Origin of the sequence: Nocardiopsis sp. B62 (assembly GCF_018070675.1) — a bacterium.
GTDB classification, from domain to species: Bacteria; Actinomycetota; Actinomycetes; order Streptosporangiales; family Streptosporangiaceae; genus Nocardiopsis; species Nocardiopsis prasina.
Genome location: NZ_JAGPXK010000038.1, coordinates 1 through 43,186 on the forward strand (window position 1 = coordinate 1; position 43,186 = coordinate 43,186).

The window sequence follows — 43,186 nt, forward strand, 5'->3', positions numbered from 1 at the left end:
GGGCGCGGGCCCCGCCGAGCCGCTCACGCCTACCCCGCGTTGACGATCTGGATCAGGTTGCCGCAGGTGTCGTCCAGTACCGCCGTGGTGACCGGGCCCATCGTCAGCGGCTCCTGGGTGAAGGTGACCCCGAGCCCGCGGAGGCGCTCGTACTCGGCCTGGACGTCGTCCACCGCGAACTGGGTCACCGGGATGCCGTCGTTGACCAGGGCCTCCCGGTACGGACCCACGGCGGGGTGGCCGGAGGGCTCCAGCAGGAGCTCGGCCCCCTCGGGGTCCTCGGGCGAGACCACGGTCAGCCAGCGGTTCTCCTCCTCGGGCGCGCCCAGGGGCACGTCGTGCTTCTTTCGGAAGCCCAGCACGTTGGTGTAGAAGTCCAGGGCCTTGACCTGGCTGTCCACGAAGACGCTGTTGATGTGGATTCTCATGACTCGCTCTCCGGTCGGTCCGGCCCGAGCCACCGCTCGACGATGTGCCTGAGCGGTGCCGGGTTCATGGTGTGGAACTTGTAGCGCCCCTCGCGCCTGCTCTCGACCAGTCCGGCTCCCTCCAGGACCGCGAGGTGCTGGGAGACCGCCTGGCGCGACATGTTGAGCTGGTGCCTGGTGATCAGCCGGGTGCAGAGTTCGAACAGGGTCTGCCCGGACCGTTCACCGAGTTCGTCGAGGATCAGTCGGCGGGTCGGATCGGCCAGGGCCTTGAACAGTTCGTCGGACACGCGCCCACTATAGGCAAGCGGCTGCTTGCCTATCAAGCCGTGGTCTGGTGTTTTGCCATTTCCTGAACCGTCGGGGTCCTACGTCCCGTAGACCCCGGCCGCGACCGGCAGCGGCACCCGCCAGTGGGGCGGGGCCCGCGCGCGACTGAGGACACGGTGACACGAGGGCGGGACGGACCGTACCGGGACCCGCTTCGTCCTCGCCCGACCTACTCGTCGCCGCCGAAGTTGTTGTACTCGTTGGCCCGTTCCTGGCCGGACAGCGCGTGGATGGCGTCCATGACCTCGTCGGTGATCACCCGGCGGGCCTTGCCGGGGGCCATGCTGTCGAAGCCGGTCGAGAAGTCCATCGGCTCGCCGAAGCGCACGGTGAAGGGGCGGGGGCGCGGCATGTTGGCGCCGATGGGCTGGACCTGCTGGGTGCCCGAGACCGCGACCGGCACGATGGGCGCCTTGGACTCCAGGGCCAGGTGGGCGACGCCGGTGCGGCCCCGGTACAGGCGGCCGTCACGGGAACGCGTGCCCTCGGGGTAGACCACGCAGGCCTCGCCCTCGTTGAGACGGTCCAGCATCATCTCCAGCGACACCATGGCGTCGCGTGCGTTGCCGCGCTGGACCGGCATGGCGCCCAGGGAACCGAACACGGTCCGGGTGACCCGCCCCTTGATTCCGGTGCCCTCGAAGTAGTCGGACTTGGCGAGGAAGCGCACGGGGCGCTGGGTGACCGACAGGGGGATGACGACGCTGTCCACGAACGACAGGTGGTTGCTGGCGAGCAGGACCGCACCGGTGGCTGGGACGTTCTCACGGCCCTCGATGGTCGGTCGGCACAGGGTCCGGGCGAGTACCGCCGCGGTCTGCCGCAACGCACCGTAGAGCACGTGTTCTCCCTTGTGTTGTCGGACGGAGCCGACCTCAATGTAAGGGTGACTCACCGGTAATGATGACCGGCGGCACACAGAGTGCCGCACGTCACGTATCGGGCCAAACCATGACGAACAAGGAGGTCGGAGCCGTCGCGCGGACGCGGACTCAGCCGTGCGGGCGCCAGTCGGCGTTGGCTCCGCACACCACCAGGCAGGGGTTGTCGCCCGGGACGCGCCCGGCCAGCCAGGCGGCGAAGGGGACTGCCGCGGCGGGCTCGGCGGCGATGCGGAACTCCTTCCACAGACGCGTCTGGGCGCTGATGATCTCGGCGTCGCTGACCAGTACGGGCGTCACCGGGTGCTCACGCAGTACCTCGAAGGGCACCCGGCCCAGGATGGCCGCACCCAGGGCCGAGGAGGCGACCGAGTCCACGGAGGTCCGGACCGGCTGTCCGGCCGCCAGCGCCGCGCCCAGGCTCTGACAGCCCTCGGGCTCGACTCCGACCACGCGGCGGCCCTCGGCGCTCAGCCGCACCCCGGCGACCAGTCCACCACCACCCACCGCGACCACGATCGAGTCGCACTCGGGCGCGTCGGCCGCGATCTCCAGACCCACGGTTCCCTGACCGGCGACGACCAACGCGTCGTCGTAGGCGTGCAGGTAGCGCACACCCTCGGACTCCGCGCGGGCCACGGCGGCCTCGGCCGCCACCGCGAACTGCTGGCCGACCCGGACGATCTCCGCGCCGGTGGCCGCCAGCGGCTCCGCCTTGGCCTCGGGCACCGTCTCGGGGACGTACACCGTGGCGTGCACGCCCAGCATGCTCGCGGCCGTGGCCACGCCGAGGCCGTGGTTGCCACCGGAAGCGGTGATCACCCGGTCGGTGGGCTCCCCGCCGAGCAGGGCGTTGAGGGCGCCACGGAGCTTGAAGGCCCCCGTGCGCTGGAGGTGCTCCAGCTTCAGGGTCAGGGGACGACCGTCGATCTCGGCACGCATGACCGGGGTTCGTCGGACGTACGGCGCGATGCGGTCGGCTGCGGCTCGGACGTCGGTGGCCGTGGGTACGGCGGGCGCGGTCGTGGTGCTCATACTCCCACTCTGCCGCTCTTGACCAGGAACGCAAAGTGGAGGCTGCTAAGGAAGGCTAAGCAGACCTTTGTGTCAGACTTTGTGGTGTACGTTCCGCGTCGTGCCTGGGAGAAGGGGTGGTCGCGTGTTGGACGCCAACCGTCTGCGCGTACTCGTGGAGATCGCGCACGCCGGGTCGATCGCGGCCGCCGCCGACCGGCTCTCCTTCACCCCGCCCGCCCTGTCCCAGCAGCTCACCAAACTGGAACGCGAGGTCGGTGCCCGCCTGGTGGAACGCGGCCGCACCGGAGCCACCCTGACCAGCGCGGGCGAGGTCCTGCTCGAACACGGTGAACGGGTCCTGGGCGAACTCCGCGACGCCGAGGCCGCCGTCCGCGCCGTCGCGGGAGACCGCGCAGACCGCCTGTCCCTGGGGGCCTTCGCCAGCGCCGGGAAGGTCCTGCTCCCCGGGGCGCTCGCCGCCTTCGGTCACGAACACCCCCACGTGCGGCTGTCGCTGTCCGACATCGAACCGCCGAGTGGCCTCGGGCTGGTCACCTCCGGCGACCTCGACCTGCTCATCACCCACCGCTACCCCGGGGTGCCGCTGCCACGCGCGGTCGGCCTGCACCGCGAACGCCTCCTGGTGGACCCCCTCCTGGTGGTGGCGCCCACCGGACACCCGGTCACCGACACCGAACCCTCCCTTGCGGACCTCGCCGACGAGGAGTGGATCTGCGGTGCCCCCGGCATCCACAACCGGGTCAGCCTCGACACCGCGGCGGCGGCGGCCGGGGTGCGCCTGACCGTCGCCTACGAGACCCGGGACTACGAGGTGGCCCTGGCGCTCATCACGGCCGGGGTGGGGATCGCCCTCATCCCCCAGAGCATCCTCGACGCGTCGCACGGCGGGGGCTGGGTCAGCCGTTCCCTGCGGGGTGCCCGGCTGGCCAGGGAGATCTACACCGTGCACCGTCCGCGCCCGCCCGAACCTGTCCCCGGCATGGTGGCCACCCTGCGCCGCACCGCCGCCCGCAGCCTCCGGACCTGACGTCCGCGTCGACGCGCCGAAAGAGGACGCTCCGGCCCCGATGAGTTTCGACGACACCGGGGGTCGGTACCGGTGACCATGCGGCGTGACCCACGGGCCCCCGAGCCCCGACGAACGGACGAATCATGAGCACGAACCCCTTCGAGATCGCCCTGCCCATCGCCGACCGGTGGCGTGCGATGGTCTTCTACCGCGAGGCCTTCGGGTTCGAGGCCCCGGGGGACCCCACCGAGGACGGAGTGCCCGAACCGCTGCGGATCCGGGTCAACGAGCACGTCGTGCTGACACTGATCCCCACGGACGGCCTCGCCTGGGTCCTGGGTGAGACCCGCCGGGTCGCCCGGCCCGGGACCAACGAATGCCTGATGACCAGGGTGCTGCCCACCGAGGCGGACGTCGACGCACTGCTGGACCGCGTCCGTGAGGCTGGGGGAGAGGTGGTCAACGCGGCCGAGCGGCGACCGTGGGGCTACGACGGTGTCTGCGCCGACCCCGACGGGCACCTGTGGCAGGTCACCGTCCAGCCCTGACCCCTACAGCGGGGGAGCACCGGGCGGGTTCGGGGCGTTCCAGCGGTAGCGCAGAGCCAGGAGGCGCATGGTGAGGCACAGCAGTGAGCCGATCACCGCGATCCAGCCCGGGCCGAAGCCGGTCAGGTCCACGATCACCACGAACGACGCCCCGATCATCGCCGGGATCGCGTACAGGTGCGAGTTGGCGCTGAGCACCGTGGGCACGCGGTTGAGCAGCACGTCCCGGATGGTGCCGCCGCCCACACCCGTGATGACGCCCAGCAGCACGGCCTGGAGCGGCCCGAAACCGAACTCCAGCGCCTTGGTCGCCCCGATCACGGCGAACAGGCTGAGTCCGGCGGCGTCGAACACCAGGATGGGCTTGCTCAGGTGGGTGAGCTGACGGCTGAGGAAGAACGCCAGGGTCCCTCCGGCCAGCGCCGTCACCAGGTACCGCCAGTCCTGGAAGGTGGCGGGGGTCTCGCCCAGCAGGACGTCGCGGATGATGCCGCCGCCGAGGGCGGTCACCATCCCGAGCACCATGACCCCGACGATGTCCACCCGCGCGGTGCGGATCGCCGTCAGCGATCCATCCAGTGCGAAAGCGAAGACGCCCAGGAGGTCGAGGAGAAGAAGCAGGTCGAGCGTGGACATGGCCGTGCGGGGGTCCTTGCGTGGTGCTGGGCGACGAGGTGTGGTGCGGGGCGACGAAACGCGGAAGAGGTCTGCGTCGATCGGCTATTCCATCACGCCCGGGAGGGTCCCGCGTGCGCGGCCGGGAACGGCGCGCCGCGCCGCCGCGCCCGGGCCGCGCGGATCGGGCCGCGCGATCCGGAGTGGGACCGCTCCGTCCGGGGAACCGACACGCGTGTCGGTTCCCCTCCGGCCCGGCGCGGCCGGACACCATCGGGGAGTGAACCACCGGACCACGGGCGGAGCGAGCAACATGGAACACCTGGACGCGATCGTGATCGGCATGGGCCCCGGCGGGGAGACGGTCGCCGACCGTCTGCTCACCGCCGGTCGGCGGGTGGCTGTGGTCGAACGCGACCTCATCGGAGGCGAGTGCGCCTACTGGGCCTGCGTCCCCACCAAGACCCTGCTGCGCCCACCCGAGGTGCGCGCCGAGGCGGACGGGGCCGCCGGGGTCGGAGAGGCGGCCCTGGAGTGGCCCGCCCTGCGCGCCTACCGCGACCAGATGATCCGGCACCTGGACGACTCCAAGCAGGCGCAGGGCTACGAGGAACGCGGTGCCCTGGTCCTGCGCGGCGACGCGCGGATCGTCGGCCGCGACCCCTGGCGGGTGGCGGTCGGCGACGCCGAGTACACCGCCGACCACGTGGTGGTCTCCACGGGATCAGGGGTGCTGGTCCCGCCGATCGGGGGACTGGAGGACCTGGGCCCGGACGTGCTGTGGACCAACCGGGAGGCCACCACCCTTACCGAGATCCCCGGCAGCGCGCTGGTGGTCGGGGGCAGCGCGGTCGGCCTCGAACTGGGCCAGTTCCTGGCGCGGATGGGCACCCGCGTCACCGTGGTCCAGCGCGGACCCCGGCTGCTGGACCGTGAGGAACCCCGGCTGTGCGAGCTGATCAGCGACCAGTTCGAACGGGACGGCACCACGGTGCACCTGGGAAGCCAGGTCACCTCCGTGACGAGGGACGGCGACGGAGTCCTCGCTGTGCTGTCCGGCGGTGAACGGGTTCGGGCCGACGTGATGGTCCTGGCGACCGGGCGGGTGCCCCGGGGCGACCAGCTCGGTCTGGCTGAGCTCGGCGTCGAACTGGACGGAAAAGCCCTTCCGGTGGACGACCACTGCCGGGTCGCGCCCGGGCTGTGGGCCGCCGGGGACGTCACGGCCCGCTCGATGTTCACCCACGTGGCCAAGTACCAGGGGAGGGTGATCAGCGACAACGTCCTCGGTACCGACCACGTCGCCGACTACACCGGTGTCCCCCGGGTGGTGTTCTCCTACCCGGAGATCGCCGCCGTCGGCCTGACCTCCGAGCAGGCCCGGGACCGGGGGATCGACGTGGCCACCTCCGAGACCGACCTGACAGCCGTGCTGGCCCGCCCCTGGACCATGGAGACCGACCCGCGCGGCTCGCTGGGGCTGGTCGCCGACCGCGAACACGGTGTGCTCGTGGGGGCCTGGGCGTTCGGGCCACAGGCCTCGGAGTGGATCCACACCGCCGCGCTCGCGATCCGCCTGGGCCTGCCGATCGCCGCCCTGCGTGACACCATCCCGCAGTTCCCGACCTTCAACGAGGGTTACCTGATCGCGCTGGACGCCCTGGACCTGTGAACCGGGTTCAGGACGCGTCGAGGGCGGCGGCCTCCTCGGCCTCCACACTCCGGTTCCACTCGGGCTTGGAGGCCTGCCAGCCGTCCTCGTCGCGGCCCAGTCGCCAGTAGCCGGAGACCGAGAGGTGCTCCTTGGGCAGGGCCAGCTCGACGCGGAGCAGGCGGCGCAGGTCGCGGACGAAGTTCGCCTCGCCGTGCACGAAGGCCCGCACCTCCCCGGACGGGAACTCCAGAGCGCGCACGGCCGGGACCAGCAGCGACCCGGGAACGCCGCCGTCGCGGTGCAACCAGGTCACGCTCACGTCGGGGCGATCGGTGAGGTGCTGTTCCTCGGCCGCGTTGTCGACCTCGACGAACACGTGCGCGGGGCAGCCCTCGGGCAGGGCCTCGACGCTGGCGGCGATGGCGGGCAGGGCGCTCTCGTCCCCGGCCAGCAGGTGCCAGTCGGCCTCGGCGTCGGGGGCGAAACCGCCGCCGGGACCGAGGAGACGCAGTCGGTCACCGGGGCGGGCGCCGGCGGCCCACACCCCGGCCAGGCCGACCTCACCGTGGTACACGAAGTCGATGGTCATCTCGTGGGTGGCGGCGTCCCAGGACCGCACGGTGAAGGTGCGGGTGACCGGCCACTCCGAGCGGGGGCGCTCGGCCCGGATCGCGTCGAGGTCGTAGGCGTCGGGGTCGCCCGGTCCCGGAGCCGGGAACAGCAGCTTGACGTAGCTGTCCGCCCAGCCGTTCGTTGCGAAGTCGGACAACCCCTCGCCGCTCATGACCACGCGCACCATGTGCGGGGTCAGCCGCTCCACACGCTCGACCCGTCCCGTGTGCACGGTCGTCCTTCTCGGACGCTCCTGCCGCTCCGTCACGACGCCCCCTCCGTTTGGGTTAGGTAAACCTAACTGACACACATTAGGGTGCCGTGACGGCACCGGGCAAACCGGGGCGGGACTCAGTCCCCGGACCACCCCTCCGGGCGGGTGAACGCACCGTGCAGGTCCACGTCGCGCTCGATGGCGCCCGCACGCAGGGCCGCCAGCCAGGCCGCGCCACCCGACGTGCTCCCGGCCAGGAGCACCGGCGCACCGGTCCCCATGGTGAGCTTGTTCGTCAGCGCCTCCCTCACCGGACCCGAACGGGTGAGCACGCCCCCGGACAGGACCACCGGCAGGTGCTCTCCGGGAACCCGCACCTGGTGCACGGACTGCGCCAGGTGACCAGCGGCGGCGTTCACGATCACCACGGCCGCCGGGTCGTCGACCAGGAACGCCTCCGAGACCAACGGCGCGAGCTCGGCGAGACTGATCGGCGGGGCCGCGGTCAGAGTGCGCGCGAAGTTGCGGGCGTGCTCCTCGGGCCACTGGTCGGGGCCGCTCGGCCGCTGACCGGGGATGACCCGCTTGGCCACCGTGCGGGCCAGCGGGCTGAGTTCTCCACCGCGACTCAACTGGCGCGCGGTCTCCCGGGCCGCCTGGTGGCCGATCCAGAACGCCGAGCCCTCGTCGCCGATCAGCCAGCCCATGCCGTCCGCCGACCTGCTGCGGCTCCGGGCCTCGATCCGGGTGGCGATCGCCCCGGTCCCCGCGATGAGGATCGTGCCGTCGCGCTCGGAGGTCCCCGAGGCGAAGGCCACTGTGTCGTCGCCGGAGAACTCCTCACCGGTGGGGTTCAGTCCCGCCTTGACCAGCGCCTTGTCCAGCCGGGCGCGCACGCTGACATCGCGCAGTCCGGAGTACCCGGCCAGCCCGACCACTGTGGCGGCCACGGCGTCGCGCGCTCCGGGACCGGCCCGGTCCAGCGCGGATCCGATCGCCTCGGTCAGTCGTTCCGCGGCCACCTCGGGGCCGTGCGTGTTGGGGTTGGCGCCCCCGGCCCTGGCCTCGCCGAGGCGCTCGCCGGTCAGGGTGGTCACCAGGGCACGGGTGGTGGTGCCCCCCGCGTCCACCCCGACGACCAGCGTGGGGGAGGGGGAGGGGGAGGGGTTTCGTCGTGTCGTCACGACCAGAGCGTGCCCCACCCCCGCCCGCCTTACTCACACCGCACCCCACTACGTCGGAGGAGGCCCACACCACGCCCAAAACCAGTGGCCGCGGCTTCGTGACCACTGGTAAGCCTGAGCCATGAGCGACAAGACGAGGGCGGACTCCTCCGCACCGAACCAGGGCTGGACCGTGCGCCACACCGACGCGGAGGAATTCGCCCAGGCGGCCAGGGTCTTCGGACAGAGCCTGCTGTTCCCGGAGGACGTCGACAGCCTGCTGGAGCGGATGAGACCGCTGCACGACGAGGTGGGCTACGAACGGGCCCTGATCGCCGTGGACGAGGCCGAGGGCGAGGTCATCGGCACCGCCAACCACTTCCCCTTCGAGATGACCATGCCGTCCGGCCGCGTTCCCGTGGCCGGGGTGACCGGCGTGGGAGTGTGGCCCACCCACCGTCGCCGGGGAGTGCTCAGTTCCCTCATGCGACGCCAGCTCGCCGACGTCCATGCGGCGGGCGTGCGCTACGCCGCGCTGTGGGCCTCCGAGGGGGCCATCTACGAGCGCTTCGGCTACGGCAACGCCTGCACGGAACTGGAGACGGCCCTCACCCGCCCCTACGGCGCTCTGCGCGCCGACGCGCCCCGGGACCCGGACCTGCGCGTGGTGCTGCGCGAACCAGAGCGGGTGCGTACCGACCTCGAACGCGTGCACGAGGCCGTCTGTGAGGTCCAGGTCGGCCAGTTCCGACGCACCAGGCCCTGGTGGGACCGCGCGCTGTTCGACGGCCCCGCCCGGCGGGGTGACAAGGCTCCGCTGATGGCGGCCGTCGTGGGCGGCCCGGACGGCCCCCTCGGCTACGCCCTCTACCGGGTCAGGGCCAGGTGGGAGGAGGACGGCGCCCAGGGGGAGGCGCACGTCCAGGAGATCACCGCCACCACCCCCGCCGCCTGGGCCGCCCTCTTCGAGCACCTGTTCAGCCGGGACCTCGTCGCCAAGGTGTACTTCCCGTTCCTGCCCGTGGACTGCCCGCTCCACCACCTCCTCCCGGACCGTGGCCGTGCGGTGGCCAAGCACTCCACCTCCCTGTGGGTGCGGCTGGTGGACCTGGCCGGAGCCCTCTCCGAGCGCCCCTACGCGGCGCCCTTCGAGGGGGTCGTGGCCGTCACCGACCGCTACGCGCCGTGGAATGCCGGACGGTGGCAGATCAAGGCCGACACCGACGGCGCCCGCGTGGAACTCACCGACGCCGACCCGGACCTGTCCCTGGACGTGTCACATCTCGGGGCCGCGCACCTCGGCCAGACCACGCTCACCAGCTTCCTGCGCGCGGGTCTGATCACCGAGCACACCCCGGGCACCGTGGCCCGCCTGGACACGGCCCTGCACCGGATCGACGCACCCTTCTGCGGGGTCATCTTCTAGAGGGTCGATGAGATACGGGTGCCCTGGTCGAGAGAACAGCACGCCGGGGCACCCGTCATCCGCCTGGGTGGCGAGCCGCGGGTCGTCCCTGTTCACCGGCCCGAAGATCCCGGTGCCGGGCAGTGACCCGAACGGTGTCGGGGACGAACCCGGGACGGTTCACGGACAGCGGGCCCGATGCCGCAGGGGCCGAAGATCTGGCCCATCGAGGTGAACCTCCGCGCCACGGTCCCTTCCTTCGTTGGCCCGGGCAACCAGGCCCCGGGCGACTCGCGGACTGCCTCGCCTTGAGGTCAAGGCGAGGTGTTGTTGCAGGTCAAAGTGTTTTCATGCGTGTGTGGTGGGGGAACTCTGGGGCTGAGGGAACCCCGGAACGACCTCTGAGGAGACCGATGCGCCGCATCATCACCGTGTTCGCCCTGATCACTGCCCTGACGGTCGGGCTCTGCGCCCCGGCCACCGCCGCCGGATCTCTCATCGGGATCGGGGTCGGGGGCAGCCTCGTCGGCCTGGTGAGTGATCCCATCAACGTCAGTCTCTGACCCGAACGCGTCCTGCGCGCGCAACGGTGAAAGGGGCCCAAGCGAGTAAGTAACGTGTGGCCCCGGGGCCGGTTCACCCTTCACCTGTTTGTGTCAGGCCCTCGCCTCGTCCAGCGTGGCCACCAATCCTGTCCCCACAGCATCCACGTGTGGTGCCGATGCGTTCGACACGGCCTTCTTCCGGCCCGAGGCCCCCTTCCGCGACCAGGGCTTCTGACGTGGACCCTTGCAGGGGACGCGAGTCGGCCTCCATCGCGGGGAACGGGCATGGCACGATCGGGGTGGACTCCGTAGCCGAACACCGGGGAGAGCGATGACCGCCAGTGGCGTACTCCAGGGCGAGTACGAGCCGAGTTCGTCGAAGTTCGTCCGAGACCAGGTGGAGCTCTACGAGCGCACCGGTGGTCAGGAGGGCGACACGCTGATGGACACCGGGATGCCGGTGATCATCCTGAGCACACGCGGCCGCAGCAGCGGCAAGGTCCGCAAGTCCGCCCTCATGCGGGTGGAGCACGACGGCGCCTACGCGGTGATCGGCTCCCAGGGCGGGGCGCCCCAGGACCCCGCGTGGGTGGCCAACCTGCGCGCGGCCCCCGACGAGGTCGCACTCCAGGACGGCCCCACCCCCTTCGCCGCCCGTGTCCGTGAGGTCCAGGGCGAGGAGCGGCAGCGGTGGTGGGACCGGGCCGTGGAGGCCTACCCGCCCTACGCCGACTACCAGAAGAAGACCGACCGGGTCATCCCCGTGTTCGTGGTCGAACGAACCGACTGACTCCGGGCCGGTGCCCCTGCCTGAGGGGCACCGGCTTCTCAGGTCAGTGCGCTGACCAGGCGGTCCACGTCCTCATCCGTGTTGTACAGGTGGAACCCCACCCTGAGCCGACCGTCCCGGACGGCGGCGGCGATCCCCGCCTCACCGAGGCGTTCGGCGGTCCCCTCCGGAACGGGGAGTGACACGATCGCCGAACCGGTGCCCTCCAGTCCCATCGCGTCGCGGAACCGGTCGGCCAGGGCGACGTCGTGCTCGTGCACTGTCTCCGGTCCGACCTCCGTGAGCAGGTCAAGGCCCGGTGCCAGACCGATCCACGCGGGCCACACGGGGGCCAGGTCCAGGCGTCGCGCCCCGGCGGCCAGCCGCAGCGGCCCACCGTAGAGCGCGTCCCACGGCTCCGCTCCCGCGTACCAGCCGGGCGCCAGGGGAGAGAGTTCGGCCAGGGCCTCGTCGGTCCCGGTGAGGAAGGCCGCCCCGCGCGGTCCCAACAGCCACTTGTAGGTGCTGCACACGACGTAGTCCACGCCGTCCAGGGGAACGGGCAGCCACCCCGCCGACTGGCTGGTGTCGAGCAGGAGGCGGGCACCGTGGTCGGCGCACGCGGTGCGCAGGTCCTGGAGCGGGGCGATCAGCCCGGTGGCCGACTGCACGGCCGCGACCGCCACCAGGGTGGTGCTCGGGCCGATCTCGTCGGGCAGACGGTCCAGCGGCACCTCGCGGACCCGGACGCCGTCCTTCTGCCTGTTCATCAGCGGGAAGACCACCGAGGTGAACTCCCCCTCGGCGAGCAGGACCTCCGAGCCGGGCGGCAGGCTGGCTGCGACCGTCCCGACGAACTGCGAGGTGTGGGTGCCCACGGCGACTCGGTCGGCGTCGACCCCCACCATCCGCGCGTACGTGGAGCGCGCGGCGTCGACGACCCCGTCGACTGAACCGGGGGAGAACTGCCCGGAGGCCACGTCCTGGAGGTTGCGCTCCAGGTCCTGCCGGGCCCGGTGGGTCAACAGGCCGTGGGTGGCGGAGTTGAGGTAGGTGCCCTCGGGCGAGAACTGGCTCTGGGCCTGCTTGAGGCGCGTGCGTGCGGTCTGGTCCATGTTCCGCATGCTCACAGGCGGCGTGGGGCGGGACAAGGGCCACTTCACCGTGATTGGACTCTTTCCGCCGTCGGGTTCAGCCCGGGGCGCCGACCTGTTCCCTCAGGCGGGCGAGCCACTCCGTGCCCCACCGGCGGCCGTCGGGGAACTGGTCCTCCCGGTCCCAGCGCCAGGCCGTGATCATCGCCAGCACGAGGAGTCGGCACGCGCGCAGCAGTTCGGGGTCGGCGCCCGGGTAGTGGGCGGCGACCTCGTCGGGGGCGTGGGCGAGGTCGAACTCCACCGGCCCCCGGCAGCAGGTCTCCAGGTCGACGAAGAGCGGTCCCTTGGCGGTGGCGAGCAGATTGCCGGGGTGCGGCTCGCCGTGCAGGAGCTGTTCCGGTGCGCCGTGCCCGGTGACCTCTCGTTCGAGGTCGTCCAGGGCCCGAGCGAGCAGCGCCCGGTCCGGCGCGGTCAGTTCCGGGGTGCGGTCACGGTCGGCGACCAGTTCCCGCGCCCGGGCGACGCGGTCGGTGAACCTGGGCGAGGGGTGGTCGACCGCTCGCATGCCGTGGTGCAGACGGGCGAGCGCGTCGGCGTAGTCGGGTGCGGGAACCTTCGTGGCGGGTACCGGCGCGTGGTGGGTCCACAGCGTGACCTCGAAGCCGTCGCGTTCGTGGACGCCGGGGGTCACGCGGGGGTCGAGCGCGGCCACGGGGCTCCCGGTGGCGGCGAGCCACAGGGCGAGTTCGACCTCGAACCGCGCCACGCCGTGCTCCGCCGGAGCCACCCGAGCCAGGACGTCGCAGGGCAGCAGGCGCAGGGTGAGTCTGTTCGAGTCGTGGAGGACGACCGCTTCGTCGGCGTCCAGACCGAGGGAGGTGGCGACGGAGGTGGCGGCGGCCACCGCCCGCCCGAACCGCGGCTCCCGCATGTGGTGGGTCCTCTCTACGTGCCGTTCCGGCCTGCTGGGGGAGGGGTCAGTTGCGGAACTTGGCCTGCGCGTCGGTGGACCCGGCCATCAGCTTGTTGAGCAGGCGGACCAGCTCGCGGCGCTCCTCAGGTTCGAGGGCCTCCGCCCAGGCGCTCTCCCGGCGGTTGTGGGCGCGGAAGACCCCCAGTATCGCCCCGTACCCGGACTCGGTGAGGCTGAGCTGGAGGGCGCGGCGGTCGTGCGTGGCGCGTTCGCGGGTGAGTAGGCCGTCGCGTTCGAGGGTGTTGAGCAGGGCGGACAGCGCGGCGCGGCTCATGCCGGAGATCTCGGCGGTGGTCTTGGCCTCCATGGGGCCGGCCAGCCAGAGGGCGAAGAGCACCCGGAACCCCGGCCAGGTCCATCCCCGGGGACGGTGGACGGAGGACTCCAGGTCGTAGACGACCATGCTCGTCGCCCTGTTGAGGGTCAGGACCATGCGCATGGCCTCGGCGTTGACCGTGGGGAGTTCCCGTTCGGCCTTGTGCACCGCGTAGTCCACGAACGACCAGAAGGTGAGCTCGTCGGGGGGTGCCGTGTTGTGAGTCACGCCGACCAGCCTAGTACGGGGCGGGTTCGGTGTTCCTCCCGTCGTGACTTCTCCGTCGTCCCCCGGTCGCCCTCCGTTGAGGGAGGTTCGGGCCGTGACATGACGGGCACGGTGGGTAGCCTGATGGGGTGATCTGCATCACCACCCCGGTGGACGTGGGCCTCTTGGCCCTGTGGCGTGGAGCACGTTATGGTCTGGTTCATCAAACGTTTGATCATTTGGGGGCGGCGGCAGTCGCCCGCGACGAGTGAAGGGTCTGACCATGGCAGCCAAGCCGTTCGCCTCATCCGCCGACACCGAGGTCAAGGAGCAGACCCTGGAGGTCCTGGCCGACGGCGTCTACGCCCTCACCGCCGAAGGGGACCCCAACGTGGGCGCCATCGAGGGGGAGGACTTCGTGGTGGCCTTCGAGGCCCTGGCCACCCCCACCGCCGCCAAGGAGTGGCTCGCCAAGCTCCGCGAGCACACCGACAAGCCCATCCGCTACCTGGTGCTCTCGCACTACCACGCGGTCCGCGTCCTGGGCGCCAGCGCCTTCGACGCCACCGTCATCCTCACGCACGAGCTGACCCACGAGCTCATCCGCGAGCGCGGCAAGGAGGACTGGGCCAGCGAGTTCGGCCGCATGCCGCGCCTGGCCAAGGACGCCGACTCCGTCCCCGGCCTGACCTGGCCCACCCAGACCTTCGCCGACCGCACCACCATCGACCTCGGCGGCGACCGGGGCGAACTGGTCCTGGAGTACTTCGGCCGGGGCCACACCGAGGGCGACATCGTCGCCTGGCTGCCCAAGCAGAAGATCCTCTTCGCCGGGGACCTCGTCGAGGCCCAGGCCGCCCTCTACACCGGCGACGCCTTCCACAGGGACTGGGCCGGCGCCACCCTCGACCGGGTCAAGGCCCTCGGTGCCGAGATGCTCGTGGGCGGGCGCGGCGCCGTGAGCCGGGGCCGCGAGGAGGTCGACGCCGCCATCGAGCAGACCCGCAGCTTCCTCGACGTGATGATCCGCGAGGTCGGCGCCGTCCACGAGCGCGGCGGCACCCTCAAGGAGGCCTTCACCGCCACCCACGCCGCCCTGGTCGACGACTACGGCCACTGGCCGATCTTCGAGCACTGCCTGCCCTTCGACGTCTCGCGCCTGTGGGACGAGTTCTCCGGCGTCGAGCGCCCCGTCATCTGGACCGCCGAACGCGACCGCGAGGTCTGGGCCCAGCTCCAGGGCTGACCGGCTCGGGGCCACCACCCGGCTTCCACCCACGACCGCGCCCGCACGGGGCGCCCCACGAACGGAGTCCACCATGCGCCCCCCTGCGCCCCGCACCCCCGCCGACACCGGCACCGACCCCGTCCTGGTGCTCGGTGCGGGACCGGTCGGACAGACCGCGGCCCTGTTGCTGGCCCGCCGTGGGGTCCCCGTGCTGGTCGTCGACAGCCGCCCCGAACGCGACGCCGTCGGCTCCAAGGCCATCTGCCAGCAACGCGACGTCCTCGACGTCTGGGACTGGCTCGGCGGCGGAAGGATCATCGAGGAGGGGCTGACCTGGGACACGGCCCGCACCTTCTACCGTGACCACGAACTGTTCAGCGTGCGCCTGCCCGACCCCGGCGCCTCGTCCCTGCCCTCCTTCGTCAACATCTCCCAGTCCCGCACCGAGGAGGTCCTCGACGAACTCCTGGCCGAGGCGGGGGTCCGAACCAGCTGGGGCCACGAAGTCACCGGAATCGAGCAGGACGCCGACGGGGTCACCGTCGAGTGCGTCACCCCGCGGGGGATGGTGCGTCTGCGCGGAACCCACGCCCTTGCGTGTCTTGGCGCCCACGGCGGAGTGGTGCGCCGGGACCTGGGCCTGGACTTCTCCGGCACCAGCTTCGACGACCGCTTCCTCATCTGCGACATCCGCGCCGACCTCGGCGACTGGACCCGCGAACGCCGCTTCTACTTCGACCCCGAGTGGAACCCGGGCCGCCAGGTCCTCATCCACCCCTGCCCCGACTCGGTCTTCCGCATCGACTGGCAGGTCCCCTCCGACTTCGATCTCGCCGCCGAGGAGTCCAGCGGGCGCCTCGACGCCCGCATCCGGCAGATCATCGGGGACACCCCCTACGAGATCGTGTGGCACTCGGTCTACCGCTTCCACACCCGGGTCACCGACCGCATGCGCGCGGGACGGGTCCTGCTGGCCGGGGACAACGCCCACCTGGTGGCGCCCTTCGGAGCGCGCGGCCTCAACTCCGGGGTCCAGGACGCCGAGAACGCCGCCTGGAAGCTCGCCTACGTCCGCGACGGCTGGGCGGGGGAGGACCTCCTGGAGAGCTACCACACCGAACGCCACGCGGCCGCCCTGGAGAACGCCGACGTCACCAGCGCCACCATGCGCTTCCTCGTGCCCCGGGACGACGTTGAGCACGAGCGGCGCGTCAGCGTCCTGGAGCGCGCGGTCACCGACGCCGCGGCCCACTCGGACGTGGACTCCGGGAGGCTGGCCGAACCGTTCTGGTACACCGACTCCGCGCTGACCACCGCCTGCCCCGAACGCCCCTTCGGCGGCCGTCCACCGCGCGGGCTGGCCCCCGCGCCCTGCCCCGGCGTGATCCTGCCCGACGCCCCCGTGAGCGTGCCCGGACGCCCCGAACTCGCCCGCCTGCGTCCGCTCCTTCGGGAGGGACTCACCCTGCTGCTCGGCGAGGGCGCCGAACGCGCCACCGTGCACGCCGTCGCCAAGGGCGCCACGCGGGCACCCGTCACTACGCTGCACCTCGACGAGATCGACACGACCGGTGCCCTGCGCCGCGCGCTGGAACCCCTGCCCGGGCAGGTCTGGCTGGTGCGCCCCGACGCCCACGTCGCCGCCGTCGTCCCAGGTGAGGACGCCGACGCCGTCCGCGTGGCGGTCCGCACGGCGCTGGGACACCCGGCCGCCGACACCGTCCCCGCATAAGGGCGCCGCTCCCGACGGACCACCGGACCCAACCAAGGAGGAAGACCGGAGATGGCCTACTACCGCAAGGTCGGTGAGGTGCCCCGCACCCGCCACACCCAGCACCACAACCCCGACGGCGGCCTGTACTACGAGGAGCTGATGGGGGAGGAGGGCTTCTCCGCCGACTCCTCGCTCCTCTACCACAAGGCCATCCCCTCGGCGATCGTCGACGCCGCCGAGTGGGAGGTCGCCGACCAGTCCCTGCGCCGCAACGCCCCGATGGTGCCGCGCCACCTCAAACTCCACGACCTCTTCCAGGGCGAGGAGTGGCGCACCAACGACGTCGTCGAGTCCCGCCGCCTCGTGCTGGGCAACGGTGACGTGCGCATCTCCTACGTGGTCGCCGGATCCCCCTCGGAGCTGTACCGCAACGGCATCGGCGACGAGTGCGTGTACGTCGAGTCCGGCACCGCCCGGGTGGAGACGGTGTTCGGCGTGCTGGAGGTCGGCCGGGGCGACTACGTCATCCTGCCGCGCGCCACCACGCACCGCTGGGTGCCCACCGGGGACGAACCGCTGCGTGCCTACGTGGTCGAGGCCAACAGCCACATCGCCCCGCCCAAGCGCTACCTGTCGCGCTACGGCCAGCTGCTGGAGCACGCACCGTACTGCGAGCGCGACCTGCGCGGCCCCGACGGACCCCTGGTCGTCGAGGGTGAGAACGTGGACGTGCTGATCAAGCACCGGGGCGACGGTCCGGGCGGGATCTCCGGCACCCGCTACACCTACCCCACCCACCCCTTCGACGTGGTGGGCTGGGACGGCTGTCTCTACCCGTACGTGTTCAACGTCGACGACTTCCAGCCCATCACCGGCCGTATCCACCAGCCGCCGCCCGTGCACCAGGTGTTCGAGGGCCACAACTTCGTCATCTGCAACTTCGTGCCGCGCAAGGTGGACTACCACCCGGGCGCCATCCCGGTGCCGTACTACCACTCCAACGTGGACTCCGACGAGGTCATGTTCTACTGCGGCGGCGACTACGAGGCCCGCAAGGGCTCCGGGATCGGTCAGGGCTCCATCTCCCTGCACCCCGGCGGTCACTCGCACGGTCCGCAGCCCGGCGCCTACGAGCGCAGCGTGGGCGCCGAGGCCTTCGACGAACTCGCGGTCATGGTGGACACCTTCCGTCCGCTGGACCTGGGCGAGGGCGGCGCCGCCGTCGACGACGGCAGCTACGCCTGGACCTGGGCCAAGGGCCAGCGGGCGCGGCGGGAGCAGGCATGACCGAGCCCCGCCACACCCTCTACGGGACCCTGTTCGACGACGCCGCGCTCTTTCCGCCCGGCAACGCGCCCATGGGTGAGGCGATCCCGGCGCACCGGGCGCACCGGGACTCCCGCAGGGCGCCCTACGTGGGACCGTTCCTGGTGGCGGACGCCCGCCTGGCCGAGCTGCGCACGGTGCTCTCCCGGGACGACGGTGACCACGCTCCGCTCGCGATCGTCGTCACCGTCCCCGGCGGGGCCGAGGGTGTCGCGCCCGCGGTCGCGGCGGTGCGCTCCGACCCGGCCCTGTACCTCGCCGGTGTCGAGGTGGCGGCCGCCCCCGGAAGGTCGGCCACCACCGCCCACAGCCTGGTCAGCGCGCTGGGGCCCGACACCGACGGCTACGTGGAGGTCGCCCGGGGCGGGGACGCCGCCGCCGACGTCGCGGCCCTCGCCGGAACCGGCGCCCACGCCAAGTTCCGCACCGGGGGCCTCACCCCCGAGGCGCACCCCGACGAGGACGAACTCGCCGCCCTCCTGGACGCCGCCGTCACCGCGGGGGTGCCCTTCAAGTGCACCGCCGGGCTCCACCACGCGGTCCGCCACACCACCCCGGAGGGCTTCGAACAGCACGGATTCCTCAACGTGCTGCTCGCCACCCACGCCCTGCTCACCGGAGGGGGCGAAGGCGTGGCAGTGAAAGTCCTCGCCGACCGGGACGGACCCGCCCTGGCCAGCCGCGCCCGGGAGCTCACCCCCGCCGAGGCAACCCGGGTCCGGGCGAGCTTCCGCTCCTTCGGCACGTGCAGCATCGCCGAGCCCCTGGAGGACCTCGTCGTCCTCGGGGCTCTCCACGCCTGACCACACCCACTCGCAGAAAGCACCACTCCATGCCCGACAGCTGGCTCGACATCGCCCCGGACTCGCAGTTCGGCCCGGCCACCCTGCCCTACGGGGTCTTCTCCACCGAAGGCGACCCCGCCACCCGCGTGGGTGTGGCCATCGGCGGGCACGTCCTGGACCTCGGGGGCCTCGCCCGCGCCCTCGACGCCCCCTTCGCCGCAGCCGTCTCCGGGCCCGACCTGGACGCCCTCCTGGCCGCCGGGCGCCCCGTGTGGGAGCAGGTCCGCGCCGCGCTCACCTCGTGGGTCACCGACCCCGCGCACGAGGCCGCCGTGCGCCCGCACCTGGTGGACCGCGCCGCCGTGAGCCTGCACCTGCCGTTCACGGTCGCCGACTACGTGGACTTCTACGCCTCGGAGCACCACGCCACCAACGTGGGGCGCATCTTCCGCCCCGAGCAGGAACCGCTCACCCCCAACTGGAAGCACCTGCCCATCGGCTACCACGGTCGGTCGGGCACCATCGTGGTCTCGGGCACCGACATCGTCCGTCCCACCGGCCAGCGCAAGCCTCCGACGGAGCCCGTCCCGGTGTTCGGGCCGTCGGTGCGCCTGGACATCGAGGCGGAGGTGGGATTCGTCGTCGGTACGCCGAGCCCCATGGGGGAGCGCGTGGCGGTGGACGACTTCGCCGACCACGTGTTCGGGGTGTTCCTGCTCAACGACTGGTCCTCCCGTGATCTCCAGGCCTGGGAGTACGTTCCGCTGGGCCCGTTCCTCGGGAAGTCGTTCGCCACGTCGGTCTCCCCGTGGGTGGTGCCCGTCGCCGCCCTGGAGTCCGCCCGGGTCGAGCAGCCCGCCCAGGACCCCGAGCCGCTGCCCTACCTGCGGGGGTCAGGGCCGTGGGGCCTGGACCTGCGCCTGGAGGTGCGGCTCAACGGGCACCTGGTCTCCACGCCGCCGTTCTCCGAGATGTACTGGACCGCCGCGCAGCAGCTCGCGCACATGACCGTCAACGGCGCCTCCCTGCGTACCGGCGACGTGTACGCCTCCGGGACCGTCAGCGGCCCCGAGCCGACCCAGCGCGGCTCCTTCCTGGAACTCACCTGGTCCGGGAAGGAGCCGCTCCGGTTGCCCGACGGCACGGAGCGCACCTTCCTCGAGGACGGTGACGAGGTCACCATCACGGCCACCGCGCCCGGCCCTGACGGCACGAGGATCGACTTCGGGGAGGTCACCGGCCGCATCCTCCCGGCGAGGTAGCACGGCGCGGGATGAGGGGCGGCGGGTCCGAGGGGCCCGCCGCCCCTCATCCTCATAGCGGTGACGGTGCGGTCCTTGCCAGAGGCGCCACTCCGAGCCTACTTTGGTGAGTAAGTACTTACTACCGGAGGAACCCATGCCCCCCACTCCAACCGGAACGCGTCCCCGCGTCGTCGACGCCCTCATCGCCGGGGTCGTGCTCGCGATCGAACTCCTCGACGCCTACGGCTCCCTGGACGGCGAACCGCTGAACCCCGTCGACGGCTGGAACACGGCACAGCACACCGAACCGTGGGCCTTCGCCTTCGTGGTGGTGGGCTGCGCCGCGCTCTTCTGGCGCCGGACGCATCCGGTCGCCACCCTCACGGTCACGGCCACCGCCTACACCGCCTTCGTCCTCAGCGACTTCGAACTCGGGATGTTCCTGGCCCCGATGGTCGCCCTCCACACCGTCGCCGCAGTGGGCTCCGGGCGCCTGCCCGCCCTGCTCGCCGGGCTGGCGTGCACGTCCGCGTCCGCGTGGTGGCTGTACACTCGTGCCTCGGACATCACCGACCCCGGAGCCGGTGTGCTCGCGTGGGTCGCCTTCGGATCCGTCATCCTCGTCTTCTTCGTCGGGTCCTACGTCACGGGGGAGCTGGTGCGTTGCCACCGCCTGCTGTCCTCGTACGGCGACGCGGGAACGGCACCGGAGAAGACACGCTGGGAGACGGATGGACGAGCTGCCCGGGAAGCGGCGCCGCGCGACCGCTGAGGAGACGCGTGAGCGCATCCTGGACAGCGCGGCCGAGGTTCTGCGCCGTTCCGGGCTGGCGCAGGCCAGGACCAAGGAGATCGCGCGGGTCGCCGGCTACTCCGAGGCGACCCTGTACAAGCACTTCGACGACAAGACCGACCTGCTGTTGGCGGTCATGCGCCACCGGTTTCCCCCCTTCGTCGACGTGCTCGCGGAACTGCCGACCCGGGTGGGACACGGTCAGGTGCGCGAGACCCTCACCGAGGTGACGGCAAAAGCGGTCCGGTTCTTCGAGCACGGCTCCCCGCTCCTGGGTTCCCTGTTCGCGGATCCGGAACTCCTCCGGCGCCACCGCGAGAACATGCTCCAGCGCGGCGCCGGTCCGTTCAACGTCAACCGGGCCCTGGCCGACTACCTCAGGGCCGAACGCGACCTCGGGCGGATCCGGCCGGACACCGACCCCGAAGCGGTGTCGTCCCTCCTCGTCGGAGCCTGTTTCCAACGGGGCTTCTTCGAGGCCTTCTCCGGTGGCTTGGAGGGCTTCCCCCCGGTCGAGCGGTTCACGGCCGACCTGGTGGCGGCGGCGCTGCCCCACGGACCCGGCGAACCGTCCTAGGCCGACCGTTCCGGAGGAGGCCCGGATCCACTCCGAGGGAATTCCGGGCGGCGTTCCTTTCTGCGTGCACCGGTTGCGGGATCCGGGTTCCGCCAACGCATTTCCCTGAACAACGCACAGGGTTCACCCGGGCCGCCGGATTCGGTTGAGTCCGTCGTGGATCGCCCGTGGAGTCCGCAGACCCCTGACCGGCGGGGTGTATTCACACCGGCGATGTGGCTCGTGTCCGGCGCCGAACTCCGCGTTCGCGCGGAGCGCCGGGCCGTCCACGGCAATTCCCCCCGATCGCACGAATCCTGGTGGCGGTCCCGGATATCGGGGTCGTGTTGTTCTGCTCTTTCCGGCAGTGAAGCATGGAGATCGGACTACGGGTGCGTTCCCGCGGTGTCGGAGCGTTGGGTGGGAGGCCGCGTCGGTGTCATCGCCCCCGCTAACGCGTGCCGGGTCTTCACGCGGCGCCCCCCGATACGGCGGTTCTTCGCTCGGCTGGCGCCAAGAGCCTGGAGTGGGACGCCCCCCTGCTGATCGACGCTCCGGGCAACGTCATCGGCCCGGGGCTGGAACGGGCTCTATGCCGCGCTCACCCGATGCACCCGGGAGCTGAACCAGATCCTGGTGAAATGGGCCTTCGCGAAATGGGGCGAGGTTCGCATTTCACTCTGATCGCGTCTGCGGATTCGAGATAAAACCCGCGAACTCCTGTTCGACTCGCTAGCGTGGGTCATGACAAGAAAGACCCGACCCGGTGCGTCAACACCAGGTCGGGTCGTGGCCGACGCCTGCACAAACAGGTTGGTCGACTGAGCCACCCCACCCCTCTAACAAGGAAGGCGACTCATCATGGAGTCTAACGCCTCGCCCCCCTCCGGCACCTCCGAATCCCACAACCTGGTCGGGTTCGTTCCGCCGCGCAAACGCCCCCAAGGCGCCCTCAAGGGGATCGGCTTCATTCTCGCCATCTGGGTCCAGCAGGTCTTCCGCAGGGGAGTGCTGCCCACGCTGCGCTCGTTACCCGCCCTGGTGGCCATCGCTGACGTGGTGGACGCCGACGGGCGGTGGTGCTACTTCCTGCTGGAGAACCTGGCCAAACGCTCCGGCGGCACCCTCAGCGTCAGCAGTCTCAAGCGAGCCATCGACGACCTGGTCGAGGCCGGTGTGGTCCGCAAGCTGGACCGCTCGGAGACCGTCGAGTTCTTCGCCGGGGACATCGCCCGGGGCCGCTCCTCCCATCACCTGCCGTGTGTCCTGGAGCTCCTGGTTCCCGCCGAGGATTATCCCGATCCGGTGCTGGAGGAGATCAACGCCTGCCGGGCCCGGTTGGGGGAGGAGCCCCTCACCCCGAAGACCCGGCCGTCGTTGAGGGGCTGCCGTACCCCAGCTCAGGTTGAGCCCACCCCCAGTTCAGATCGACCCACAGACCGTTCCCCTGGGAACGGTTCTGATGAGGGGGTGGGCGATTCCGTCCGTGGCACCTCAGGCACAGGTGAACAAAAGGGACAAAGGCCCAGGGGTGGATGGTTCGAGATGATCGACCATATTCCCGCTGCGCTGCTCACCGACCCGGTGACGGATCGGAACCGGTTGGCGCGGTCGGTGGAGAGACTCCTGCGCCAGGGGCTGGGTGTGGCCGACATCAGGGTTTTGCTCTCGGGGGCGGAACGCTTACGGCGTCCCTTCCCCGCGCTGATGCGGCGGTTGTGCGACATGCAAGCCGCACGCGCGTTCCTGGACGGTGCGCTGGGCCGAGGGATCACCGGGGTGGAGGCCTCCCCACCCGCGTGGCCGGTGGTGGACGACGCCGACCCGTTCGCCCGTCCGGAACGGTTCCTGGTCGACGGCAAGGGAAGAGCCGCTGGTACCTGCCCCCACCATCCGACCGTGCGCAACACCCCCGGCGGTACCTGCGTGATCTGCGGACGGCTCTGCCGCTCGGTGCCGGACGAACTCGTGCACGAGCCTAAGCCGAAGCCCGCCGTCGATCCGGCCGTACCCTCCCCGGCGGTGCAGCAGGCCGCCCTGGACCCGAAGCTGTGGGAGCGGATGACCGCCTCACTCGGTGAAGGCGACCTTTCCCGGGTTCCGTCGCTGGATGACGGCCACCGAAAGGGCTTCGGATCCGGAATCTCTCCCAGGAGCAGGACCGTTATCGACAACGCACGCGATCGGCTGCGAGGTCAGAGCACTTCGGAGAGGTCGTCGCTTCGGCAGTCGAGCGGGCGGAGACTCGTCAGGGCGTGACAGGGGATGGCCGCTGGCGTGCTGCTTCAAATTGGAGATGCGGCGATAACGCCCCGCGTTTGCGCAGTTCCTTTTCTGTGACCACCGCAGAGATGGGTCGAAGCTGGGTTCAAGCGGGGCGCGGGCTGTCCGAGCGCTATTGTTCTCGCATGAGTAGTGAAGTAGCCACGTTCTCCGGAGTCTTCGCGGCTCTATCCGTGCTGGCAGCGGTCGTCTCTCTTTGTCTTTCCATGCGGGCTCACGCCCTGGCCGTCAGAGCCGAGAAACGGGCCACGGCAGTCGCGCGTACCTGTCATGTGGATCTCCAGCTCACCCCTGGTTACGAAGGAGACTGCTCCTCCAACGCCCGCGGTACCAGGCGGGGCCGAATCACCAACCACGGTGACGAAGTCGCGCACAAGGTCACCATCGACAGGCGTGCCACCGATCTTGCTGTGGGCAACTTCGAGATCAAGGACCTGAACAAGGGCGACTGGCTGGAGTTCGAATTTAATCCTCCGTCCGTGAAACTTCCAGAGAGAAAGGGCTCAAGGGACTCTGCGGACGATTCACAGGACTATGTGGACCCTGGCGTCTCCCACACGTTCCTTCTCACCTTCCAGCGTAACGAAGACCTCGGGGGTGGAACCCGCGAACGAACCTTCCGGTACGAGGACGTCTTTGGGGACCAGGGGAAGCCGCACGGGGGTGACGGAACGTAGGTGGCCCTTGCCGCCGTGCTGCTCCAGGCCCCTCCTCGGACGGACGCCAGGAGTAGTCTGACCTGCGGCGTAGATGGGACGCGTCGAGTGGGGGAGGGGAGACGTGATGGCTGAGACCACGGTGGACGAGGTGATGGCCGAGCTGGCCGGGCTGGAGGACGCCCGGATCCGTGAGGTGAACGCGCGGCACGGCGACGACCACGGGGTGAACCTGGGCAAGCTGCGCGCCGTGGCCAAACGGCTGGGGAAGCAGCAGGACCTCGCGGTGGAGCTCTGGCGGACCGGGGACGGCGCGGCGCGGCTGCTGGCGATCCTCATCAGCCGACCGAAGCTGTTCGGCCACGACCAGCTGGACACGATGCTCCGCGAGGCGCGAGTCCCCAAGGTGCACGACTGGCTGGTGAACTACCTGGTCAAGAAGGGACCGCACGCCGAGGCGCTGCGCCTGGCCTGGTTCGACGATCCGGATCCGGTGGTCGCGAGCGCGGGGTGGGCCCTGACCACCGAACGGGTGGGGAAGCGGCCCGAGGGCCTGGATCTGTCGGGGTTGCTGGACACCATCGAGGGGGAGATGGCCTCCGCCCCGGACCGGTTGCAGTGGGAGATGAACAACTGTCTGGCGCGGATCGGCATCGACCACGCCGAGTACCGGGAGCGGGCCGTGGGGATCGGTGAGCGCCTGGAGGTGCTCAAGGACTATCCGACCCCGCCGGGCTGTCTGACCCCGTTCGCGCCGGTGTGGATCAACGAGATGGTGCGTCGCCAGAAATCTACGACGTAAAGGTGCGCCGACGTCGTGCATTTCGACAAGCACGACGCTCTGGCTCCCAGAACAGAACCCTCGTGCCGAAAGAAGTGACCAAGGGCCCACCGATCGGTCCGGGGTTCTGTTCGAAGGGGTTGTTCTCGCAGGTGGTCGCGGTTCGCGCGGCCCGAGGCGTTGTGCACGGCCCGGACCTCGTGTGTTGTTCCCCAGAGTCCCGGTCGGCGTCGACACGGCCCGGCCCTTCCCGTGCGCGTCTCGGTTGTGGCCGTCCCGGGCGTCCGTCCGCGCCCTGAAGTGCCGATACGGCATTTCGCGCGGAACATGTAGGGAGGAACTCTGCCTCAGGCGGCTCGGGGAGGGGCCTCGGTTCCGCTCGGGCCGGGGATTCGAGGCTTCGCAGTGAAACTAAAATCCTCCTATGGTGACCCTTTCCCCCGAAACCCCCGGAAACGAGACGCTCAGGCGACGTTTCCGTGTGCACGACGAGCGTCAGCTCTCCGCGCGCACCACCTTGCTGGAAGCGGACGACACCGAGACCGGCGACCCTGTCCGTGTGGAGCTGTTCGATGTCGGCGGCGCGGACGGAGCGGACCTGACCAGGAAGTTCCGGGAGCGCCTGCGGGCCTTCGAGGAACTCGGCCACCCGGTCCTCTCATCGGTCCTGTCCGGGGGGATGCGTGAGGGCACCGCGTACGCGGTCACCGAGCCCCACCACGGCGCCTGGGTGGACGACCTGATCGGTGAGCGCTTCCAGGAGAGGGTCTCCCGCCGCGAGGCGCTCGACATCGTCGACGTCCTGCTCGAAGCGCTGGAGGTCCTGCACGCACAGGGCCTGGTCCACGGGCACATCGGACCCCGGACCGTCACCCTGGCCGACGACGGCGGTGTCGGCCTCCTGCTCCTGACCGCCCCGACCGGCCCGGGCCGGGACGGGGCCGACTTCGGCCCCCAGGACGACGTCGCCGCCGTCGCCACCCTGTTGGAGGCCATGGTCACCGGCACCGACGCCGAGGGTTCCCTCGCTGGGCGCGACGCCGTGGGCGGGGCGATCAGCGCCCTGGTGGCCCGGGGGAACGACCCCGACCCCCGGCAACGCCCGGCCGACGCGGCCGAGTACCGCACCCTGCTCGGTCAGACCGTCCGATCCCTGCCCCCGGCCGAGGGCCGACACGTGGCACGTGTGGCCCCCGCCGACCGGGGAACCTCCGAAGGCACCTCGCCGCCTCGCCGCCGCACGCTGCTGTGGGCCGCCCTGGCCCTCGTCGTCGCCCTGGTCGGGGGAGCGGTGCTGTGGGCCCTCACCCAACAGGGCGCCGAGCCCGGCGGCGCGCTCATGCCCGACCTGGTCGGGGTCTCCCCTGCAGAGGCATCCGACCTTCTGGCGGAACTGCCGGTCGCCCTGGAGGTCACCTACAGGGACGTGCGCAGCGACGACGTCGAGGCCGGGCTGGTCACCGCATCCAGCCCGGAGAGCGGTCGCGAGCTGGGGGAGGGGGCCGAAGTCCGGTTGTCGGTGGCCGCGGGACCGCTGACCGTCCTGATGCCCGAGGTGGTCGGTTCCCTGGAACAGGACGCGCGCGAGGCCCTGGAAGAGGAAGGATTCACCGACGTCGAGGTCGTGCAGGAGCCGTCCGAGGGCCTGCCCGCTGGAACGGTCACCGAAAGTGACCCGCAGGAGGGCGAGACCGTTCCCCACGACGCCGCCGTGGTGCTCACCGTCGTGGAGGGCGTCACCGTTCCCGACCTGGTCGGCGGTTCCGAACAGGAGGCCGTCGACACGCTGGCCGAACTCGGCCTGGAGTCCCGGGTCGAGGACGCCGCCGAGTCCGAGCGGCCCTCGGGCGAGGTCGAGAGCCACACCCCCGGCCCGGGGGCCGTGGTCGATGAGGGCGCACTCGTGGTGCTCGTGATCTCCACGGGGCCGGAGGAGGACGAGGAGGAGGACGCCGGGCAGGAGGAGGACACGGGCACCGAGGACGATCGAGAGGAAGGGCAGGCCGCCGCTCCGCCGACCCAGGAGCACTCCGAGGAGCCCCGGCAGGAGGAGCAGGAGCAGGCCGCTCCCTGTACCTCCGGGGGCTGGTCCGAGGGCACCACCTACCCGGAGGGCGCCCGTGTCGTGCACGAGGGCAAGGAGTACGAAGCCGCGTGGTGGAACTCCGAGAGTTCCCCCTCGGAGTCCAACGAGTGGGGTCCCTGGCGCCCGGTCACCTCGTGCTGACGGCTTCTGGCCCGGGCGCCACGGCCCCGACGAACTGAGCCCGTCTCCTGCCGCCGTCCACGACCCTGGGCGGACGGGCGGCGGCTGACCGGCTCGGGGCGCGGGTCCCGCGTGTGCCGAGCACCCCGGCCGCGCTCAGAAGTCCATGGAGGTCTCGGGCGCCATCCCGGAGCGGCGCGTGCCCGCCCGGACCCGGGACAGGTGCAGGTGTCGGCCGAGTCGGATGAGCGGCCGGACCAGAAGTTCCAGGCTGCCAGCGAGGAAGCACCAGGTTCCCGCGGTCATCAGGTCCTGGAAGAGGAACATGATGCTGCCCGCGATGAACCACAGCGCGATCAGGACGTCGTTGAGGATGCTGAACACCTCGTAACGCCGCCGGATGACGAGTTCGCGGTGACCGACCCGCACGGTCAGAGGCTGGTTGGGGTCACGCTCGCGCATTGCGGTTCCTCCGGCTCCGGGGTCCTGGCTCCATCCGCCATCATGCGGTCCCGAACCCGGTGCCGCCGCGTACCCGTGTCCTGCGGCGCGTTGCCCGGGGGCGGTCTCCATGGGCTGAGGGAAAGGAGCCTTGAGCGGGCGGCGGGACCTGAACGGGATGCGGGGGTCGCCCGGCCGAGCGTCACGGGGCTCCGCACAAGGTCGCTCGTCGACAGCGGTCCCGGTCCGACGCGCCGCCGAGCCAGCCCCCGGCCTGGCCGCGACACAGGTCATCGCAAAGCAGACGAAGACTGGAACGCGGCCGGACCTAGAAGCCGAACGACGCTCCTAAGATCTCCTCGTGGACGAGGACCTGAGACGAGCCCGACGATCAACCGGCCTGTTGATGACATCTACCGGGATGACCCCGATCGCTCTGGCCGCAGCCACGGTGGCTGTGGGCTCTCAATGGGCCCTGTGGGTGATGTGGGCAGTGTGGGTGGTCCTGGCCGGCGTGACGGTCTGGGCGGTGGTCACGGTGAACCAGTTCTCTCCGCTTGGGGATTGACCTTCCCTGGGGCTTGTTGCCCCTCCTGCTTCGGCGGGAGGGGGCTTTTCGTGCGTGGCTGCTCCTGGGCCTCGACTGTCAGGTCCGGCCCGATCTGCCGCTTCGCGCGAACTCCTTTTCTGGTTCGGTGCGTCAGCGTGCACTCAGCCGAAGAGGAACCGGGTCGGCGCCCGCGCACCGAGCCGGGTCGTGGCCGCCACCTCGACGCCGGTGTGTCGGACCTGCCTCGCACTCAGGCCGACGTGGGCAGGTCCAGAGAAAGCTGCCCCTGGGGCGCGGAGGGTTCGGACGGCCTCTCGGCGTCCCGGGGTGACCCGGGTCTGTTCAGGCCGTGTCTGGCGGCGACCTCGCGGACGGCCGTGGTGACGATCCGCTGGTAGGAGTCGGAGGCGTAGGAGCCTCGTGCGTAGAGCTCGCGGTAGAGCGGCAGCAGGCGCGGGTGCTCCCGGGTGAGCCATGCCCGGTACCACTCGCGCGCGCCCGGGCGCAGGTGCAGTACGACAGGGGAGACGCGGGTGGCCCCGGCCTCGGCGATGGCGGCGACGGTCTCCTCGATCTGCTCCGCTGAGTCGGTCAGCCCGGGCAGGATCGGGGCCATGAGCACCGAGCACTCCAGCCCGCGCTCGCTCAGCGCGCGCACCACGCCCAGCCGTGCGCGGGGGCTCGGGGTCCCGGGCTCCACGGTGCGCCAGACACTCGTGTCCACGGAGCCGACCGACACCGCCATGCCGACCCTCGTGACCTGTGCGGCCTGTTCCAGGAGGGGGAGGTCGCGCAGGACCAGGGTGCCCTTGGTGAGGATCGAGAAGGGGTTGGCGGTGTCGCGGAGCGCCGCGATGATCTCCGGCATCAGCCGGTACCGGCCCTCAGCTCGCTGGTAGGGGTCGGTGTTGGTGCCCATCGCGATGTGTTCGCCGCGCCACGAGGGCCGGGCGAGTTCGGCGCGCAACCGTTCGGCGGCGTTGACCTTGACCAGGATGCGGGTGTCGAAGTCGCGGCCGCTGTCGAGGTCGAGGTACTCGTGGGTGCGTCTGGCGAAGCAGTACACGCAGGCGTGCGAACAGCCCCGGTAGGGGTTGATGGTCCACCGGAACATCGGGTCGTCGCCGGGCACGCGGTTGATGATGCTGCGGGCCTGGATCTCGATGGCGACCGCCTCGCCGTCCTGGCCCGCCAGGACCGGCCCCGGCGCGGGGGTGCCCAGACCGGCCCGCCCGGTGCCGCGTTCGGGTGGGGTCGGGGCGGGTTCGAACAGTGACCCCTGCCCGGTGTTCTTGGTTCCCTCTCGGAGGTTCTCCCAGCGCATGCGGTCAATTCGAACATGTTTTCGAATGTCTGTCCAGTGGTGCGGTGGGGTTGTGGATCACGTCCGGTGTGGGCCCGCCACGGCGTGGCCGGTGCGGATAGGGCTCAGGATCCGCCCTGGAGCTGGCTCCGTTCGAGGCGCTCGGGGGTCCAGCGCTCCACCGCGCGGCCTCGGCTGTCCTGGAATTCGGGGACGGTCTCCTCCGGGTCCACCAGGATGATCCGGTGGCCGGTGTCGACCAGCTTGGCGGTCATGGCGGCGGACGTGCGGCGGGCCACCGGCAGCACCTCGTCGACCCGGCTCATGTCGAACACCACCAGGTGGGTCGAGGGCGTGTTCTCGACCAGTTCGTGCACCAGGGCCTCGATACTGCTCAACACCATGTCGCCCTGGAGTACGTAGACCGTGGCCGGTTCGCCGTCGACGACCTCCTTGCGGGTCTCGCGCAGCGACGAGCGGGCGGGTCTGCCGGGCTCCATCAGGTGCAGGCCCAGGTCCTTCGACAGCCTCTCCATCATGGCCACGCCGCGCGCGCTGTTGCCATGCGCGTCCAGACGCGGGGAGAACACCGCGACCCCGACCTGGCCGGGCAGCACGCCGAGGATGCCCCCGGCCACGCCGCTCTTGGCGGGGATTCCTACGCTGGTGAGCCAGTCACCGGCCGCGTCGTACATGCCGCACGAGGCCATCACGCTCAGCAGGTACCGGGTGGTGCGCCTGCCGAACAACCGCTGGCCGGTGTTGGGCTGCACGCCGCCGTTGGCGAGGGTGCAGGCCATGAGCGCGAGGTCACGCACAGTGACGTTGGCCGAGCACTGGCGGACGTACCCCGCCACGGCCGCGGCGGGGTCCTGCTCCAGACCTCCGGAGGCGTGCAGGAGGTAGGCGAGACCGAGGTTGCGGTCCCCGGTCTCCAGCTCGGAGGCGGCCAGCCCCTCGTCGACCTCCACCGGCCGTTGCGCCAGGTCGGAGAAGAGTCTCAGGACGCGGTCCGCGGCGGGGCGGTGGTCCTCGCCGACGAGAGCGTGGGTGACGATCGCCCCCGCGTTGATCATCGGATTACGGGGTCTGCCGGTCTCCGGGTCCAGGGACAGTTCGTTGAAGGCCTCGCCACTGGGCTCCACCCCGACGCGGTCGAGGACGAACTCCAGGCCGTGGTCTTCGATCGCCAGCGCGTAGGCGAAGGGCTTGGACATCGACTGGATGCTGAACTCGTGGTTCGCGTCCCCGCTCGCGTACACGGTCCCGTTCACCGTGCACAGCGCCACCGCCACCCGGTCCGGGTCGGCGGAGGCCAGTTCCGGGATGTAGTCCGCCCGGGCGCCCGAGACCACGTGCTCGGTGTCTTCGATGATGGCGTCGAGGTAGTCGAGGATCGGTGAGCGCAACAAGGGTTCCTCCGTCTTCTCCGGCCGGTGTCGCGATGTGAGTCGCCTCACGGTCCTGCCCAGGTCACCGCCTCCACAATCCTCCCGGGCTCGACCTCAGAGGGAAATGTGAACCGCGTTTTCAGAATTCCGTTCAACGCCTGTTAACAGTAGTCGACTCCTGTTTTGTTGATGAAATATTTCAGCATTCCGCATTTCTTTTGTGGGCTATTCTCCAATGGATCCGGAATTCCCTGCCGTCCGATCCGGAGCGTTTCCGCTGCCGCGCCCGGCTGTGCGAGCACGCACCACACGCGAAAGAGAAGCCCCATGCCCACCACCGCACGCTCCCACCCCCTCCGGCGCCGCCACGCCCTCACCACGGTCGCCGCAGCCTCGGCGCTGGCCCTCGCCCTGACCAGCTGCGCAACCGAGGGGGACGAGGGTTCCACCGAAACCGAACGGGAGGCCTACCGGATCGGCGTCGTGGGTGAGAACGAGACCCACCGGCTGTTGGCGCAGCTCGCCGAGGAGGAACTCGGCCACGAGGTCGAACTGGTCAACTTCACCGACTACAACCAGCCGAACCCGGCGCTGTCCAGCGGTGACCTGGACGCCAACTGGTTCCAGCACATCGCCTACCTGGCCGACTACAACGTCGCCTCCGGGGACGACCTGACCCCGGTCGGACCCACCGAGATCGTCCCGCTCTCCCTGTACTCGGAGGAGTACGACTCGGTCGAGGACTTCCAGGAGGGCGACGAGATCGCCGTTCCCAACGACGCCGTGAACCAGGGCCGCGCCATCAACGTGCTGGCCTTGGCCGGGCTGGTCGAACTCACCGGGGACTCCCCGCAACCGCAGCCCCGTGACGTCGACGAGGACGCCTCCACCGTCACGGTCACGCCGCTGTCGGCCGAGCAGACGGTCAACGCCCTTCAGTCCGTGCAGGGATCGGTCATCAACAACAGCTTCCTCAACGACGCCGGGATCGACCCGACCTCCGCCCTGTTCGGTGACGACCCCGAGGACCCCGCCGCGTTCCCGTTCGTCAACGCCTTCGTGGTGCGCGACGAGGACCGCGACGACGAGGCCCTGGCCGCGATCGCCGCCCTCTACCACGACGAGCGGGTCCTGGAGATCGCCTCGGAGCTGTCCGAGGGCACCTCCGTCCCCGCCGACGTCGACGTCGAGGAGCTGCGCACGGCCCTGGCCGAGTACGAGGCGGCCATCGGCGACGGAGCCTGAGACGTGGGCACGGAACACCCCGACGGCGCGCGGCCGCGGACGGCACTGATCGAGTTCCAGGGCGTCACACGCACCTTCGGTGAGGGGGAACGGGCCGTGACCGCGGTCGACGACGTGTCCCTGCGCGTCCACCGTGGTGAGGTCCTCGGCGTGATCGGCTTCTCCGGCGCGGGCAAGTCCACGCTGATCCGCCTGGTCAACGGGCTGGAGAAGCCCACCTCGGGCTCCGTCCACGTGCTGGACCAGGAGATCTCCGCCCTTCCCGAACGGCGGCTCACGAAGGTCCGCTCCCGGATCGGGATGATGTTCCAACAGTTCAACCTGTTCGGTTCCCGCGACGTGGCCGGGAACGTGGCCTACCCGCTGCGGATCGCGGGGTGGGACCGGCGTCGGCGCGGGCGAAGGGTCGACGAACTCCTGGAGTTCGTCGGGCTGACGGACAAGGCCGACCAGTACCCCGAACAGCTCTCCGGTGGGCAGAAACAGCGCGTGGGGATCGCCCGGGCGCTGGCCGCCGAGCCGGACATCCTGCTCGCCGACGAGTCCACCTCGGCCCTGGATCCCGCCACCACTGCCGAGGTCCTCGCCCTGCTGCGGCGGGCCAACGAGGAGCTGGGCATCACCATCGTGGCCATCACCCACGAGATGGAGGTCATCCGTGCCATCGCCGACCGGGTGGCCGTGATGGACCGGGGGCGGATCGTGGAGACCGGATCGGTCCACGACCTCTTCTCCGACCCGTACTCCGGGGAGGAGCCTGGGTTCGTCGCGTCCGCGCTGAAGGGGCGGCCCACCCCCGAGGACGTGGCGCGGATCAGGAGGGCGACGTCCGGGCGGCTGGTCACGGTGTCCCTGAAGGACTCCGTGGCGGTCGGCTCCGTGCTGGGCCGCGCCGACCGGCTGGGTGCCAGCTTCGAGATCGTGCACGGCGGGATGAGCACCACCAAGGACTCCTCCTACGGCCTGGTGACCCTGGCGGTCGGCGGACCGGCCGAAGCCGCGGAGAGGCTGATCGCGGAACTGGCCGCAGCCAGCCCGGTACAGGAGGTGGACTGATGATCGGGACCTACCGTGACCTGGACTGGGAGTACTACGGGCCCGCCCTGGTCCGGGCGATGTTCGACACGCTGTACATGGTCGGTTGGGCGTTCCTGATCGGTGGCCTGGCCGGTCTGGTGATCGGGCTCGCTCTCTTCACCACGCGCGAGGGCGGGCTGTTCGCCAACCGGCCGGTCTGGCACCTGACCAACGTCCTGGTGAACCTGGTCCGCCCCGTCCCGTTCGTCATCCTCATCGCCGCGCTGCAACCGGTCACCATCCAGGTGGTCGGCAGCGGTATCGGCAACGACGCGGTCGTCTTCGTCATGATCTGCGCATCCAGCTTCGCGATCGCCCGCATCGTGGAGCAGAACCTGGTCTCGGTCGACCCTGGGGTGATCGAGGCGGCCCGGTCCATGGGTGCCTCCCGCAGCCGAGTCGTCCTCACCGTGCTGCTGCCCGAGGCCCTGGGACCGCTCATCCTCGGCTACACGTTCGTGGTCATCGCGATCACTGACATGTCCGCCCTGGCGGGCATCATCGGCGGGGGAGGGATCGGCAACTTCGCGATCGTCGAGGGCTACAACCGGTTCCGTCCCGAGGTCACCTGGCTCGCCGTGCTCGTGGTCATCGTCTTCGTGCAGGTGTTGCAGGTGGTGGGCAACAGGCTGGCCCGGCGTGTGATGCGCCGCTAGGGTCGGCCCTGGTCACCTCACATCGGCGCGCAGGCCCCGGAACTGTCACCCACGCTGTGGTATGGGCAGCCCGCCTACGCTGGGAAGGGAAGGGCCGTGTGTTTCTTTCGCAGCGGGGCAGGCGGACAAGGAACGCCACTCCGGTCTCGGGTTCACCACGGAGGCCGACCTCGACGACGAGGGCGGCCTGATGGCCCACGGCCCACGCCGTGACCGAGCTGGGGGAACGGGCGGAGCAGACCATCGTCGACCTGGTCAGGACGGCCGTGAGTTGATCCGGGGCGTCGCGCGCTCCCTCATCCTCACCGTGCGCCCAGGGCTCTGAGCAGGTAGGGGAGCAGGCGCTCGGCGATGTCCGCGCCCGGGGTGGCGGCGTGTCCGCCGCCCGCCTCCGGGGGCACGAGGAACGTGTGGCTGACCATTGGGCCGATGACCAGCTCCGCGACCACCAGGGGGTCCTCCACCTCGGGGATCTCCCGACGCTCGACCGCCCGGTCGAGCAGGGCGAGCACCCGGCCCTGGAGGGGGATCACGAAGGCGTCGAAGAGCACGTCGGCCAGGGCCCGGTTGTGGGCGGCCTCGCCCAGCACCGCGCGCAACAGACGGCCGGAGGGGCCCTCCAACGCGGCGGCCTTGTCCCGGAGCAGCACGCCGAGGTCGGCGGCGAGGCTTCCGTGGTCGTGGTCGGGGCCCAGGTTCTCCGCCCAGGCCCGGGCGGCACCCACCACCAGGTCCTCCTTGGAGCGCCAACGGCGGTAGAGGGTGGCGGTGGAGACCCCCGCCCGACGTGCGACGGCGGCGGTGGTCAGACCGCTGTAGCCGTGCAGCTGGAGTTCGGTGAGGGTGGCGTCCATCAGCGCGCGATCCCGGCTGGCGTCGCGGGGTCGGCCCCTTGGGGCGGAACCAGCGGACGCCTCCGGCAGATGGTCCGTCGTCATACTCGAATCGTATGCGAGACGGCATTTGGAAACGAAACGTTTTCGTTTATTCTTGGGCCATGGCTCACACGAACGCCTCCGAACCGCTCACCCTCATCACCGAGATCCCCCAGATCGTGTCCCGGCTGCGTGCCACCTTCGACAGCGGGCGTACCAAACCGCTCTCCTGGCGCCGCGCCCAGCTGCGCGCGCTGCGCCGTCTGCTCACCGAGGAACGCGCCACCCTGGAGAAGGCCCTCCGCTCCGACCTGGGCAAGCCCTCGGTGGAGGCGCACACCACCGAGATCGGGTTCGTGGTCAACGAGATCGACCACACCCTGAGACACCTGGCCTCCTGGCTGCGCCCCCAGCGGGTGTCCGTCCCGATGGCCCTGGCCCCCGCCAGGGCCCGCCGCGTCCGCGAGCCCCTGGGCGCGGTGCTGATCATCAGCCCGTGGAACTACCCCGTCAACCTGGCCCTGTCCCCGCTGGTCGGGGCGATCGCCGCTGGCAACGCGGCCGTGGTCAAGCCCTCCGAGCTCTCCCCGGCCACCTCGGCTGCGCTGGCCGACCTGATCCCGCGCTACCTGGACAGCCAGGCCGTCGCCGTGGTCGAGGGCGGTGTCGCCGAGAGCACCGCCCTCCTGGAGCAGCGCTTCGACCACATCTTCTACACCGGGAACTCGGCGGTGGCCCGGATCGTCATGGCGGCGGCGGTCAGGCACCTGACCCCCCTCACCCTGGAACTGGGCGGCAAGAGCCCTGCGGTGGTCGAGCCCGGCGTGGACCTGGCCACCACGGCCCGCCGTCTGGCCTGGGGCAAGTTCACCAACGCGGGGCAGACCTGTGTGGCCCCGGACTACGTGCTGGCCATCGGTGACACGGCGGACACGCTCCAGCGGGAGCTGGCCGCCGCCATCACCCAGATGTTCGGTTCCGACCCCGCCCAGAGCGCGGACTACGGGCGCATCGTCAACGAACGCCACTTCGACCGGCTCAGCGCCCTGCTGGAGAGCGGCAAGGTCGTCGCGGGCGGGCGCACCAACCGTGGGGACCTCTACATCGCGCCCACGGTCCTGGCCGACGTGGATCCGGACTCGCCCGTGATGGCCGAGGAGATCTTCGGGCCGATCCTGCCGGTGGTGCGGGTGCCCGATCTGGACGCGGCGATCCGGTTCGTCAACGAACGCGACAAGCCGCTGGCGCTGTACGGGTTCACCGAATCCGAGACCACCAAGCGCCGCCTGACCACCGAGACCTCCTCGGGCGGCCTGGGCTTCGGCCTGCCGATCGCGCACCTGGCCGTTCCGGAACTGCCCTTCGGGGGAGTGGGGGAGAGCGGTATGGGCGCCTACCACTCGGCGGCATCCATCGACACCTTCTCGCACACCAAGGCGGTGCTCGACAAGTCGCTGCTGATGGACACCATGCGCGTGGCCTACGCGCCGATCAGCCAGGTCAAGGAGCGCATCCTGCGTCGGATGCTCTGAGCGGACTACCCGGACCGGGCGTCGGTGTGCGCGGTGCCCGGTTCGAGGTCGTCCCCGAACAGCTCGCTGACGGTCACGAAGTGGTAGCCCCCTTCGGTGAGGTCGTCCAAGAGGGCGGGGATCGCCTCCACGGTGGTCTCGTGGATGTCATGGAACAGGATCACGCTGCCGTCGCCCACACCGTCCAGGGCGATCTCGCGCATCCGGTCGCCGTCGCGGTGCTGCCAGTCCAGTGTGTCCACGTCCCACAGCACCATGGGGTGGGGAATCGCCTCACGGGCGGTGTCGTCGAGCGCGCCGTAGGGCGGGCGCATGCTCCGGGGCCGTTCGCCGGTGACCTCGGCGACGGCGCGGTCGGTGCGGGCGAGGTCGTCCCTGATCCGGTCGTGGGAGAGCGTGGTGAGGTCGTCGTGCTTCCAGGTGTGGTTGCCGATCGCGTGGCCCTCCTCGGCCATGCGCCGCACCTCCTCGCTGTGGTCGCCCACCTTGGACCCGAGTAGGTAGAAGGTGGCCCTGGCGTCGTGTTCCGCCAGGGTGTCCAGGAGCGCTTCGGTGTACTTCCCGGGGCCGTCGTCGAAGGTCAGCGCCACGCACGCGACCTCGTCGCAGTCCGGGGCCTCTTCGGAGGGCGCGGCCGTCACCGGGCGCGCGGCTCCGAGCAGGAGGCCGGAGGTGATCAGCATCGCCCCGGCCGCGCCAACGGTGGCCCCGCGCGTCAAAGAGGTAACTTTCACGCGTCGAAATTTAGACGAATCAGACACCAGGTGCAATATGCGGCGCGTCTCAGAGTGTGCGTGACCAGGGAGACGCCGTCCTGGGAACGTCGAGGGCCCCGGTCGCCATGCGGCGACCGGGGCCCGTTCGGAACCGGTGGTTCAGTCGACCCGTGCGTCCGTGTGCGTCTCTCCCGGCTTCAGGCCGTCCTCGCCGAAGATCTCGCTGACGGTCACGAAGTGGAACCCCTCGGAGTGCATGCCCTCCAGCACGTCCGGGATGGCGTCGACGCTGGACTTGTGGATGTCGTGGAACAGGATCACGCTGCCCGGCTTGCCCTCGTCCAGCGCGTGCTTGGCGACGGCGGCGGTGTCCCGGTTCTGCCAGTCCATGGTGTCCACGTCCCACAGGATGATCGGGTGTTCGGTGGCGTCGCTCACGGTGCTGTTCATCGCACCGTAGGGCGGGCGCAGGGTGGGCGGCGCCACCCCGGTCACCTCCTGGATCGCCTTGTCGGTGCGCTCCAGGTCCTTGGCCACCCCGTCGGCTGACAGAGTGGTGAGGTCGTCGTGCTTCCAGGTGTGGTTGCCCATCTCGTGGCCCTCGGCGTGCGTGCGCTCCACGATCTCGGGGAACTCGCCCACGAGGGAGCCCATCACGTAGAAGGTGGCCCTGGCGTCGTACTCGCCCAGGTGGTCCAACAGTTCCTCGGTGTGCTCGCCCGGGCCGTCGTCGAAGGTCAGCGCCACGCACTTGAGGCGCTCGCAGTCCAGACTGCTGCCCTCGGCGGTCAGCGTGCCGTCCAACGGGAAGTCCTCCGGGTCGGAGTTGGCCCCCACGGCGGCGCTGCGCGCGTGGTAGCCCATTTCCGAGAGGAGCTCCTCGGTCTCCTCCGGCTCCACCGGCAGCAGGACCTCGCTGACCCGGCCCGCGCTCGGGACGTCGGACGGGTCCAGCCGCACGGCCAGCCCACCCGCCGTGCTGAAGGCCAGGTCGGCCAGCGGTGAGGCCGCCCAGCGTTCGGCGGCCTCCCAGGCCTGTTCCGGGTCGGTCAGATCCGCGTCACCGGCCGTGGGAGCCGCACCGTCCGTCCCGGCCGCCTCCCCGTTCTCCTCGGGTTCCGCCTCGGGTGAGGCGGCCGGTTCGGAGGCCACCGCGGAGACGGAGTCCGGGTCTGCCTCCGCCCGCGTGGCGATCTCGCCCAGGAGCCCGGGCATCTGGTCGACGGAGAGCTGGTAACCGTCCTTGAGTACCTGGGCCACGGCCAGGTGCGCCGCCTCGAGGGACCCCTCGTCCCTGAAGAGCGAGGTCCAGGGCAGGACCCGGCCCGTGTCGGCGTCGTACCAGAGTGTCGATGTCTCGGTGCCGGCCCCGCGCACACCCGAGGTGACAACGGTCGTCCTGGCCCCGATCACGTCCTCGGAGGCGGCCAGTAGTTCCACGTCCTGGACCAGCTCGGGGCTGCCGTGGTCGGGCAGCTCCTCCAGGAACGCGGTCTGGCGTTCGGCCATCCCGGTGCGGATCTCCGCCGTCAGCGGATGGGACTCGCCCAGGATGGGATAGCGGTAGCTCACCGTGCTGTGGTCGTCCTGCACCGACACCGTGCGCGTGACCAGCTTCTCCAGGGTGTCCGGAGAGAACTGGATCGCCTCGGCGTAGGGCAGGCTCTGTTCCGCGGAGTGGCAGCCCGGGACCAGTAGCAGCCCCAGAGCAGCACTGACAGTGAGATTTCTTCGCAGTGAGGTGTCAGCCACGTGGGGACTTTATCGAAGCCACACGCCCGCCAGGCGACCTCAGAGCGACGAGACGTGTTCGCAGAGTGACGAATTGCCCCTCTGTGGCCGGAAGGTGAATTTTGCGGACTCGACCCGCGCTCGGGCGTGTCACCACCGTCCTCCCGGTCACCCCCCGGTATCACCGGGCCCCGCCGAACCTCAGTCCCCCGGGGAGCCCTCCGGCTCGGTCTCGGGGGCTGGTGCCGACAGGGCCTCGGCCGCCACGACCGCCACGAGGGCGCGTGTGCGTGCCACGGTGTCGGTGTGCTCGGCGGGACGCCCGGTGTTGGGCAGGTGGACGTGCCCGGCGGCCACACGTGAACCGGCCCGGTCCCGCAGCAGTGTGTTGCGGTAGGCGATCTCATTGGACAAATAGTCGCCGCCACCCCCCTTTCTGGAAGAGGAATCGGCGCTGGGCCCGTTCGGGCGTGTCACGGGGGTGTCGCCACCCTCGGGCACCTCGGTGACCTCGGTGTTGACGACCATCGCGGTCGGGCCGGTCGTCTCGGCGACGATCCGCTCCAGCGGGAGGGTGGTGCGGGTCCACTCCGGGGCGTCGGGCCCGGGCACCGGGGCGCGTCCGGTCCGCGACACCCCGAGGTTGTCGGTGCCGCCGCCGCGCCACGCCCCGTTCCAGACCTCGAGGTCGAACTGGCCGCGGCCACGGCTGAGCGTGATCACCGCGTCGGCCACGCCGTACTGGTCGGCCAGTGCCTCCTCGACGAGCCCCGCGTCGAAGTCGCCCCAGCGCACCGGGAACACGGCGGCGCGCACCACCGCGGTGCGCTCACCCACCGGAAAGGTCCACCCGTGCAGGTCCAGGGCGGCGGCTCCGGAGGGGTTGGAGCAGCCCGGGTCCGTGTCCAGGTGGAAGGGGTCGAATCCGGTGACCACCACGCGGACCCACCGGTCGCCCGGGGGGAAGTCGAGGTCGGTGATGCCCCGGGAGGCGGTCTCGCACAGGTGGAGCAGCCCGGAGCGCTCCGGTTCGGTCAGGGGGAAGGACGGCTCCCAGGCGCGCAGCCGGGAACGCAGGACCAGCCGTGCCCAGTACAGGGGGCGGTCGTCGACGGGGTCGGGGCCGGTGCGGGTGGACTCGGTCCACAGTCGGGAGGCGTGTGAGGCGACCACCTCCCGGGCCTGTCCGAGATCGGTGCTCGCGCGCAGGTCCGCGGCGAACAGGGGGTCGGCGGCGCCGAAGCCGGAGCGGGCCAGGATCTGGCGCGGCTCGGGACGGTCGGCGCGGGCCTCTTCGAGGGTGGTGTCGGGGTGCACGGGCCAGCTGTCTGGGTCGGGGACGGGGTGAGCGGCTCCGCGATTCTAACGGTCCCCCACGACACTCCGTACGGGTCGGTGCCCGCCCAGGTGCGGGCCCCGGGGCCCGTTCCAGGACCCGGTCCGGGCGCGGCGCCACACCCCGCGGTCCGGGCGCCGGGGGTGGACCGCCGGGCCCGGAGTTGGCAAGGTGTGTGATGACCGCCTCCCCTCTCAACGGAGAGAGAACACACATGCACACTGGTGCCCTCCCCGACACCGAGGTCCTCGCCGAACGCGCGCGGACCGCCCTGGAACGGTGCGGCGCGACCCGTCTGCCCGAACCCCTCGGGGCGCCCGGTCAGGCCCGCACGCCGATCACTGGTGGGACGCTCTTCCCGGTCGAGTTCGACACCCCGGCCTCCGCCGAGAGGGCGGTGGCCGAGGTCCACGGTTCCTTCACCTCCGCGTGGCGGGACACCCCCGCCCCGGTGCGCGGGCAGCTCGTCCACCGGCTCGGTGAGCTGCTGCGCGAGCACAAGGCCGACCTCGCCGAGCTGGTCACCATCGAGGCGGGCAAGATCCGCTCCGAGGCCCTGGGCGAGGTCCAGGAGATGATCGACGTCTGCGACTTCGCCGTGGGTCTGTCGCGCCAGCTCTACGGCCGCACCATGCCCTCCGAGCGCCCCGGGCACCGCCTGATGGAGACCTGGCACCCGCTGGGCGTGGTCGGCGTCATCACCGCCTTCAACTTCCCCGTCGCGGTGTGGTCCTGGAACACCTGTGTGGCGCTGGTGTGTGGTGACACCGTGGTCTGGAAGCCCTCCGAGCTCACCCCGCTGACGGCGCTGGGCTGCCACGGCCTGCTCATGCGCGCGGCCGCGGACGTCGGTGCCCCCGCCGACGTCCACCGGGTGGTCCTGGGCGGCGCCGAGGTCGGCGACGTGCTGGTGAACGACGAGCGGGTGGCCCTGGTCTCGGCGACCGGTTCCACCGCCATGGGTCGGACCGTGGCCCCGAAGGTGGCCGCCCGGATGGGCCGGTACCTCCTGGAGCTGGGAGGCAACAACGCCGCCGTCGTGGCGCCCTCGGCCGACCTGGACCTGGTGGTGCGCGGCAGCGTGTTCGCCGCGGCCGGGACCGCCGGACAGCGCTGCACCACGCTGCGCCGCCTGATCGTGCACGAGGACGTGGTCGACCAGGTGGTCGAGCGCGTGGTGGACGGCTACCAGCAGCTGCGCGAGCGGATCGGCGACCCCTACGACGAGGCGACCCTGGTGGGTCCGCTGGTGGGGGAGCGAGGGCACACGGCCATGCGCGAGGCGCTGGAGCAGGCCAGGGCCGACGGCGGCGACGTGTTGGTGGGCGGTGAGCGGCGACTGGAGAAGGACGCCGAAGGCGCCTTCTACGTCGAGCCCGCCGTGGTGCGTATGCCCGGGCAGACCGAGGTCGTGCGCACGGAGACCTTCGCGCCCATCCTCTACGTGCTCACCTACCGCACCCTGGAGGAGGCGGTGGAGCTGCACAACGGGGTACCGCAGGGGCTGTCCTCGGCGATCTTCACCCAGGACCAGGCCGAGGCCGAGCGATTCCTGTCCGCGGCCGGGTCCGACTGCGGCATCGTCAACGTCAACATCGGTACCTCGGGCGCCGAGATCGGTGGTGCCTTCGGCGGGGAGAAGGACACCGGCGGGGGCCGGGAGTCGGGTTCGGACTCCTGGAAGGCGTACATGCGCCGGGCCACCAACACGGTGAACTACGGCGGCGAGCTGCCGTTGGCCCAGGGCGTGCGCTTCCTGTAGTGCCGAGCGGGTGGCGGGGCCCGGGTCGGTGGATCCGGGCCCCACGTGTGTACCGGAGGGCGAGGGACCGCTCCGCGTGAAAGAGTTGTGGACAACACTGTTGTGCACAACCGATTCCTGTTACGGTGAGCGGGACGGCGAGGGGAGGAGTGACATGGCGGGAACCGACGAGGGCGATCCCCTCGCCCTGGACCGACAGCTGTGCTTCTCCCTCTACACGGCCTCCCGGACCCTGACCGGGCTCTACCGGGAGATCCTGGCCGACATGGGGCTCACCTACCCGCAGTACCTGGTCATGCTCGTGCTGTGGGAACGCGGGACCCTGCCGGTCAAGGAGCTCGGAATCGCGCTCAGCCTCGACTCGGGCACACTCTCACCCCTGCTGCGCAGGATGGAGGGCGCCGGTCTGCTCACCCGCAGGCGCGGGCCCGAGGACGAACGGATCGTGCACGTCAGCGTCACCGACGAGGGCAGCCGACTGCGCGAACTGGCCCGGGGAGTCCCCGACCAGGTCCTGCACGCCACCGGCCTTCCGGTCGCCAGGATCGAGGAGCTCCGGGGTCTGCTCGACCACGTCACGCGTTCGGTGACCGGAGCCGCGGGCCGGACGGCCACGCCCGACCCGGACCCGGGCACCTGAAGGACGCACCCGAACCACTCCACGACGACACACGCGGGCCCGGCGCCGCCGGGCCACAGAGAGGGATCGAACATGGCTTACAACGTTCTCTACACCGCCAACGCCAGTGTCACCGGCGAGGGCCGCAAGGGCTCGGGCAAGACCGATGACGGTCGCCTGAGCGTCGACCTCTCCGTGCCCGCGGGCGTGGGCGGCGACGACGGCCCCGGCACCAACCCCGAGCAGCTCTTCGCCATCGGCTACGCCGCCTGCTTCCACGGCGCCCTGAAGAACGTCTCCCGCCAGGCCAAGGCCAAGGTGGACGGCTCCACCGTCGACTCCAAGGTGAGCCTGGGCAAGTCCGAGGACGGCCTGGACATCGCCGTCGAGCTCATCGTCACCATCCCGGGTCTGGAGCAGGCCGAGGCCGAGAAGCTGGTCGAGGCCGCCCACCAGATGTGCCCCTACTCCCGCGCCACCCGCGGCAACATCGAGGTCACCCTGACCACGAAGACCGCCTGAGGTCGGAGGCGGACCCACGGGTCACACGAAGCGGGGGCCGGTCACGTGAGTGAC

General features: G+C 70.8%; 42 protein-coding genes. 25 read left to right on the forward strand and 17 right to left on the reverse strand.

Translation table 11 applies throughout. The features are described 5' to 3' along the window. Positions 1-29 precede the first annotated feature (29 nt). The 4 genes from KBX21_RS24640 to KBX21_RS24655 form a co-directional block, all read right to left on the reverse strand. The gene (locus KBX21_RS24640; protein ID WP_049572489.1) at positions 30-428 is read right to left on the reverse strand and encodes a VOC family protein; all 399 of its coding nucleotides are present in this window, start codon (positions 426-428) and stop codon (positions 30-32) included. Continuing rightward, positions 425-718, reverse strand: coding sequence for a helix-turn-helix transcriptional regulator (locus KBX21_RS24645; RefSeq protein ID WP_210843999.1), 294 nt, complete (start codon positions 716-718; stop codon positions 425-427). The genes KBX21_RS24640 and KBX21_RS24645 overlap by 4 nt, the downstream gene beginning before the upstream one ends. Positions 719-927: 209 nt before the next feature. Continuing rightward, positions 928-1,599 carry a 1-acyl-sn-glycerol-3-phosphate acyltransferase gene (locus KBX21_RS24650; RefSeq protein ID WP_049572497.1) on the reverse strand — a complete coding sequence of 224 codons (672 nt, stop codon included), beginning with the start codon at positions 1,597-1,599 and terminating at the stop codon, positions 928-930. A 151-nt stretch (positions 1,600-1,750) separates the two neighbouring features. Further along, positions 1,751-2,674 carry a threonine/serine dehydratase gene (locus tag KBX21_RS24655; RefSeq protein WP_049572502.1) on the reverse strand — a complete coding sequence of 308 codons (924 nt, stop codon included), beginning with the start codon at positions 2,672-2,674 and terminating at the stop codon, positions 1,751-1,753. A gap of 124 nt (positions 2,675-2,798) precedes the next feature. On the opposite strand from KBX21_RS24655, the gene KBX21_RS24660 reads away from it, so the two are divergent. Both KBX21_RS24660 and KBX21_RS24665 read left to right on the forward strand, forming a co-directional pair. Next, complete coding sequence (locus KBX21_RS24660; RefSeq protein WP_210844000.1) at positions 2,799-3,704, forward strand: LysR family transcriptional regulator; 906 nt, start codon at positions 2,799-2,801, stop codon at positions 3,702-3,704. 125 nt (positions 3,705-3,829) lie between these two features. Continuing rightward, positions 3,830-4,234 carry a VOC family protein gene (locus KBX21_RS24665; RefSeq protein WP_049572508.1) on the forward strand — a complete coding sequence of 135 codons (405 nt, stop codon included), beginning with the start codon at positions 3,830-3,832 and terminating at the stop codon, positions 4,232-4,234. 3 nt (positions 4,235-4,237) lie between these two features. On the opposite strand, the gene KBX21_RS24670 is transcribed toward KBX21_RS24665, so the two are convergent. Further along, a complete protein-coding gene (locus KBX21_RS24670; protein ID WP_210844001.1) occupies positions 4,238-4,870 on the reverse strand; it encodes a trimeric intracellular cation channel family protein in 633 nt (210 codons plus the stop codon). Between the two features lie 292 nt (positions 4,871-5,162). Between KBX21_RS24670 and KBX21_RS24675 the strand changes: the two genes are divergently transcribed. Beyond that, positions 5,163-6,521, forward strand: a complete 1,359-nt coding sequence (locus KBX21_RS24675) for an NAD(P)/FAD-dependent oxidoreductase (RefSeq protein ID WP_210844044.1) — start codon at positions 5,163-5,165, stop codon at positions 6,519-6,521. Between the two features lie 7 nt (positions 6,522-6,528). On the opposite strand, the gene KBX21_RS24680 is transcribed toward KBX21_RS24675, so the two are convergent. After that, positions 6,529-7,383: a siderophore-interacting protein gene (locus KBX21_RS24680; protein WP_307869277.1), complete on the reverse strand. Its 855-nt coding sequence runs from the start codon at positions 7,381-7,383 to the stop codon at positions 6,529-6,531. Positions 7,384-7,466: 83 nt separating this feature from the next. Next, entirely contained in the window at positions 7,467-8,459 is a 993-nt protein-coding gene (locus KBX21_RS24685) for an N-acetylglucosamine kinase (RefSeq protein ID WP_049572668.1), read from the reverse strand. Positions 8,460-8,634: 175 nt separating this feature from the next. Here KBX21_RS24685 and KBX21_RS24690 point away from each other — a divergent pair, with 175 nt between their 5' ends. The 3 genes from KBX21_RS24690 (at position 8,635) to KBX21_RS24700 (ending at position 11,232) form a co-directional block, all read left to right on the forward strand. After that, positions 8,635-9,918 (forward strand): GNAT family N-acetyltransferase, encoded by a 1,284-nt coding sequence (locus KBX21_RS24690; protein WP_210844003.1) that lies wholly within the window; start codon positions 8,635-8,637, stop codon positions 9,916-9,918. 392 nt (positions 9,919-10,310) lie between these two features. After that, positions 10,311-10,460 (forward strand): hypothetical protein, encoded by a 150-nt coding sequence (locus KBX21_RS24695; RefSeq protein ID WP_156208070.1) that lies wholly within the window; start codon positions 10,311-10,313, stop codon positions 10,458-10,460. Between the two features lie 313 nt (positions 10,461-10,773). Next, positions 10,774-11,232 carry a nitroreductase family deazaflavin-dependent oxidoreductase gene (locus KBX21_RS24700; protein WP_049572524.1) on the forward strand — a complete coding sequence of 153 codons (459 nt, stop codon included), beginning with the start codon at positions 10,774-10,776 and terminating at the stop codon, positions 11,230-11,232. A 38-nt stretch (positions 11,233-11,270) separates the two neighbouring features. Here the strand turns inward: KBX21_RS24700 and KBX21_RS24705 are convergent, their stop codons facing one another. The 3 genes from KBX21_RS24705 to KBX21_RS24715 all read right to left on the reverse strand — a co-directional run bounded on the left by KBX21_RS24705 (position 11,271) and on the right by KBX21_RS24715 (position 13,825). Further along, positions 11,271-12,326: an aminotransferase class V-fold PLP-dependent enzyme gene (locus tag KBX21_RS24705; RefSeq protein WP_210844004.1), complete on the reverse strand. Its 1,056-nt coding sequence runs from the start codon at positions 12,324-12,326 to the stop codon at positions 11,271-11,273. Positions 12,327-12,402: 76 nt separating this feature from the next. Further along, on the reverse strand, positions 12,403-13,239 hold the full coding sequence (locus KBX21_RS24710; RefSeq protein WP_210844007.1) for an aminoglycoside phosphotransferase family protein: 837 nt from the start codon (positions 13,237-13,239) through the stop codon (positions 12,403-12,405). Positions 13,240-13,285: 46 nt separating this feature from the next. After that, positions 13,286-13,825, reverse strand: a complete 540-nt coding sequence (locus tag KBX21_RS24715) for a MarR family winged helix-turn-helix transcriptional regulator (protein WP_049572531.1) — start codon at positions 13,823-13,825, stop codon at positions 13,286-13,288. Positions 13,826-14,087: 262 nt separating this feature from the next. Here KBX21_RS24715 and KBX21_RS24720 point away from each other — a divergent pair, with 262 nt between their 5' ends. The 11 genes from KBX21_RS24720 (at position 14,088) to KBX21_RS24770 (ending at position 27,397) form a co-directional block, all read left to right on the forward strand. Then, positions 14,088-15,050, forward strand: coding sequence for an MBL fold metallo-hydrolase (locus KBX21_RS24720; RefSeq protein WP_210844009.1), 963 nt, complete (start codon positions 14,088-14,090; stop codon positions 15,048-15,050). Positions 15,051-15,123: 73 nt separating this feature from the next. Beyond that, positions 15,124-16,764 (forward strand): FAD-dependent monooxygenase, encoded by a 1,641-nt coding sequence (locus KBX21_RS24725; protein ID WP_210844011.1) that lies wholly within the window; start codon positions 15,124-15,126, stop codon positions 16,762-16,764. Positions 16,765-16,815: 51 nt separating this feature from the next. After that, positions 16,816-18,033 (forward strand): homogentisate 1,2-dioxygenase, encoded by a 1,218-nt coding sequence (locus tag KBX21_RS24730; protein ID WP_049572541.1) that lies wholly within the window; start codon positions 16,816-16,818, stop codon positions 18,031-18,033. Then, entirely contained in the window at positions 18,030-18,875 is an 846-nt protein-coding gene (locus KBX21_RS24735) for a hypothetical protein (protein WP_049572543.1), read from the forward strand. The genes KBX21_RS24730 and KBX21_RS24735 overlap by 4 nt, the downstream gene beginning before the upstream one ends. 29 nt (positions 18,876-18,904) lie before the next feature. Next, positions 18,905-20,119, forward strand: a complete 1,215-nt coding sequence (fahA, locus tag KBX21_RS24740) for a fumarylacetoacetase (protein WP_210844013.1) — start codon at positions 18,905-18,907, stop codon at positions 20,117-20,119. 136 nt (positions 20,120-20,255) lie between these two features. Further along, complete coding sequence (locus KBX21_RS24745; RefSeq protein WP_049572550.1) at positions 20,256-20,873, forward strand: hypothetical protein; 618 nt, start codon at positions 20,256-20,258, stop codon at positions 20,871-20,873. Next, complete coding sequence (locus tag KBX21_RS24750) at positions 20,833-21,471, forward strand: TetR/AcrR family transcriptional regulator (RefSeq protein ID WP_049572554.1); 639 nt, start codon at positions 20,833-20,835, stop codon at positions 21,469-21,471. Before KBX21_RS24745 ends, KBX21_RS24750 begins: the two co-directional genes overlap by 41 nt. An 840-nt stretch (positions 21,472-22,311) precedes the next feature. After that, entirely contained in the window at positions 22,312-23,709 is a 1,398-nt protein-coding gene (locus KBX21_RS24755; protein WP_210844016.1) for a hypothetical protein, read from the forward strand. A gap of 149 nt (positions 23,710-23,858) precedes the next feature. Then, positions 23,859-24,410: a hypothetical protein gene (locus KBX21_RS24760; RefSeq protein WP_210844018.1), complete on the forward strand. Its 552-nt coding sequence runs from the start codon at positions 23,859-23,861 to the stop codon at positions 24,408-24,410. Between the two features lie 106 nt (positions 24,411-24,516). After that, a complete protein-coding gene (locus KBX21_RS24765; RefSeq protein WP_210844020.1) occupies positions 24,517-25,191 on the forward strand; it encodes a DNA alkylation repair protein in 675 nt (224 codons plus the stop codon). A 403-nt stretch (positions 25,192-25,594) separates the two neighbouring features. Then, positions 25,595-27,397 carry a PASTA domain-containing protein gene (locus KBX21_RS24770; protein WP_210844022.1) on the forward strand — a complete coding sequence of 601 codons (1,803 nt, stop codon included), beginning with the start codon at positions 25,595-25,597 and terminating at the stop codon, positions 27,395-27,397. A gap of 135 nt (positions 27,398-27,532) precedes the next feature. On the opposite strand, the gene KBX21_RS24775 is transcribed toward KBX21_RS24770, so the two are convergent. Continuing rightward, positions 27,533-27,838: a YrhK family protein gene (locus KBX21_RS24775; protein WP_049572573.1), complete on the reverse strand. Its 306-nt coding sequence runs from the start codon at positions 27,836-27,838 to the stop codon at positions 27,533-27,535. 340 nt (positions 27,839-28,178) lie between these two features. On the opposite strand from KBX21_RS24775, the gene KBX21_RS24780 reads away from it, so the two are divergent. Beyond that, positions 28,179-28,385 (forward strand): hypothetical protein, encoded by a 207-nt coding sequence (locus KBX21_RS24780; RefSeq protein WP_210844024.1) that lies wholly within the window; start codon positions 28,179-28,181, stop codon positions 28,383-28,385. Between the two features lie 232 nt (positions 28,386-28,617). On the opposite strand, the gene KBX21_RS24785 is transcribed toward KBX21_RS24780, so the two are convergent. Together KBX21_RS24785 and KBX21_RS24790 are read right to left on the reverse strand one after the other, a co-directional pair. Next, on the reverse strand, positions 28,618-29,691 hold the full coding sequence (locus KBX21_RS24785; protein WP_210844031.1) for an Rv2578c family radical SAM protein: 1,074 nt from the start codon (positions 29,689-29,691) through the stop codon (positions 28,618-28,620). A gap of 104 nt (positions 29,692-29,795) precedes the next feature. Then, positions 29,796-31,079 (reverse strand): glutaminase, encoded by a 1,284-nt coding sequence (locus tag KBX21_RS24790; protein ID WP_210844034.1) that lies wholly within the window; start codon positions 31,077-31,079, stop codon positions 29,796-29,798. Between the two features lie 309 nt (positions 31,080-31,388). Here KBX21_RS24790 and KBX21_RS24795 point away from each other — a divergent pair, with 309 nt between their 5' ends. The 3 genes from KBX21_RS24795 to KBX21_RS24805 are packed head-to-tail and all read left to right on the forward strand — an operon-like array spanning position 31,389 to position 34,039. Beyond that, complete coding sequence (locus KBX21_RS24795) at positions 31,389-32,306, forward strand: MetQ/NlpA family ABC transporter substrate-binding protein (protein WP_210844036.1); 918 nt, start codon at positions 31,389-31,391, stop codon at positions 32,304-32,306. A 3-nt stretch (positions 32,307-32,309) separates the two neighbouring features. Then, positions 32,310-33,362, forward strand: a complete 1,053-nt coding sequence (locus KBX21_RS24800) for a methionine ABC transporter ATP-binding protein (protein ID WP_307869279.1) — start codon at positions 32,310-32,312, stop codon at positions 33,360-33,362. Then, on the forward strand, positions 33,362-34,039 hold the full coding sequence (locus KBX21_RS24805; protein WP_247666292.1) for a methionine ABC transporter permease: 678 nt from the start codon (positions 33,362-33,364) through the stop codon (positions 34,037-34,039). Before KBX21_RS24800 ends, KBX21_RS24805 begins: the two co-directional genes overlap by 1 nt. Positions 34,040-34,341: 302 nt before the next feature. Here the strand turns inward: KBX21_RS24805 and KBX21_RS24810 are convergent, their stop codons facing one another. Further along, positions 34,342-34,977 carry a TetR/AcrR family transcriptional regulator gene (locus KBX21_RS24810; RefSeq protein ID WP_210844038.1) on the reverse strand — a complete coding sequence of 212 codons (636 nt, stop codon included), beginning with the start codon at positions 34,975-34,977 and terminating at the stop codon, positions 34,342-34,344. A gap of 59 nt (positions 34,978-35,036) precedes the next feature. On the opposite strand from KBX21_RS24810, the gene KBX21_RS24815 reads away from it, so the two are divergent. Then, positions 35,037-36,446 carry an aldehyde dehydrogenase family protein gene (locus KBX21_RS24815; RefSeq protein WP_049572588.1) on the forward strand — a complete coding sequence of 470 codons (1,410 nt, stop codon included), beginning with the start codon at positions 35,037-35,039 and terminating at the stop codon, positions 36,444-36,446. A 5-nt stretch (positions 36,447-36,451) separates the two neighbouring features. Here KBX21_RS24815 and KBX21_RS24820 read toward each other — a convergent pair whose 3' ends face one another. The 3 genes from KBX21_RS24820 to KBX21_RS24830 all read right to left on the reverse strand — a co-directional run bounded on the left by KBX21_RS24820 (position 36,452) and on the right by KBX21_RS24830 (position 40,210). Beyond that, on the reverse strand, positions 36,452-37,129 hold the full coding sequence (locus KBX21_RS24820; RefSeq protein WP_210844052.1) for a polysaccharide deacetylase family protein: 678 nt from the start codon (positions 37,127-37,129) through the stop codon (positions 36,452-36,454). A 192-nt stretch (positions 37,130-37,321) separates the two neighbouring features. After that, positions 37,322-38,914, reverse strand: coding sequence for a polysaccharide deacetylase family protein (locus KBX21_RS24825; RefSeq protein WP_049572596.1), 1,593 nt, complete (start codon positions 38,912-38,914; stop codon positions 37,322-37,324). 180 nt (positions 38,915-39,094) lie between these two features. Beyond that, positions 39,095-40,210 carry a pyroglutamyl peptidase gene (locus tag KBX21_RS24830; protein WP_210844041.1) on the reverse strand — a complete coding sequence of 372 codons (1,116 nt, stop codon included), beginning with the start codon at positions 40,208-40,210 and terminating at the stop codon, positions 39,095-39,097. 233 nt (positions 40,211-40,443) lie between these two features. On the opposite strand from KBX21_RS24830, the gene KBX21_RS24835 reads away from it, so the two are divergent. The 3 genes from KBX21_RS24835 to KBX21_RS24845 all read left to right on the forward strand — a co-directional run bounded on the left by KBX21_RS24835 (position 40,444) and on the right by KBX21_RS24845 (position 43,132). After that, positions 40,444-41,991: an aldehyde dehydrogenase family protein gene (locus KBX21_RS24835; RefSeq protein WP_210844043.1), complete on the forward strand. Its 1,548-nt coding sequence runs from the start codon at positions 40,444-40,446 to the stop codon at positions 41,989-41,991. 154 nt (positions 41,992-42,145) lie between these two features. Continuing rightward, positions 42,146-42,631 (forward strand): MarR family winged helix-turn-helix transcriptional regulator, encoded by a 486-nt coding sequence (locus tag KBX21_RS24840; protein WP_049572605.1) that lies wholly within the window; start codon positions 42,146-42,148, stop codon positions 42,629-42,631. A gap of 72 nt (positions 42,632-42,703) precedes the next feature. Then, positions 42,704-43,132, forward strand: coding sequence for an organic hydroperoxide resistance protein (locus KBX21_RS24845; protein ID WP_049572607.1), 429 nt, complete (start codon positions 42,704-42,706; stop codon positions 43,130-43,132). The last annotated feature ends 54 nt before the right edge of the window (positions 43,133-43,186 follow it).

Coding starts and splice junctions, on each gene's coding strand:
- KBX21_RS24670 (WP_210844001.1), bottom strand. CDS start 4,870: ATGTCCACGCTCGACCTGCTTCTTCTCCTCGACCTCCTGGGCGTCTTC.
- KBX21_RS24720 (WP_210844009.1), top strand. CDS start 14,088: ATGGCAGCCAAGCCGTTCGCCTCATCCGCCGACACCGAGGTCAAGGAG.
- KBX21_RS24815 (WP_049572588.1), top strand. CDS start 35,037: ATGGCTCACACGAACGCCTCCGAACCGCTCACCCTCATCACCGAGATC.
- KBX21_RS24695 (WP_156208070.1), top strand. CDS start 10,311: ATGCGCCGCATCATCACCGTGTTCGCCCTGATCACTGCCCTGACGGTC.
- KBX21_RS24705 (WP_210844004.1), bottom strand. CDS start 12,326: ATGGACCAGACCGCACGCACGCGCCTCAAGCAGGCCCAGAGCCAGTTC.
- KBX21_RS24765 (WP_210844020.1), top strand. CDS start 24,517: ATGGCTGAGACCACGGTGGACGAGGTGATGGCCGAGCTGGCCGGGCTG.
- KBX21_RS24730 (WP_049572541.1), top strand. CDS start 16,816: ATGGCCTACTACCGCAAGGTCGGTGAGGTGCCCCGCACCCGCCACACC.
- KBX21_RS24690 (WP_210844003.1), top strand. CDS start 8,635: ATGAGCGACAAGACGAGGGCGGACTCCTCCGCACCGAACCAGGGCTGG.
- KBX21_RS24700 (WP_049572524.1), top strand. CDS start 10,774: ATGACCGCCAGTGGCGTACTCCAGGGCGAGTACGAGCCGAGTTCGTCG.
- KBX21_RS24835 (WP_210844043.1), top strand. CDS start 40,444: ATGCACACTGGTGCCCTCCCCGACACCGAGGTCCTCGCCGAACGCGCG.
- KBX21_RS24775 (WP_049572573.1), bottom strand. CDS start 27,838: ATGCGCGAGCGTGACCCCAACCAGCCTCTGACCGTGCGGGTCGGTCAC.
- KBX21_RS24820 (WP_210844052.1), bottom strand. CDS start 37,129: ATGCTGATCACCTCCGGCCTCCTGCTCGGAGCCGCGCGCCCGGTGACG.
- KBX21_RS24755 (WP_210844016.1), top strand. CDS start 22,312: ATGGAGTCTAACGCCTCGCCCCCCTCCGGCACCTCCGAATCCCACAAC.
- KBX21_RS24840 (WP_049572605.1), top strand. CDS start 42,146: ATGGCGGGAACCGACGAGGGCGATCCCCTCGCCCTGGACCGACAGCTG.
- KBX21_RS24675 (WP_210844044.1), top strand. CDS start 5,163: ATGGAACACCTGGACGCGATCGTGATCGGCATGGGCCCCGGCGGGGAG.
- fahA (WP_210844013.1), top strand. CDS start 18,905: ATGCCCGACAGCTGGCTCGACATCGCCCCGGACTCGCAGTTCGGCCCG.
- KBX21_RS24770 (WP_210844022.1), top strand. CDS start 25,595: ATGGTGACCCTTTCCCCCGAAACCCCCGGAAACGAGACGCTCAGGCGA.
- KBX21_RS24760 (WP_210844018.1), top strand. CDS start 23,859: ATGAGTAGTGAAGTAGCCACGTTCTCCGGAGTCTTCGCGGCTCTATCC.
- KBX21_RS24805 (WP_247666292.1), top strand. CDS start 33,362: ATGATCGGGACCTACCGTGACCTGGACTGGGAGTACTACGGGCCCGCC.
- KBX21_RS24810 (WP_210844038.1), bottom strand. CDS start 34,977: ATGACGACGGACCATCTGCCGGAGGCGTCCGCTGGTTCCGCCCCAAGG.
- KBX21_RS24845 (WP_049572607.1), top strand. CDS start 42,704: ATGGCTTACAACGTTCTCTACACCGCCAACGCCAGTGTCACCGGCGAG.
- KBX21_RS24655 (WP_049572502.1), bottom strand. CDS start 2,674: ATGAGCACCACGACCGCGCCCGCCGTACCCACGGCCACCGACGTCCGA.
- KBX21_RS24795 (WP_210844036.1), top strand. CDS start 31,389: ATGCCCACCACCGCACGCTCCCACCCCCTCCGGCGCCGCCACGCCCTC.
- KBX21_RS24640 (WP_049572489.1), bottom strand. CDS start 428: ATGAGAATCCACATCAACAGCGTCTTCGTGGACAGCCAGGTCAAGGCC.
- KBX21_RS24750 (WP_049572554.1), top strand. CDS start 20,833: ATGGACGAGCTGCCCGGGAAGCGGCGCCGCGCGACCGCTGAGGAGACG.
- KBX21_RS24710 (WP_210844007.1), bottom strand. CDS start 13,239: ATGCGGGAGCCGCGGTTCGGGCGGGCGGTGGCCGCCGCCACCTCCGTC.
- KBX21_RS24745 (WP_049572550.1), top strand. CDS start 20,256: ATGCCCCCCACTCCAACCGGAACGCGTCCCCGCGTCGTCGACGCCCTC.
- KBX21_RS24735 (WP_049572543.1), top strand. CDS start 18,030: ATGACCGAGCCCCGCCACACCCTCTACGGGACCCTGTTCGACGACGCC.
- KBX21_RS24665 (WP_049572508.1), top strand. CDS start 3,830: ATGAGCACGAACCCCTTCGAGATCGCCCTGCCCATCGCCGACCGGTGG.
- KBX21_RS24725 (WP_210844011.1), top strand. CDS start 15,124: ATGCGCCCCCCTGCGCCCCGCACCCCCGCCGACACCGGCACCGACCCC.
- KBX21_RS24785 (WP_210844031.1), bottom strand. CDS start 29,691: ATGCGCTGGGAGAACCTCCGAGAGGGAACCAAGAACACCGGGCAGGGG.